Annotated in this window: 51 protein-coding genes, 2 tRNA genes, 2 rRNA genes and 1 pseudogene (1 of these 56 only partly in view); 35 read left to right on the plus strand and 21 right to left on the minus strand. The window is 63.5% G+C overall.

The window, feature by feature from the left end; genetic code table 11:
- The 5 genes from BN69_RS00175 to BN69_RS00195 form a co-directional block, all read left to right on the plus strand.
- Positions 1–2,368 (plus strand): 23S ribosomal RNA (locus BN69_RS00175); it begins 454 nt to the left of the window's first position.
- Positions 2,369–2,443: 75 nt separating this feature from the next.
- Positions 2,444–2,559: ribosomal RNA gene (gene rrf / locus BN69_RS00180) — 5S ribosomal RNA — on the plus strand.
- A 116-nt stretch (positions 2,560–2,675) separates the two neighbouring features.
- Positions 2,676–2,752, plus strand: a tRNA-Met gene (locus BN69_RS00185).
- 167 nt (positions 2,753–2,919) lie between these two features.
- Positions 2,920–3,444, plus strand: coding sequence for a DUF421 domain-containing protein (locus BN69_RS00190; protein WP_014889516.1), 525 nt, complete (start codon positions 2,920–2,922; stop codon positions 3,442–3,444).
- 155 nt (positions 3,445–3,599) lie between these two features.
- Positions 3,600–5,375 (plus strand): CocE/NonD family hydrolase, encoded by a 1,776-nt coding sequence (locus tag BN69_RS00195; RefSeq protein ID WP_014889517.1) that lies wholly within the window; start codon positions 3,600–3,602, stop codon positions 5,373–5,375.
- A gap of 22 nt (positions 5,376–5,397) precedes the next feature.
- On the opposite strand, the gene BN69_RS00200 is transcribed toward BN69_RS00195, so the two are convergent.
- A complete protein-coding gene (locus tag BN69_RS00200) occupies positions 5,398–5,760 on the minus strand; it encodes a DUF983 domain-containing protein (RefSeq protein ID WP_014889518.1) in 363 nt (120 codons plus the stop codon).
- Positions 5,761–5,975: 215 nt separating this feature from the next.
- On the opposite strand from BN69_RS00200, the gene BN69_RS00205 reads away from it, so the two are divergent.
- Positions 5,976–8,240, plus strand: coding sequence for a ComEC/Rec2 family competence protein (locus tag BN69_RS00205; protein ID WP_014889519.1), 2,265 nt, complete (start codon positions 5,976–5,978; stop codon positions 8,238–8,240).
- A gap of 110 nt (positions 8,241–8,350) precedes the next feature.
- Here the strand turns inward: BN69_RS00205 and lexA are convergent, their stop codons facing one another.
- Positions 8,351–9,061: a transcriptional repressor LexA gene (lexA, locus tag BN69_RS00210; RefSeq protein ID WP_014889520.1), complete on the minus strand. Its 711-nt coding sequence runs from the start codon at positions 9,059–9,061 to the stop codon at positions 8,351–8,353.
- 220 nt (positions 9,062–9,281) lie between these two features.
- On the opposite strand from lexA, the gene gltX reads away from it, so the two are divergent.
- The 4 genes from gltX to BN69_RS00230 all read left to right on the plus strand — a co-directional run bounded on the left by gltX (position 9,282) and on the right by BN69_RS00230 (position 14,258).
- Positions 9,282–10,706, plus strand: coding sequence for a glutamate--tRNA ligase (gene gltX, locus BN69_RS00215; RefSeq protein WP_014889521.1), 1,425 nt, complete (start codon positions 9,282–9,284; stop codon positions 10,704–10,706).
- A 297-nt stretch (positions 10,707–11,003) separates the two neighbouring features.
- Positions 11,004–12,290 carry a citrate synthase gene (locus BN69_RS00220; protein WP_014889522.1) on the plus strand — a complete coding sequence of 429 codons (1,287 nt, stop codon included), beginning with the start codon at positions 11,004–11,006 and terminating at the stop codon, positions 12,288–12,290.
- Between the two features lie 161 nt (positions 12,291–12,451).
- A complete protein-coding gene (locus BN69_RS00225) occupies positions 12,452–13,960 on the plus strand; it encodes a YcjX family GTP-binding protein (protein ID WP_014889523.1) in 1,509 nt (502 codons plus the stop codon).
- Between the two features lie 70 nt (positions 13,961–14,030).
- Positions 14,031–14,258, plus strand: coding sequence for a dodecin (locus BN69_RS00230; RefSeq protein WP_014889524.1), 228 nt, complete (start codon positions 14,031–14,033; stop codon positions 14,256–14,258).
- A 147-nt stretch (positions 14,259–14,405) separates the two neighbouring features.
- Here BN69_RS00230 and BN69_RS00235 read toward each other — a convergent pair whose 3' ends face one another.
- Positions 14,406–14,801, minus strand: coding sequence for a hypothetical protein (locus BN69_RS00235; protein ID WP_014889525.1), 396 nt, complete (start codon positions 14,799–14,801; stop codon positions 14,406–14,408).
- A gap of 237 nt (positions 14,802–15,038) precedes the next feature.
- Between BN69_RS00235 and rplS the strand changes: the two genes are divergently transcribed.
- Positions 15,039–15,425, plus strand: a complete 387-nt coding sequence (rplS, locus tag BN69_RS00240; protein ID WP_014889526.1) for a 50S ribosomal protein L19 — start codon at positions 15,039–15,041, stop codon at positions 15,423–15,425.
- A gap of 56 nt (positions 15,426–15,481) precedes the next feature.
- On the opposite strand, the gene BN69_RS00245 is transcribed toward rplS, so the two are convergent.
- Together BN69_RS00245 and BN69_RS00250 are read right to left on the minus strand one after the other, a co-directional pair.
- Positions 15,482–15,895 carry a VOC family protein gene (locus tag BN69_RS00245; protein ID WP_014889527.1) on the minus strand — a complete coding sequence of 138 codons (414 nt, stop codon included), beginning with the start codon at positions 15,893–15,895 and terminating at the stop codon, positions 15,482–15,484.
- Positions 15,895–16,893, minus strand: coding sequence for a small ribosomal subunit Rsm22 family protein (locus tag BN69_RS00250; RefSeq protein WP_014889528.1), 999 nt, complete (start codon positions 16,891–16,893; stop codon positions 15,895–15,897). The genes BN69_RS00245 and BN69_RS00250 overlap by 1 nt, the downstream gene beginning before the upstream one ends.
- A 263-nt stretch (positions 16,894–17,156) precedes the next feature.
- Between BN69_RS00250 and leuC the strand changes: the two genes are divergently transcribed.
- Positions 17,157–18,569 carry a 3-isopropylmalate dehydratase large subunit gene (gene leuC / locus BN69_RS00255; RefSeq protein ID WP_014889529.1) on the plus strand — a complete coding sequence of 471 codons (1,413 nt, stop codon included), beginning with the start codon at positions 17,157–17,159 and terminating at the stop codon, positions 18,567–18,569.
- Positions 18,570–18,592: 23 nt separating this feature from the next.
- Here leuC and BN69_RS00260 read toward each other — a convergent pair whose 3' ends face one another.
- Positions 18,593–18,880, minus strand: a complete 288-nt coding sequence (locus BN69_RS00260) for a hypothetical protein (protein ID WP_014889530.1) — start codon at positions 18,878–18,880, stop codon at positions 18,593–18,595.
- Positions 18,881–19,076: 196 nt separating this feature from the next.
- The gene (locus BN69_RS00265) at positions 19,077–19,379 is read right to left on the minus strand and encodes a hypothetical protein (RefSeq protein ID WP_014889531.1); all 303 of its coding nucleotides are present in this window, start codon (positions 19,377–19,379) and stop codon (positions 19,077–19,079) included.
- A 91-nt stretch (positions 19,380–19,470) separates the two neighbouring features.
- On the opposite strand from BN69_RS00265, the gene BN69_RS00270 reads away from it, so the two are divergent.
- Positions 19,471–19,884 carry a metallopeptidase family protein gene (locus BN69_RS00270; protein ID WP_014889532.1) on the plus strand — a complete coding sequence of 138 codons (414 nt, stop codon included), beginning with the start codon at positions 19,471–19,473 and terminating at the stop codon, positions 19,882–19,884.
- Here BN69_RS00270 and BN69_RS00275 read toward each other — a convergent pair whose 3' ends face one another.
- Positions 19,885–20,349: a peroxiredoxin family protein gene (locus tag BN69_RS00275; RefSeq protein ID WP_014889533.1), complete on the minus strand. Its 465-nt coding sequence runs from the start codon at positions 20,347–20,349 to the stop codon at positions 19,885–19,887.
- A 226-nt stretch (positions 20,350–20,575) separates the two neighbouring features.
- The gene (locus BN69_RS00280; protein WP_014889534.1) at positions 20,576–20,947 is read right to left on the minus strand and encodes a hypothetical protein; all 372 of its coding nucleotides are present in this window, start codon (positions 20,945–20,947) and stop codon (positions 20,576–20,578) included.
- A 504-nt stretch (positions 20,948–21,451) separates the two neighbouring features.
- Here BN69_RS00280 and BN69_RS00285 point away from each other — a divergent pair.
- Entirely contained in the window at positions 21,452–22,558 is a 1,107-nt protein-coding gene (locus BN69_RS00285; RefSeq protein WP_244434996.1) for an extracellular solute-binding protein, read from the plus strand.
- A gap of 110 nt (positions 22,559–22,668) precedes the next feature.
- Here BN69_RS00285 and BN69_RS00290 read toward each other — a convergent pair whose 3' ends face one another.
- From BN69_RS00290 to BN69_RS00305, 4 genes are all read right to left on the minus strand, one after another.
- Entirely contained in the window at positions 22,669–23,514 is an 846-nt protein-coding gene (locus BN69_RS00290; RefSeq protein ID WP_148276986.1) for a hypothetical protein, read from the minus strand.
- 975 nt (positions 23,515–24,489) lie between these two features.
- A tRNA-Asn gene (locus BN69_RS00295) sits at positions 24,490–24,565 on the minus strand.
- Positions 24,566–24,677: 112 nt separating this feature from the next.
- Positions 24,678–25,586 carry a sugar kinase gene (locus BN69_RS00300; RefSeq protein WP_014889538.1) on the minus strand — a complete coding sequence of 303 codons (909 nt, stop codon included), beginning with the start codon at positions 25,584–25,586 and terminating at the stop codon, positions 24,678–24,680.
- Positions 25,587–25,658: 72 nt separating this feature from the next.
- Positions 25,659–25,997, minus strand: coding sequence for a HesB/IscA family protein (locus tag BN69_RS00305; RefSeq protein ID WP_014889539.1), 339 nt, complete (start codon positions 25,995–25,997; stop codon positions 25,659–25,661).
- Positions 25,998–26,170: 173 nt separating this feature from the next.
- Between BN69_RS00305 and dgt the strand changes: the two genes are divergently transcribed.
- The 3 genes and pseudogenes from dgt to BN69_RS19680 form a co-directional block, all read left to right on the plus strand.
- On the plus strand, positions 26,171–27,481 hold the full coding sequence (gene dgt / locus BN69_RS00310; protein ID WP_051013211.1) for a dGTP triphosphohydrolase: 1,311 nt from the start codon (positions 26,171–26,173) through the stop codon (positions 27,479–27,481).
- 213 nt (positions 27,482–27,694) lie between these two features.
- Positions 27,695–28,603: a lipase family protein gene (locus tag BN69_RS18280; protein WP_051013212.1), complete on the plus strand. Its 909-nt coding sequence runs from the start codon at positions 27,695–27,697 to the stop codon at positions 28,601–28,603.
- A 124-nt stretch (positions 28,604–28,727) separates the two neighbouring features.
- Positions 28,728–28,910: pseudogene (locus BN69_RS19680) on the plus strand (integrase core domain-containing protein); the annotation flags it as partial.
- Positions 28,911–28,952: 42 nt separating this feature from the next.
- Here the strand turns inward: BN69_RS19680 and BN69_RS00320 are convergent.
- On the minus strand, positions 28,953–29,741 hold the full coding sequence (locus tag BN69_RS00320) for a response regulator transcription factor (RefSeq protein ID WP_014889542.1): 789 nt from the start codon (positions 29,739–29,741) through the stop codon (positions 28,953–28,955).
- 564 nt (positions 29,742–30,305) lie between these two features.
- On the opposite strand from BN69_RS00320, the gene argS reads away from it, so the two are divergent.
- From argS to nagZ, 3 genes are all read left to right on the plus strand, one after another.
- Entirely contained in the window at positions 30,306–32,087 is a 1,782-nt protein-coding gene (gene argS / locus BN69_RS00325; RefSeq protein WP_014889543.1) for an arginine--tRNA ligase, read from the plus strand.
- An 86-nt stretch (positions 32,088–32,173) separates the two neighbouring features.
- Entirely contained in the window at positions 32,174–33,499 is a 1,326-nt protein-coding gene (locus BN69_RS00330) for an SPOR domain-containing protein (protein ID WP_014889544.1), read from the plus strand.
- Between the two features lie 8 nt (positions 33,500–33,507).
- Positions 33,508–34,515, plus strand: a complete 1,008-nt coding sequence (gene nagZ / locus BN69_RS00335) for a beta-N-acetylhexosaminidase (protein WP_014889545.1) — start codon at positions 33,508–33,510, stop codon at positions 34,513–34,515.
- 58 nt (positions 34,516–34,573) lie between these two features.
- Here nagZ and BN69_RS19360 read toward each other — a convergent pair whose 3' ends face one another.
- Entirely contained in the window at positions 34,574–34,777 is a 204-nt protein-coding gene (locus tag BN69_RS19360) for a hypothetical protein (protein WP_158491287.1), read from the minus strand.
- Positions 34,778–34,803: 26 nt separating this feature from the next.
- Here BN69_RS19360 and BN69_RS00345 point away from each other — a divergent pair, with 26 nt between their 5' ends.
- From BN69_RS00345 to serS, 7 genes are all read left to right on the plus strand, one after another.
- Positions 34,804–35,214: a PIN domain-containing protein gene (locus tag BN69_RS00345; RefSeq protein ID WP_014889547.1), complete on the plus strand. Its 411-nt coding sequence runs from the start codon at positions 34,804–34,806 to the stop codon at positions 35,212–35,214.
- 128 nt (positions 35,215–35,342) lie between these two features.
- Positions 35,343–36,149 (plus strand): segregation and condensation protein A, encoded by an 807-nt coding sequence (locus BN69_RS00350; protein WP_014889548.1) that lies wholly within the window; start codon positions 35,343–35,345, stop codon positions 36,147–36,149.
- A 24-nt stretch (positions 36,150–36,173) separates the two neighbouring features.
- Positions 36,174–36,929, plus strand: coding sequence for an SMC-Scp complex subunit ScpB (gene scpB, locus BN69_RS00355; protein ID WP_014889549.1), 756 nt, complete (start codon positions 36,174–36,176; stop codon positions 36,927–36,929).
- 164 nt (positions 36,930–37,093) lie between these two features.
- The gene (locus BN69_RS00360) at positions 37,094–37,330 is read left to right on the plus strand and encodes a twin-arginine translocase TatA/TatE family subunit (RefSeq protein WP_014889550.1); all 237 of its coding nucleotides are present in this window, start codon (positions 37,094–37,096) and stop codon (positions 37,328–37,330) included.
- Between the two features lie 158 nt (positions 37,331–37,488).
- Positions 37,489–37,920: a twin-arginine translocase TatA/TatE family subunit gene (locus tag BN69_RS00365; protein ID WP_014889551.1), complete on the plus strand. Its 432-nt coding sequence runs from the start codon at positions 37,489–37,491 to the stop codon at positions 37,918–37,920.
- The gene (gene tatC, locus BN69_RS00370) at positions 37,917–38,711 is read left to right on the plus strand and encodes a twin-arginine translocase subunit TatC (RefSeq protein ID WP_014889552.1); all 795 of its coding nucleotides are present in this window, start codon (positions 37,917–37,919) and stop codon (positions 38,709–38,711) included. The genes BN69_RS00365 and tatC overlap by 4 nt, the downstream gene beginning before the upstream one ends.
- A gap of 221 nt (positions 38,712–38,932) precedes the next feature.
- Positions 38,933–40,321, plus strand: coding sequence for a serine--tRNA ligase (gene serS / locus BN69_RS00375; protein ID WP_014889553.1), 1,389 nt, complete (start codon positions 38,933–38,935; stop codon positions 40,319–40,321).
- Here serS and BN69_RS00380 read toward each other — a convergent pair.
- On the minus strand, positions 40,259–40,768 hold the full coding sequence (locus BN69_RS00380; RefSeq protein ID WP_041926723.1) for an SH3 domain-containing protein: 510 nt from the start codon (positions 40,766–40,768) through the stop codon (positions 40,259–40,261). The two genes, serS and BN69_RS00380, sit on opposite strands and share 63 nt — an antisense overlap.
- Positions 40,769–40,989: 221 nt before the next feature.
- Between BN69_RS00380 and surE the strand changes: the two genes are divergently transcribed.
- The 4 genes from surE (at position 40,990) to BN69_RS00400 (ending at position 44,413) form a co-directional block, all read left to right on the plus strand.
- Positions 40,990–41,763, plus strand: coding sequence for a 5'/3'-nucleotidase SurE (surE, locus tag BN69_RS00385; protein ID WP_014889554.1), 774 nt, complete (start codon positions 40,990–40,992; stop codon positions 41,761–41,763).
- Complete coding sequence (locus BN69_RS00390; protein WP_014889555.1) at positions 41,760–42,443, plus strand: protein-L-isoaspartate O-methyltransferase family protein; 684 nt, start codon at positions 41,760–41,762, stop codon at positions 42,441–42,443. Before surE ends, BN69_RS00390 begins: the two co-directional genes overlap by 4 nt.
- A 126-nt stretch (positions 42,444–42,569) precedes the next feature.
- Positions 42,570–43,961, plus strand: a complete 1,392-nt coding sequence (locus tag BN69_RS00395) for a peptidoglycan DD-metalloendopeptidase family protein (RefSeq protein ID WP_014889556.1) — start codon at positions 42,570–42,572, stop codon at positions 43,959–43,961.
- A 158-nt stretch (positions 43,962–44,119) separates the two neighbouring features.
- Positions 44,120–44,413 carry a hypothetical protein gene (locus BN69_RS00400; protein WP_041926724.1) on the plus strand — a complete coding sequence of 98 codons (294 nt, stop codon included), beginning with the start codon at positions 44,120–44,122 and terminating at the stop codon, positions 44,411–44,413.
- Here BN69_RS00400 and zapE read toward each other — a convergent pair.
- Together zapE and BN69_RS00410 are read right to left on the minus strand one after the other, a co-directional pair.
- On the minus strand, positions 44,388–45,539 hold the full coding sequence (zapE, locus tag BN69_RS00405; RefSeq protein WP_014889557.1) for a cell division protein ZapE: 1,152 nt from the start codon (positions 45,537–45,539) through the stop codon (positions 44,388–44,390). The two genes, BN69_RS00400 and zapE, sit on opposite strands and share 26 nt — an antisense overlap.
- Positions 45,536–46,033 carry a GNAT family N-acetyltransferase gene (locus BN69_RS00410; protein ID WP_014889558.1) on the minus strand — a complete coding sequence of 166 codons (498 nt, stop codon included), beginning with the start codon at positions 46,031–46,033 and terminating at the stop codon, positions 45,536–45,538. The genes zapE and BN69_RS00410 overlap by 4 nt, the downstream gene beginning before the upstream one ends.
- 108 nt (positions 46,034–46,141) lie before the next feature.
- Here BN69_RS00410 and BN69_RS00415 point away from each other — a divergent pair, with 108 nt between their 5' ends.
- Positions 46,142–46,714: a GNAT family N-acetyltransferase gene (locus BN69_RS00415; protein ID WP_014889559.1), complete on the plus strand. Its 573-nt coding sequence runs from the start codon at positions 46,142–46,144 to the stop codon at positions 46,712–46,714.
- On the opposite strand, the gene BN69_RS00420 is transcribed toward BN69_RS00415, so the two are convergent.
- Positions 46,700–47,194, minus strand: coding sequence for an NUDIX domain-containing protein (locus tag BN69_RS00420; protein WP_371212418.1), 495 nt, complete (start codon positions 47,192–47,194; stop codon positions 46,700–46,702). The two genes, BN69_RS00415 and BN69_RS00420, sit on opposite strands and share 15 nt — an antisense overlap.
- Before the next feature lie 114 nt (positions 47,195–47,308).
- On the opposite strand from BN69_RS00420, the gene BN69_RS00425 reads away from it, so the two are divergent.
- Entirely contained in the window at positions 47,309–48,190 is an 882-nt protein-coding gene (locus BN69_RS00425) for a metallophosphoesterase family protein (RefSeq protein ID WP_041927047.1), read from the plus strand.
- Positions 48,191–48,309: 119 nt separating this feature from the next.
- Here BN69_RS00425 and BN69_RS00430 read toward each other — a convergent pair whose 3' ends face one another.
- On the minus strand, positions 48,310–49,044 hold the full coding sequence (locus BN69_RS00430; RefSeq protein WP_041926725.1) for a hypothetical protein: 735 nt from the start codon (positions 49,042–49,044) through the stop codon (positions 48,310–48,312).
- A 216-nt stretch (positions 49,045–49,260) separates the two neighbouring features.
- On the opposite strand from BN69_RS00430, the gene BN69_RS00435 reads away from it, so the two are divergent.
- Both BN69_RS00435 and BN69_RS00440 read left to right on the plus strand, forming a co-directional pair.
- Positions 49,261–54,732: a GH36-type glycosyl hydrolase domain-containing protein gene (locus BN69_RS00435; RefSeq protein WP_014889563.1), complete on the plus strand. Its 5,472-nt coding sequence runs from the start codon at positions 49,261–49,263 to the stop codon at positions 54,730–54,732.
- 24 nt (positions 54,733–54,756) lie between these two features.
- On the plus strand, positions 54,757–55,959 hold the full coding sequence (locus BN69_RS00440; RefSeq protein WP_014889564.1) for an acetate/propionate family kinase: 1,203 nt from the start codon (positions 54,757–54,759) through the stop codon (positions 55,957–55,959).
- Positions 55,960–55,999: 40 nt separating this feature from the next.
- On the opposite strand, the gene BN69_RS00445 is transcribed toward BN69_RS00440, so the two are convergent.
- Positions 56,000–56,341: a hypothetical protein gene (locus BN69_RS00445; RefSeq protein WP_041926726.1), complete on the minus strand. Its 342-nt coding sequence runs from the start codon at positions 56,339–56,341 to the stop codon at positions 56,000–56,002.
- Between the last annotated feature and the right edge of the window lie 66 nt (positions 56,342–56,407).

Genomic DNA, 56,407 nt, shown 5'->3' on the forward strand with positions numbered 1-56,407 from the left:
ATCCTGTCTGAACATGGGGAGACCACTCTCCAAGCCTAAGTACTCCTCAGCGACCGATAGCGAACTAGTACCGTGAGGGAAAGGTGAAAAGCACCCCGACGAGGGGAGTGAAACAGTTCCTGAAACCGGATACCTACAAACAGTCGGAGCCCGCAAGGGTGACGGCGTACCTTTTGTATAATGGGTCAGCGACTTAAAGTAACGAGCAAGCTTAAGCCGATAGGCGTAGGCGCAGCGAAAGCGAGTCTGAATAGGGCGTTCAGTTCGTTGCTTTAGACCCGAATCCGAGTGATCTAGCCATGAGCAGGTTGAAGGTGCGGTAACACGCACTGGAGGACCGAACCGGTGTCTGTTGAAATAGACTCGGATGACTTGTGGTTAGGGGTGAAAGGCCAACCAAACTCGGGAATAGCTGGTTCTCCGCGAAAGCTATTTAGGTAGCGCCTCGCATGTATTCTCCAGGGGGTAGAGCACTGGATGGGCTAGGGGGTCCCACAGACTTACCAAACCCAACCAAACTCCGAATACCTGGAAGAACTGTGCGGGAGACACACGGTGGGTGCTAACGTCCATCGTGGAGAGGGAAACAACCCAGACCAACAGCTAAGGCCCCTAATTCGTGGCTAAGTGGGAAAGGATGTAAGAATCCCAAAACAACCAGGAGGTTGGCTTAGAAGCAGCCATCCTTTAAAGAAAGCGTAACAGCTCACTGGTCTAAATAAGGGTTCTCGCGCCGAAGATGTAACGGGGCTCAAGCCACGAGCCGAAGCTTTGGGTTTGCCCGCAAGGGCAAGCGGTAGCGGAGCGTTCCGTAATCCGTCGAAGGGATAGCCGTGAGGCGTCCTGGAGGTATCGGAAGTGCGAATGCTGACATGAGTAACGAGAAACACTGTGAAAGACAGTGTCGCCGAAAGTCCAAGGGTTCCTGCGTAAAGTTAATCTTCGCAGGGTTAGCCGGCCCCTAAGGCGAGGCCGAAAGGCGTAGTCGATGGGAACCACGTTAATATTCGTGGGCCAGCAGGTGGTGACGCGTTGCGGAAGCTGTTCGAGATTACTGGATTTCTCGGGCGGCCTAGCGGCGCCAGGAAATAGCCCCTGCATGAGACCGTACCCGAAACCGACACAGGTGGACAGGTAGAGTATACCAAGGCGCTTGAGAGAATGACGTTGAAGGAACTCGGCAATCTACCTCCGTAACTTCGGGATAAGGAGGCCTTCCGTTCGCGCAAGCGGGCGGGAGGGGCACAGACCAGGGGGTGGCAACTGTTTAACAAAAACACAGGGCTCTGCGAAATCGCAAGATGACGTATAGGGTCTGACGCCTGCCCGGTGCCGGAAGGTTAAGAGGAGGAGTGCAAGCTCTGAATTGAAGCCCCGGTAAACGGCGGCCGTAAATATAACGGTCCTAAGGTAGCGAAATTCCTTGTCGGGTAAGTTCCGACCTGCACGAATGGCGTAATGACTTCCCCGCTGTCTCCAACGTCAGCTCAGTGAAATTGAATTCCCCGTGAAGATGCGGGGTTCCTGCGGTCAGACGGAAAGACCCCGTGCACCTTTACTGTAACTTTGCATTGGCATTCGTGTCGGCATGTGTAGGATAGGTGGTAGGCTTTGAAGCATGGGCGCCAGCTCGTGTGGAGCCACCCTTGAAATACCACCCTTATCGTCATGGATGTCTAACCGCGCGCCGTCATCCGGCGCCGGGACAATGCATGGTAGGCAGTTTGACTGGGGCGGTCGCCTCCCAAAGAGTAACGGAGGCGCGCGATGGTGGGCTCAGACCGGTCGGAAATCGGTCGTCGAGTGCAATGGCATAAGCCTGCCTGACTGCGAGACAGACAAGTCGAGCAGAGACGAAAGTCGGTCATAGTGATCCGGTGGTCCCTCGTGGAAGGGCCATCGCTCAACGGATAAAAGGTACGCCGGGGATAACAGGCTGATAACCCCCAAGAGTCCATATCGACGGGGTTGTTTGGCACCTCGATGTCGGCTCATCACATCCTGGGGCTGGAGAAGGTCCCAAGGGTTCGGCTGTTCGCCGATTAAAGTGGTACGTGAGCTGGGTTCAGAACGTCGTGAGACAGTTCGGTCCCTATCTGCCGTGGGTGTAGGAGAATTGAGAGGATTTGTCCCTAGTACGAGAGGACCGGGATGAACATACCTCTGGTGGACCTGTTGTGGCGCCAGCCGCAGTGCAGGGTAGCTATGTATGGACGGGATAACCGCTGAATGCATCTAAGCGGGAAACCCACCTCAAAACGAGTTCTCCCTTGAGAGCCGTGGAAGACGACCACGTTGATAGGCCGGGTGTGGAAGTGCGGCAACGCATGGAGCTTACCGGTACTAATAGCTCGATTGGCTTGATCGCTCTCATTTATCGACGCCCATACTCGTATGGCGCGTATAGAGAGACCTCATTTGCTTCGAAGATGTGTTTCGCCGGCCTGGTGGCCTTCGGCGGAGCGATCAGACCCGATCCCATCCCGAACTCGGCCGTCAAACGCTTCTGCGCCAATGGTACTATGTCTCAAGACCTGGGAGAGTAGGTCGTCGCCAGGCCTGCGAAGCACATCAATCCTCTTAACGATATTTTTTCCAGCAGTGCTGCTTTCGCCGCGCTGCGTTTTCGGTTTCGCGCTGCTTTAGCGCGTTTCTTTTAGGCGCATTTCTCATGGCGCGGGGTGGAGCAGCCCGGTAGCTCGTCAGGCTCATAACCTGAAGGTCGTCAGTTCAAATCTGGCCCCCGCAACCAAACAAATTCGAAAACCCCGGCCCTTGCGGCCGGGGTTTTTCTTTTTGCGCCGATAAGCTTTTCCGCATCGGCGTTCCGGATCCGTCGCCGCAGAACGCCCGCGAATCGGGGAACGTATGCCCGTCCCAGCAGTTAGGCGCAGGGGCCCCCGCCGGGTGAGATTCTCGATGTTCTTTCACAGCCTCTACGATCTCGAACGAATCGCCGTAGTTGGCGTCCTCGCATATGTCACTTTGATCGTGATGCTCAGATTCACGGGCAAGCGCACGCTTTCAAAGATGAACGCTTTCGATCTGATCGTCACGGTGGCGCTCGGTTCAACCCTGTCCGCGGCCATCCTGAACAATCAGGTGTCGCTCGTCGAATGCGCGCTCGCCTTGGCGCTGCTGTGCGCGCTCCAATATGTCGTGACCTTCACATCGGTGCGCTCGCAGACATTCGCCAATCTGGTGAAATCGGAGCCGGCGCTGCTTTATTTCGAAGGGCGCTTTCTTCCCGAGGCCTTGCGGCGCGAGCGCGTCACCGAAAAGGAAGCGCTGGCGGCGATGCGCAGCCAGGGCGTCGCCGATCTCGATCGCGTGAAAGCGGTGGTGCTCGAAACCGACGGCAGTCTCAGCGTCGTGCAGGACAAGGGCGGGGGGCTCGATACGCTGCGGGATGTGAGCGGAATCGCCGAGAGCAAACAGCCTTAGCGTTTCCGTTGCGGCCTGCGCGCCCGAAGCGATACAGCCAAGGCTTCGATCGCGGGCGCAGGCTTCCATATTGGTGACGAGGATGGCGGCGCGCGTATCTATCGCGCGTTTTCCGCTGTGCGTCCGCGAGACGCTCGCAACCAAAGAGGGGCGCCATGGCCGAGTGGCTCGACAATCTCATTCCCATCAAGGCCCCGGAACTGACGCATGAGCAGCTCGCCGGCTGGCGGCCGACGCGCGCAGCGGCCGAGGGGCTTGGCTGCCGCCTTCTCGCCGATCAGCGCATCGAGGCGGCGGGCGGCGTCACCCTGTCGGCCGATGTTTATACGCCGCGCGCGCCCGGCCGCTATCCGGCGATCGTCCAGTTCGCCGCCTACACGCGCGAGCTGCACACCGCCGGCGCGCCTGTCGGCAGCAATGAGATCGGTTCGCCGCCCGTCTTCACCGACCGCGGCTATGTCCAGGTGGTGGTGGAGCGGCGGGGCATGGGCCGTTCGGGCGGGACGCAAACTGTCTTTCTGGCTCCCGAGGACGTCGACGACCATGAGCGGGCCATCGCCTGGGCCGCCGCCCAGCCCTGGTGCGACGGGCGTGTGGCGCTGTTCGGCACATCCTATTACGGCATGACGCAGCCCCTTGTCGCCGTCCGCCGTCCGCCGGCGCTGAAGGCGTTTTTCTGCAACGAGATCTGCACGGATTATTTCCGCCACCTCGTGCAGTTCAGCGGCGTCTTCAACCTCTATTTTTGCAACCTCTGGATGGGCGCCAATTTCACGCCGGCGATGTATCGCCTGCGCGTGCCGCCGGTCGTCCGGGCGCTCCTCAGCCATGTCTTCAATTCGCCGCTCCAGCGGTTGTGGCGACCCTTATTGATGAAGCGGATCGACGCCATCTACCGCGCCTTCATGTCCAAAACGCCGGTCAAGCCGGTGCGCGAGTGGTACGCGAACTGGATGCTGGACGGAAAATCGCGAGAGACTTGCGCGCTTCAGTCAGGCCCTTCGGGAGATCTCGGCAAGATCGAAATCCCTTTCGTCGTGGTGCAGAATCTCGGCTATTTCAACCTGCACCAGTTCGGGAGCTATGATCTGTTTGAGAACGCCGCGACGCCGGCGGACCGCAAATGGATGATCCTCGCGCCGCCGCGCTACGAACTGCCGGTCTATGCCTGGCAATTGGAGGCGCTCGCCTTCTTCGATCATATTTTCCACGGCGTGGACAATGGCTACGCCAGCCAACCGGCCGTCCGCTACTGGCTCGAAGGCGAGGAGCGATACGTCGGCGCCGCCGACTTTCCGGCGCCGGGAACGACGCAGCGGCGCTTCTATCTCGCCTCGGGCGGCGCGGACGACGCGCGCCACAAGCTGGCGGAGACGCCGGGAGAGGGCGAAAACCGCTGGGCCGCCGTTCCCCTGGGCTTGCCGGTGCTCGGCGGCTTCGATGAGGTGGCGAACCAGACGCTCACATTCGAAATGACCGCGGCGCGGCCGATGACGCTCGCCGGCCCCGTATCTCTCAATCTCGTCTTCAGCTCCAATGAGATCGATTCCCATGTCGTCGCGCGGCTCGGCCGCGTCGCCAAGGACGGCCCCTATAGCCTTCTCTCGCTCGGAGCCATGAGTCCGGCGCGGCGGCGGCGCGACCCGGCGCGCGACACGGCCTGTGAGATCGTGCACGACACCTCCTTTCGGGAGCCTTTAGAGCCCGGTAGGCCGGTGACGCTCTCCTTCAGCCTTACGCCTGCGCCGACCCGGCTGCAGCCCGGCGACCGCTTGCGACTCGACGTGGCGAGCCGCCTCGATCTGCTGCGGAGCGACGTCAGCCATGGCTATGTGCATTTCGACATGCCGGGGCCGCCCTATTTCGCGCGCAACACGCTGCATTACGGGCCGGATGCTTATCTTGCCGTGTCCGAGGCGCCGGCGGCGTGAGAGCCGTGTTCACAACCGCAAATCATGACTTCGGCTTCCTCGACAACAGCCATAGCGCCGAGATGAAAAATCCCTTCGTAAGCGGGAGCAGGAGCAACACGAGCGCGATCGTCAGCGGCACAACGATCAGCATCTCGACGGCGCAGGCGTAGCGTCCGCTGCTCTCCAAGATAAAGAGAAGCGGCACGACGAGAATCGTCACGACGCCGACGGTCAGCCACGCCGGCCCGTCATCCGCATCGAGGCCCGCAAAGCCTTCCCCGCAATGGGCGCAAGAATCGCGCGGCTTGAGGTAGCTCGCGAACAGCTTGCCTACGCCGCAGTTCGGGCATTTTCGCCTAAGTCCGCGAAACAATGATCTGCCCGGCGATGGGTCGCGCTTCATTGACGGCTAAACCGAATGACGGGGATCGCCGCGCGATGTGCGCGCAATCGCGTCGCGAGTCCATCTAATGTGGATCTCGCTCCTGATTTGACGGGATAGGTTCTTGTCGCGCCGCAGGCAACCGCCCGCTGGCGCGTGGCGGGCCAAGGCGATGCAAGACAAGGGGCGCGGTCGGCGCTAGGCTCTTTCCCATATTTGTGCGGGACCGGGCATTCTTGAACGACATTTCGCGCACGGCTGAACGGGAGGAACGCGGCCGCGATCTTTCATCGCGCCTCTTTCCGCTGCGCGCCCGAGGCATAGCGGGAGCTCTCCTCGCGTCGCTGGAGCAGGAGCGGGCGCTGCGCCGTCCGTTTCTGTGGCTGGTCGTCGCGTCGGGCGGCGGCGTCGTGCTCTATTTCTCGGCTGAGCGCGAACCTTCGCTGGCGCTCTGCCTTTGCGAGCTCGCCGCCTTTGCCGTCCTGGCCGGGCTTACGCGCCGCCATGCGCGGGCCCATGCGCTTTTCCTGACGCTTGCTTTCGTCGCCCTCGGCTTTGCGTCCGGCGCCTGGCGGACGGCGCGCGTCGCCGCGCCGATCGTTCCACGGGTTGGCGTCGGCGAACTGACGGGCTTCGTCGAGGAGGTGGATCTGCGCCGCGCCGGCGCGCGTTTCATTCTGCGCGTCGCGAGCGCCGAAGGCTATCCGGACGACGTCGTTCCCGCCCGCGTGCGGCTGACGACGCGCGGCGAGCCCAATTTTTCGGCCGGCGACTTCATCGCCTTCAAGGCGCGGTTGATGCCGCCGGCGCGGGCGGCGCTCCCCGGCGGCTATGATTTCGCGCGGGACGCGTTTTTTGCGCGCATCGGCGCGGTCGGCAACGCGCTCGGACGCATCGAGACGATGCCGCCGCCCGAACCGGCGCCATTCTCGCTGCGTTTCTTCGCGCATGTCGATCGCATGCGAAACGCCTTGGCGATGCGGGTCTATCGAATCATCGACGGCGACGCGGGCGCGATCGCCGCCGCCATGGTGACCGGCAAGCGCGACCTGCTGTCGGAAGATGCGAAAAATCTCATTCGCCGGGCGGGCATATTTCACATCATCACCATTTCCGGCGTTCAGATGACGCTTGTCGCGGGCATCTTCTTCGTCGGCTTTCGGCGCTTGATGGCGATGTCGCAAACGCTTGCGCTGAATTATCCGATCAAAAAATGGGCGGCGGCGCTCGCCATGCTCGGCGCCATTCTCTACGACATCGGCACGGGCTCGCGCGTCGGCACCGAGCGCGCGCTTGTGATGACGCTCATCATGCTTGCGGCGGTTCTCTTCGATCGTCCGTCGCTGTCGATGCGCAATCTGGCGCTTGCCGCGCTCTTCATCATCGCTTTCGAGCCGGAGGCGTTGCTGGGGGCAAGCTTTCAGCTCTCTTTCGCGGCGGTGGCTGCCTTGATCGCGGTGTACGAATGGCGTGGCGAATATCTCGCGAAACGCCGCATCGACGATCGCGCGCCGCGCGGGCGATGGGCAGCGTTTCGTGAAAGCGTCGTCGAGCGCCTGCTGCAAGGACCCGGGGCGGCGATTTTCGCAACGCTCTGCGCGACCTCGGCGACCGCTTCATTCATGGCGAATGATTTTCACGAGCTGAGCCCCTATGTGCTGATCGGCAATCCGCTGACGCTGGCGATCATTGAATTTTTCGCCGTTCCCTGCGCGCTCGTCGGCGCCGCGCTTTACCCCTTGGGCCTCGACGGCTTCATCTGGCGCTATCTGAACCTGGGCATCGACCTCGTGACCTATCTCGCCGGGCTGATCGCGAGCGCGCCCGGCGCGAGTCTGCCGGTTGCGGCTTTTGCGCCCTGGGCGATCCTTTTCCTTTCGCTTGCGGTCCTGTCGCTCGTGTTGTGGCGCACTTGGGCGTGGCGCGCGCTCGCCATTCCGCTCGCCGTGATCGGGCTGATGGGCGCGAGGAGCGGCGCGCCCTTTGATCTGGCCGTGCCGGCGACCGGAGAATCGGCGGCGCTGCGTCTTCCGTCCGGTCAGCTCGCCGTCATGGGGCAAAAGCCGAGCGCTTTCGCCGCGGAACAATGGTTGCGGGCGGACGGCGACTCGCGCCCGTCCGCGGACGCGAGGAGCGGCGTCGCTTGCGACGACGCGGGTTGCGTGGCGAAGGCCGTCAATGGCCGCTTAGTCGCGCTCGTCGCCGGGCGCGGCGGCTTTTTCGAAGACTGCGCGCGCGCCGCCGTCATTGTGACGCCGCTCTATGCGCCATTGGGCTGCGCGGCGGAGATCGTGATCGATCGCCAGCGACTGTCCGAAACAGGGGCGGTGGCTTTGAGGTTCAAGGCGGATCGCGTCGAATGGACGACCGCGCGCGCGATCGACGAGGATCGCCCATGGTCCCCCGCGCCCCGCAATCGCCGGGCGTCCGGATTTGCCGCGCCGCTGAGCGATGACGAGCGCAGCGCGGAAGAGGCGCGAGCGATGGAGCCGCTGGAGTAGGGCGGAGCAATTCACGCGTCATCGCGAGGAGCGTAGCGACGAAGCAATCAAGGGGCTGTTAAAGCGCTGGATGGCTTCGCTTCGCTCGCAATGACGGCATTGCCACGAAACTAATACTTCCGCAGCAGGCTCACAAGCCTGCCCTGAATGCGGACGCGATCGGGGCCGAAGATGCGCGTCTCATAGGCGGGGTTGGCCGCCTCCAACGCGATCGAGGCGCCGCGCTTGCGCAGGCGCTTCAGCGTCGCTTCCTCGTCGTCGATCAGCGCCACGACGATGTCGCCGGTGTCGGCGCTGTCCTGCTTGCGGATGACGACCGTATCGCCGTCGAGGATTCCCGCTTCGATCATCGAATCGCCGCGCACTTCGAGCGCGAAGTGCTCGCCGCTCATCAGCAGGTCGGGCGGCAAATTGATCGTGTGGCTGCGGTTCTGGATGGCGGAGATCGGCGTGCCGGCGGCGATGCGTCCCATGACCGGAACGGCGACCTGATGGTCGCCTTCGTCCTCGAAACGTTCGCTGAGCGGCCGCACGCGCCCGAGATTTCCCTCGATGACGGACGGCGAGAACTTGCCGCTGCGCCCGCCGGCGACCCGTGGCGTGGACGATTCGGGCAGACGCAGAACTTCGAGCGCGCGGGCGCGATTGGGCAGGCGGCGGATGAAGCCGCGTTCCTCGAGCGCGAGGATCAGCCGATGAATCCCCGACTTCGACCGCAGGTCGAGCGCGTCCTTCATCTCGTCGAAGGACGGCGGCACGCCCGACTCCTTCAGACGTTCATGGATGAAGCGCAATAGATCATTTTGTTTTTTGGTCAGCATCGCCGCACCGCCCCGCAAGCCGAATCGTTGATTTTGGCTGAGCCGCAGCTTCTGGCTCGATAACCTAAACAAATCATGAACAGAACGATATCGGTTCTTACTGCGTTCCGCAAGTCATATGTTCACGCTTTGGTTAAGCCATCATTCGTGACGAACTATGTTCGCCCCGCCTGTCCCGTGCTAGACGGGCCGACCCAAAGCCAAGGAATTCGCGTCGCTCATGTCTCAGGTCGTCACTCGCTTCGCTCCGTCGCCCACCGGCTTTCTGCACATCGGCGGGGCGCGCACGGCGCTGTTCAACTGGCTTTACGCCAAGAAGCACGGCGGTCGGATGATGCTGCGTATCGAAGACACCGACCGCGAGCGCTCCACGCAAGCGGCGATCGAGGCCATCATCGACGGCCTGCAGTGGCTTGGCCTCGAATGGGACGGCGACATCGTCTACCAGTCCGCGCGCGCGGCGCGCCATGCGGAAGTCGCCGAAGCGCTGCTGGCGCAGGGACGCGCCTATCGCTGCTACGCCACGGCGCAGGAGCTCGAGGAGATGCGCGAGAAGGCCAAGGCCGAAAAGCGCCCCTGGCGTTACGACGGCCGCTGGCGCGATCGCGATCCCTCCGAGGCGCCCGCCGGCGCGCCCTATGTCGTGCGCATCAAGGCGCCCCAGGACGGCGAGACGATCGTCGACGACGCCGTGCAGGGACGCGTCGTCTTCCAGAACAAGGATCTTGACGATTTCATTCTGCTGCGCTCGGACGGCGCGCCGACCTATATGCTCGCGGTCGTCGCCGACGATCACGACATGGGCGTGACGCAGATCATTCGCGGCGACGATCATCTCACCAATGCGGCGCGACAGACACACATCTATCAGGCGATGGGCTGGACGGCGCCCGCCTTCGCGCATATTCCGCTGATTCACGGACCGGACGGCGCCAAGCTTTCGAAGCGCCATGGCGCGCTCGGCGTCGACGCCTACCGCGCGATGGGCTATCTGCCGGCCGCGCTGCGCAACTATCTCGTTCGGTTGGGGTGGTCGCAGGGCGACAAGGAGTTCTTCACGACGCCGGAGATGATCGAGTCGTTCGATCTTGCGCAGGTGCATCGCTCGCCGGCGCGGTTCGATTTCGCCAAGCTCGAAAATATGAACGGCCATTATCTGCGCGACAGCGATGATGACGCGCTGTTCGACTTGCTCGTCGCGACGCTTCCCTATCTCGAAGGCGGCGGCGCCATCGCGCAGGCGCTCACCGATAGAACGCGCGCGCAGTTGCGCGCCGCCTTGCCGGGACTGAAGGCGCGCGCCAAGACCTTGAACGAACTTCTCGACGGCGCGGGCTTTCTCTTCGCGAAGCGTCCGCTGTCGCTCGATGCAAAGGCGGCGCAGCTGCTTTCGGCGGAAGCGCGCGGGCGGCTGGCGACGCTCGTCGAGAAACTTGCGGATCTGCCGAACTGGACGGCCGCGACGACGGAAGCGGTCGTGCGCGATCTTGCGACGGCGCTTGGCGTCAAACTGGGCGATCTCGCACAGCCTTTGCGCGCCGCGCTCACCGGCCGCGCGACGTCGCCCGGCATATTCGACGTGCTGGAAATTCTGGGGCGCGAGGAAAGTCTTGCGCGAATTTCCGACCAGGCCGCCGTCGGGTAAGCCGTCGCGTCGCTGCGGCGTTGGCGCGCGTAAAAATCGCTGACGCGATTTTCGGCGCCGCGCCGTTTTCCGCGCCAGCGCGGAACATGTCATCGACGCGCGATACGCGTGGCGCGCTTGACAGCCTTTGCGGTTGATATAGCTTTTTGCACCGCACAACAAACCGAATGCGACGCATCGGCGTGCGCGTGAACGCGACGACATCGCGAATGTGACGCAATTCATGCATAGCGTTCGCGCGCGTCGCGCCGCGAACCGGCTCGTTGCGAGCGCGGGGCGGTCGAGAGGGGAGCGGGTATGCCGGAGAAGAATGCTATCTTCACAGTCGGCGACGGGTCGGTCGATTTGCCGATCAAGGATGGCACGCTGGGGCCGTCCGTTGCGGACATCCGCAATCTCTACGCCGAAACCGGCATGTTCACCTTCGATCCCGGATTCACCGCGACCGCGTCATGCGAATCGAAGATCACCTTTATCGACGGCGAAGCCGGCGTTCTGCTCTATCGCGGCTATCCGATTCAACAGCTCGCCGAACATGGCGACTTTCTCGAAACCTGCTACCTGCTGCTCTACGGCGAATTGCCGTCGGCCGCCGAGAAGGCGAATTTCGACTATCGGATCACGCGCCACACAATGGTGCATGAGCAGATGGCGCGGTTCTTCCAGGGGTTCCGCCGCGACGCGCATCCGATGGCGGTGATGGTCGCCTCCGTGGGCGCGCTCTCCGCCTTCTATCACGACTCGACCAACATCGCCGATCCCACCCAGCGCATGGTGGCCTCGACGCGCATGATCGCGAAGATCCCGACGCTCGCGGCGATGGCCTATAAATATTCGATCGGCCAGCCGTTCGTTTATCCAAAGAACGATCTCGACTACACGTCGAACTTCCTGCGCATGTGTTTCGCCGTTCCTTGCGAGGAATATAAGGTCAATCCGGTGCTGTCGCGCGCGCTTGACCGGATCTTCATCCTGCACGCCGATCACGAGCAGAATGCATCGACGTCGACCGTCCGTCTGTCCGGCTCGTCCGGGGCGAATCCTTTCGCCTGCATCGCGGCGGGCATCGCCTCGCTGTGGGGGCCGGCGCATGGCGGCGCCAATGAAGCGGTGCTGAAAATGCTCGCCGAAATCGGCACTCCGGACCGCATTCCGCAGTTCATCGCGCGCGCCAAGGACAAGAATGATCCGTTTCGGCTCATGGGCTTTGGCCATCGCGTCTATAAGAACTATGATCCGCGCGCCAAGATCATGCAGCGCACGACGCGCGAAGTTTTGAACGAACTCGGCGTCAAGGACGATCTGCTCGACGTCGCGCTGGAGCTCGAGCGCATCGCGCTGCACGATGATTATTTCATCGAGAAACAACTCTATCCCAACATCGACTTCTATTCCGGCATCACGCTCAAGGCGATGAACTTCCCCACGGCGATGTTCACCGTGTTGTTCGCGGTCGCGCGCACCGTCGGTTGGATCGCGCAATGGAAGGAGATGATCGAGGACCAGGGTTCCCGCATCGGTCGTCCGCGCCAGCTCTATACGGGCGAGAAACAGCGCGACTACGTGCCGATGTCGAAGCGGTGATGACGCGCGCCGGGCTCCGGTAGGCGCATCGTCTTCATTCCCGTTCGGCGCAGAATCGTTCCGAGCGGTCTTCACCTTTGGTTTGCAGCGCGACATGTTCTCACCAGCGTCTCTTGAAGCGACGCGACGTGATGCTATAGGTCGGCGGACCCGGAGCGCCCTTGTCGCAATTGTCCGATCTGCTGTTCGAAACGCGCATCGCCACCGAGAGCGTCGCTGACTTTCTCGCCGGCGGGCGCCTGCGGCTTGGCGTCACCGGCCTGTCGCGCGCCGGCAAAACGGTCTTCATCACCGCGCTCGTGCACCATTTGACGCGGGCGATCGCGGCGCGCCCGGACAAGGGCGGCGACAGCAAGACTCAGCTCCCGGTGTTTCGCGCGCTCGCCGAAGGTCGCATTACGTCGGCGCATCTCGATCCGCAGCCAGATTACAGCGTCCCGCGCTTCGCCTATGAGGAGCATCTCGCGGCGCTCACCGGGCTGGACCGGCGCTGGCCGCAATCGACGCGGCGGATTTCCGAACTGCGGGTGACGCTGGAATATCGCTCGAAGGGCTGGTCGCTGCGCAAGGGCTTCGGCCAGGGTCCGACGCGACTCGACATCGACATCGTCGATTATCCCGGCGAATGGCTGCTTGATCTGCCGCTCCTTGGCAAGTCCTACGCGCAATGGTCTCGCGAGACGCTCGACGCGGCGAGCGCCTCCGCCCGGGCGATGATCGCGAGCGAGTGGCGGGGCCTGACCGCGCAGACGGACGTCAAATCGCGCTACGATGAAGAAACCGCGCAGAAACTGGCGCAGACCTTCACCCAATATCTGCGTCTGGCGCGCTCCGAGCGTTTCGCCCTGTCCAGCCTGCCGCCGGGTCGGTTTCTGATGCCGGGCGATCTCGAAGGATCGCCGGCGCTGACATTCGCGCCGTTTCCCGTGTCGGAGAGCGAGGAATTGCCCTATCGCAGCCTTGGGCGCGAAATGGAGCGCCGATACGAGGCCTATAAGTCGCAGGTCGTGCGGCCGTTCTTTCGGGATCATTTCGCGCGGCTCGATCGGCAGATCGTGCTCGTCGACGCGCTTGCGGCGCTCAATTCGGGTCCAGAGGCGGTGCGCGATCTGGAGACGGCGCTGACAGACGTGCTCATGGCGTTTCGCACCGGCCGCGCCAATCTGTTCTCCACGATCTTTCGCCCGAAGATCGACCGCATACTCTTCGCGGCGACGAAGGCCGACCATCTGCATCACACGAGCCATGACCGGCTGGAAGCGATCCTGCGTCACCTGACCGCCCGCGCCATAGAGCGCGCTGAGGGGGTAGGCGCCTCGATCGACGTAATCGCGCTCGCCGCCGTTCGGGCGACGCGCGAAGCGATGGTGCGGCATGAGGGCGAAAAACTGTCGGCCATCGTCGGCACGCCGGTCGCCGGGGAGCGCATTGGCCACGAGACTTTCGACGGCGTGGCGGAAGGCGCGATTTTCCCCGGCGAGTTGCCGGCGGATCCGCGCGACGTGTTTAAAGGCGAAGCGCTGGCCGTTTCCGATGAAGAGGCGGACTTCCGCTTTCTCAAGTTCAGGCCGCCGGCCGCGATATTGGGCGCCGACCAGAAGCCGCTGCCGTTGCCGCATATCAGGCTCGATCGCGCGATGGAGTTTCTTTTCGGCGACCGATTGAGCTGACGTCGTCCGCGGCGAAGTCCGCGCTACCTATCGCAGGCAAGATTAGACATCTGAATTGAGGGAGCTTCATATGGAAGGTCATGTCTATAAGGTTGTCGAGCTTGTCGGGTCTTCGCCGGACAGCGTCGAGGACGCCGTGAGCGCCGCGCTCAAGCGCGCCGGCGAAACCTTGCGCAACTTGCGTTGGTTCGAAGTCGTCCAGATTCGCGGCAACATCAATAAGGGTGCGGTCGCCGATTATCAGGTGGTGCTGAAAGTCGGCTTCACGCTCGATCGCGAGGACGAGACCATCGGGTGAAGCGGAAGCCGCGATGGGCTTCCGCTTCACGGCGTTAGAGCAGGTTCCGGAAAGGCTGACAGACTTTTTCGATGAAAACTGCTCCACCATTTCGACATTGAGCGATTCCGTATCGATCACATGATCGCCATGTGATCGGGACGCGCTCTAGGACATGAGCCGACCGGCGGCTTCTGGGCTTGGCGCATGGGCGGCGTTCGACCAGAGGCGCGCGCCTGCGCTGAACATTTGCTGCGCGTCGGAGAACAGGCGGCGCGAGTCCTCCGTCGTCATCTCGATATGTTTGCTCGTCCAATCCTTTAGAACCGTCGTGGTCTCGGATATGGACCGCGACGCCGTGAGCTTCGAGGCAAGTTCCGCCGTCAACGCCGCTTCCTGCTGCATACGCTCCATCAGGACGCGGTTGGCGTCCTGCAGACAGTCCCAGATCTCGGTGCGCGCTTCGGCGAAATCTTCCAGCCGCCGCCGTCCGTCCGCAGCACCTTCGGCCGCCGCTTCGGCGGGCCGCGCGCTTTCGTTGCGCCGCTCTTCCTGCTGGGTCATGTCGCGTCTCTCCCTCGTCGCTTGAAACGCCAGCGCCCCCGGGGCCACTATATAAGACCACCTGAGGGAATGTCTGTGACGATCGTTCTGCGCGCATTGCCGCAGCTTGAGGGTTCCTCCGACCCCAACGGCTCGACAAAGCGCCGCCTTTCGGTTATGGACCGGGACTCAACTAGAACAGCGTTCCGAAACGCTCGTCGGCCCCAAGGCTAAGACGAAACGGCAGGAGTTTTCGTTATGAACATTATCGAGCAGCTCGAGGCGGAACATGCCGCCAAGCTTATCGAAGGCAAGAAAATCCCCGAGTTTCGGCCGGGAGATACGGTGATCGTGAACGTCAAGGTGAAGGAAGGCGAGCGCGCGCGCATCCAGGCTTATGAAGGCGTCGTCATTTCGCGCCAGGGCGGCGGGCTGAACGAGAGCTTCACTGTCCGCAAGATTTCCTATGGCGAGGGCGTCGAGCGCGTCTTCCCGATCCATGGGCCGCTGATCGACTCGATCAAGCTCGTCCGCCGCGGCAAGGTGCGCCGCGCCAAGCTCTATTATCTGCGCGACCGCCGCGGCAAGTCCGCCCGCATCGCCGAGCGCATCGACACCAAGCCGAAGGCGGCCGCAGGCAAATAACCACGGTTTTCGGAGAATGCCGCCGTCCGCAGCCGCCCGGTTTCGGGCGGCTTTTTTTAGGTCTCCAGCGGCGCGTTAAGGATCCAGCGGTGGCCGAACGGGTCGCGCAGGGAGGCGTAGCGCGTCCCCCAGAAAGAATTGGTCGGGGCCGTCTCGACTTTGCCGCCGAGCTTGGCGGCGCGCGCGCAGACGTCGTCGACGTCCTGCGCCTTGTCATATTCAAGGCTGATCGAAACGGTCACGTGCTCGCCGGGCATGGGCACGCGCGTCTGACCGAATTCGGGAAAGATGTCGGCGAGCATCACCGAGCCGCCGTTGATCAGCAGTTCGCAGTGGGCGATGCGCAGCCCGTCGACCGACGGCATGAGCGCCCGCTGCTGGGCGCCGAAGGCGCCGGTGTAAAAGGCGATGGCTGCGGCGGCGGGGCTGACGGTCAGATAGGGCGCGACCCTCGGACGTGGCTGTTTCATCAAATTTCCTCCGCCGGGGCGCACAGCGGATCGCCCCAGTCTTTTTTCCTGATCTTTTCGTAGCGCGCCTTGTCGCGCTTGGGAATGAATGTCTCTGCGAATGCATTATCGGCGCAGAGCCTAAGGGAAACGCCCGCCTTGCTGACGCGGGGCGGGGCGATGATGCGCGCCCATGGCGCCGTCCCGGCGGTCCGTCCCGCGATGAGATAAGCGAACTTCTCGTCCTCGAAGGGCGCGTCGGCGCCTTTGACCAATTTGTGCGCGCGCCGTCGCGGCAGCCGGACCGAAAAATGACACCAATCGTTCGCCGGCAAAGGGCAGGGCGCCTGGTGCGGACAGGGTGCGAGAATATGCGCGCCCAGCGCGATCAGCCGGCCGCGGACGATCATCTGCCGCGCATGGTTACGCGGAGTCCCCGGCTCGACGATGACAAGCGCGCCGCTCGTGCGCGACCAAAGCTGATCGATGACGACGGGCAGGTCGGCTTCGGCGATTTCGGTGAGCGCGTAGCCGACGACGACGAGGTCGAAAGGGACGGCTTCGCCCGCCTGCGGCTTGACGAAATCCGCCAAGCTCGCTTCGACCGCGGCGGCGACGCCGCTTTCCTGCATCAGACCGGTCGCGAGGTTCAGGAAGAGCGCGCTGCGGTCGATGAGCGCAATCTCGGCGATGCTGGGCCACACGGCCGCCGCAGCGTAGGAGCCCGCGCCAAGACCGCAGCCGACATCGAGCACCCGCTTTGGCGCAAATTCGGGGCGCTCCTCGTCGAGCCGGCCGAGCGCCCTCACGATGGCGGCGTAGGTCGCGGGCATGCGCGTCGCCGCATAGGCCAAGGCGTCGGCCTCGTCGCGGATCGTTTCGACCGTCGGTTTGCGTGACCGATAGCGCTCCGACAGCTGCCGGGCTCTGTCGCGCAGCATCCCTTGAGCGCGGCCCTCCAGCCGCGCCTCGATCGCCGCCGCAAGGGGCGCAGGAAGCTCTGGGGAGGGCAGGCTCATCGCTTATGGACTCGGGGAGGGCCGCGCCTTGAACTCTCTTCCATGCAGCTTGCGTTACGGGTAGAACAGCCTCAATTCAAGGGAGACGATGAGAGTCGGCCAATTGCGGTCGGCCTCATGCTGAGGAAGCTGGGGCGCTCTCAAAGCACGAGGGCGCCGCCAGAGATTTCCTTGTCCTTCGAGATGCGGCCCGCGCCGCTCCTCGGGATGAGGCGATCAAACCAGCGAGCCGGATGCGACAGGCCGGCAAGAGGAAGAGATAAATGTCCAACGCCGCGCCCCGCACCGTTTACGACAAGATCTGGGACGACCATGTGGTCGAGCGCCAGGAGGATGGCGCGTCCCTGCTCTATATCGATCGCCACCTCGTGCATGAAGTGACGAGTCCGCAGGCCTTTGAAGGCTTGCGTATGACGGGCCGGTCGGTGCGCGCCCCGCAAAGGACGCTCGCCGTCGTCGATCATAATGTGCCGACGACCGATCGCTCTTTGCCGATTGAAGATTCCGAGAGCAGGGCGCAGGTGGAGCAGCTTGCGCTCAACGCGCGTGAGTTCGGCGTCGAATATTATGACGAGCACGACCGGCGCCAGGGCGTCGTGCATATCGTCGGCCCGGAGCAGGGTTTCACTCTGCCCGGCATGACGATCGTCTGCGGCGACAGTCATACCTCGACGCATGGCGCCTTCGGCGCGCTGGCGCATGGCATCGGCACGTCCGAAGTCGAGCATGTGCTCGCAACCCAGACGCTGATCCAGAAGAAGGCGGCCAATATGCTGGTGCAGGTCGACGGCAAGCTCGCCGACGGCGCCACCGCGAAGGACATCATCCTCGCGATCATCGGCAAGATCGGCACCGCCGGCGGCACCGGACATGTCATCGAATATGCAGGCAAGGCGATCCGCGACCTGTCGATGGAAGGCCGCATGACCGTCTGCAACATGTCGATCGAAGGCGGCGCCCGCGCTGGGCTCATTGCGCCGGATGAGAAGACGTTCGCCTATCTGAAGGACCGCCCGAAAGGTCCAAAGGGCGAAGCGTTCGAGGCGGCCCGCAGATATTGGGAGACGCTGTACACTGACGAGGGCGCGCATTTCGATAAGATCGTCAGGCTCGACGCGAGCAATCTGCCGCCGATCGTGACCTGGGGCACGTCGCCCGAAGACGTCGCGACCATCGACGGATTCGTGCCCACCCCCGACAGCGCGAAGACGCCGCAAAAGCGCGCCGCGATCGAACGCGCGCTCGACTATATGGGTCTGAGGGGCGGCGAACGCATCACCGACATCGAGATCGACCGCGTGTTCATCGGCTCCTGCACCAACGGCCGCATCGAAGATCTGCGCGCGGCGGCGAAGATGGTGGAGGGAAAGAGCGTCGCCGATCGCATCAACGCGATGGTTGTGCCGGGATCGGGTCTCGTAAAGGCGCAGGCGGAAGCGGAGGGCCTCGACAAGATCTTCACCGCCGCCGGCTTCGAATGGCGGGAGCCGGGCTGCTCCATGTGTCTGGCGATGAATCCCGACCGTTTAGCGCCGGGCGAGCGCTGCGCGTCTACGTCCAATCGCAATTTCGAGGGGCGACAGGGCTTCAAGGGCCGCACGCATCTCGTTTCGCCGGCGATGGCGGCGGCGGCGGCGATCGCTGGACGCCTGGTCGACGTACGCGGCTGGCGATAGACGAGACTCTCACGCAAACGGGATCACTCCTCGTCCGGACCTGTCCCTTCTTCGTCCCAATCGGGATTGCGGCGCCACGCGTCGTCGCTCCACGGACGCGGATCGCGCCAGGAAGGACCGCCGCGCCCCCACCATTCGCCCTGGCGCTGCTGATCAGCGCTCTCGTCCGTCTGGTCCTGCTGACGATCGTCCGCCTTCTGGACGACGCGTTCGGAACTCGGCGGCAGGCGGCCCAGGGCTGGAGCGAAAGTCGCGGAGTTCACGAAGCCGACGACGCCGAGCGCAAGCGCTGCGATCAATAGCTTGTTCATGAGTCTCTCCTCTCACGATGGTCCTTGCCTGAACAATGCTTGGCGCTGAATGTTCCTGCATCGCCGTGGTTTGCCGGCGCCGCCGCGAGGAAACGGATGCGCCGGCCGCGCCTTCGAAGGCCGGCCGGAGCAAAAAGGCGCCCGCAACTTGCGGACGCCTGATGTTTCAAAGGCTCGACGTCAATGACGCGATGGCTTAATCGTGGTCACGTCGGCGGTTCTTGTCCCAGTCGCGCTTGTGACCGCCGCGCCAATTGTCGTCGCGCCAGTTGTCGTCGCGCCAGGAGCGGTTTTCCCGGCCCCAGTAGCCGCGTCGGTTGTGATCCCAGCCGCGATGATAACCGCGGTTCTCCTTCCAGTTCCAATCGCGCGCTTTCTGCACAAGCCCGCCATCGGTCTGAATCAAGCCTGGAGCATGTGAAGCGGCGGGCGCCGACACTGCGGATTGCGCGAAACCGAAAGCGCCAAGCGCAAGCGCCGCGATCAACAGCTTATTCATGAGTGAGCTCCTATGATGGTGATCCTGCCTAACACCACATGGCGCCGATTGTTCCTGCGCATCGCGGCGTTTAGGCTGCTACAATTCGACGATGACTGAACGGGAATGGAGCCGTCTAAGAGCGCCGACGCTCGCCGATATGGAAGCGCTGGCGGATGCGGCCTTCGCCGCCTTGCCGCAACGCTTCACGCGGCTGTGCGAAGGTCTCGTCATCCGCGTCGAGGATTTCCCCGACGATGAAACGCTCGACGACATGCAATGCGAAAGCGAGTTCGATCTCTTGGGTCTCTTTCGCGGGCGCGGCCTGACGCAGGGCGCGCATCTTTCCGAGACCGGCGAGCAGCCGAACATGATCTGGCTCTATCGCCGGCCGATCCTCGACTATTGGGCCGACAGCGACGACACGCTCGAAGCGATCGTCACCCATGTTCTCGTGCATGAGATCGGCCATCATTTCGGATTGACCGACGACGATATGGAGGAGATCGAACGGCGCGCCGGATAGTCAGGGCGCGGGTTCGGCGAGCAGCGTTCCGATGATGGCGCCGAGCGCCATGTCGTCCTCTTGTCCAAAGCCGTGATGACGAATGGCGCCGTCGCGGCCGATGAGAATCGCGGTCGGCGTGCCGCGCATGTCATAGCGCGCCATGGTGATGGGGATGGGGCCATTTTCGCCGGGCTGATCGACGCCGATGGGAAATGTCAGCCGATATTCATGGATGAAGGCTTCGAGCGACACCGGCGTCATCGCCGCGTGATGTTCGAACACCGTGTGCAGGCCGATGACGGCGAGATCGGAATCGCGGAACAGCGCATGCGCGCGCTGCGCCTGCGGCGTGCCATGCGCGACGCAGCCCGGACACAGCATCTGAAAGGCGTGCAGCAGAACCACCCGCCCGCGCAAGCCCGCCAGCGTGATCGGCGTCGGCGTATTGAACCATTGCGATACGGCGAGTTCCGGCGCTTGCACCTACTATGCCTCCTAACACCCGCAGTCATTCCCCCAGCCTGCGGGGGATGACAGACCCAGCGAACGGATCAACAGAAGTTCATATCATACCATTACCGTTTGAACTGCTCGGATGTCATTCCCGACGCGCGAAGCGCGATCGGGAATCCAGAGCAAAACCAGCGTTCCTGTATAGGCTCTGGATTCCCGATCAGGCCTTCGGCCTGTCGGGAATGACAGGCCAGGATCACATTCGTCGATCGTCGTCTTGTCCCGCTTCGCGCTCGTTCTCGCGTTCGAAGGCTTCCCTTTCGAACGGAATATTTCGGTAGGCGGCGTCGTGATCGCGCAGGCGCCACAGGTTGATGAGATAGTCGCGCAGATAGATGAGATAGAAGCGCGCGATGCCGTGCCGGTCGATCTGCTCCTGATGAATGAGCTCATGCCGAAAGAGCGTCGGCGAGACGTCGGACTCATCGCCCTTGAAGAGGATCGTGCGTCCCATCACCATGCCGCGATAATTGCGCGCGAGCGGCAGTTTGAAAATCCAGTGGCGATAGCGCACGCGCAGCGGCCGGCGCGGCCAGGCTTTTTCCGGTGAAATTTGGCGCGATCGCATGAACGCGCGCTCCTCAAGTCGGCGTCTCGGGGGTGGCGAGTTGATGTCAGCCCCGTCTTTCGGTCAAGCCTTTGGCCTGCATGCGCTGAGTCGCTGGACGAAGGCGACGGCGAAGCGTTTTTCACGCTTGGCGCGTGTCGCGGCGCGGCTCAGCTTCACTTTGGCGACAATAGTTAGAGCGCTTCCCGATCACATGGAATCATGTGATCGATAAGGGAGCGCTCAAAATCAGAACGTTGGAGCAGGTTCTCATCGAAAAAGTCTGTCAAATTTTTCGGAACCTGCCCTAGGCCGCGCGGTCATCCGGATAGAGAGATTTCGCTTGCGCATTGCCGCGATTGCGGAGGCGCATAGATATTTGCTTTCAAGACGCCCGCCATGGGGTTCTCGACAGAAAGACCAGAGCGTTCCCCGATGAGTCCCACAAGCGTCCTTAGGGTCGCGCTGAGCGGCGTCGCGTTGTCGTTCTTTTGCTGCGTCCTTCCCGCAATCAGCCAAGAAAGAATGGTCAATGTTTTGGGCTGGGGCGACTACGTCGATCCCCGTGTGCTCACGGACTTCACCCGGTCGACCGGCATCCAGGCGACATACGAAAACTATAGCTCCGACGAGAGTTTAGAAAAGGCGCTTCAGCCTGGGAAGCGCGCTTTTGACGTCGTGATCGTCTCGAGCGGCGTATTGCGACAGCAGATCGCCAGGGGCCTCTATCAGAAGCTCGACAAGAGCAAGCTTCCAAACGCCGTCAATCTTTGGCCAGAGATTATGGAGCGCCTTGCCGCCTATGACCCGGGGAACGAACACGCCGTCAATTATGCGTGGTTTGCGATGGGGATCGCTTACGACGTCGGAAAGGTCAGGGAGCTCATCGGCAAGGCCCCGCCGTCCTCGGATTTCTCGTTCGACTCATGGGGCCTGCTTTTCCAGCAGAAAAATTTGAAGAAACTTTCGTCCTGCGGGGTGGGAATTCTGGACAGTCCTGAGGATTTGTCTGCAGCCGCGCTGCAATATCTGTGGTCCAACTGGCGACTTTCGCCGGGTTTGGATCGACGCACGGACGTCGTGCGCGCCGCCGAGCTTTTAACCGCCCTGCGGCGCGACGGGAAACGTCTCGACTCGCGCGACTATGTCAACGCGCTGGTCAACGGCGACGTCTGCGTCGCGGTCGGCTATTCCCTGGATAGCCTGCGCGCCCGCTACACAGCCGGCATGGTGGAGGAATTTGTCGAGATCGACTTTTTCATCCCTCGGGAGGGCGCTCCCATTCGACTCGACAATCTCGTCATACCCACGGACGCTCCACATGTCGAAGAGGCGTACACATTCATCGACTTCCTGCTGCAGCCTGAAATCGCCGCCCGCAATACGAATTTCATTGGCGTCGCCAACAGCGTCCTCGCCTCGAAATCCTTGGTCGATGGGAGCATCTCAAGAAACAAGTCGATATACCCGGACGCCGCCATGATGAAGCGTCTGGTCGCGCCGCAACTCGATGACGGCGCGCCCGCGAACGGGCTGACGATCGGTCGCGAGGGAACGACGATCGTAAAGGGCGCCACGATGTGGGGATTAGGCCGGCGCGTCTCCAAGCCGGCCAAGTCAGCCACCTTCTAGGGGCAGGTTCCGAAAAAGTTGACAGACTTTTTCGATGGCTTTGAGCGATTCCTTATCGATTACATGACTCCATGCGATCGGGAAACGCTCTCAAGGCCAGCCCCGCGCCGTCATTGGCCACCGGCCTCAGTCGGCTGTTTTTCAGCGCTCTCCGCGGGCTTTGGCGCCGATGTCGAGAGACACATCGTTGGACGAAGTTTTTCAATCGTCACGATGGCCTTCTGCGAGGCCTGCATTTTCTCGTTGAGATCGAAAATCTGTTGTCTTGTGGCGGCGACATCCTTCAAGTCAGCCTCAAGCGTGTCGTTCATCGACTTCAATATGTCCGCCGAGTGGGGCATATCGCCCAGATTCACCTGTTTCAGGTTTTGCTCGATTTTCATGGCGCAGCTGATGCGCCGGTCATATTCGGTCCTCAAGTCCTTAAATCGAGCTACGAACGTGCCCGCCTTTGTCAGATCCGTCGAAAGCGCGTCGGGCCTGATGCGACAGATTGCATCGACGCTGCCGACCGCGGGATATTTGGCCTCGATGATGTGTCCGTATTCGCTGTTGAGCTTTTTGGCTTCATCCAGGAGCGTATTAAGGCTGCAAACGAATTGCTCGCGCCCGCGATAGCAGCTGTCCAGTCTGATCGCGCCCTTGGCGCCTGGCAACGTTAAGCTTGGCGTTTCATTGGAGTCCTTTTCGCAGGCGGCGAGCGCCGCGGCCAGAGCGCCGCTATTGCTCGCGGACGAAGCGTCTCCGGCTTCCTCCTCGGAGGATGGACGGTGGAGACCGCGATAGCGAGAAGTCTCTCGGCGCGCGATCTGTTGCGGCTCATAGTATCCCGCTTCCATAGCCCGAGCGGCGCTCGGTCCGCGTTCGGCGGAGGGGAGGTCGATCAGCACAAGCAGAGCGGCTCCCGCCGCGAGCTGCGCCGCCTCAAGAGTTTTTCTGTTCAGAATGGCCATCATCGGGCCCTCTCGGATTTTCAATGCCCGACGAACTCAGGCTCAATACTGCAAACATCGTTCTGCTCCAGCAAATGGCAACTCATGGCGCTTGCATGAAATGGCGCTTGCACGAAACAGTTGATGCGACGTCAGAGGACGTGTCCCACGTCCAAAGTTCGCTGCCGCATGTCCGAGGGGAAACGCAGGGGCTGGTTGCAATCAGCCCGTGGGGCCGGCTCATTCGCTTGGGAAAGGCGCGGCGCCGGGACGCCGGCAGGCGCTCGCCTTCGAAAAATTTGAGTTTTGAAAGCGGCTCTGCTGTCCGCCGAAAGGCGAAGCCGGGCGTCAGGCCGCGCATCGGGACCGAGCCCTGCGGATGCGCAGGGCAGGGATAAGGCGGGGACGCCATTCACGCCGCGCCGAACCGGCGACGCGGATTTCCTGCATCGAACTGGCGGAGCCGAGAACCCCGCCGCCCGATTCACGAGTGATGGTGATGATGATGGTGATGGTGATGATGGTGATGATGGACGACGCCAGCCGACCTCGCCCCTGCGGGAGCCGGCGAAGGGGTGACGGGCGTCGCCGTAGTCTTTCCCGTCACGTCGTTCAGCACGTTCGTAACTGCCTGGCCCGCCTCGGCCCCCACGCGATTCACTCCAGAGGCAAGCTCTGAAATAGGATTTTGGGCTCTCGCTGCTTGAGCAGTGAGAGCCCAGCCGACCATCAGGCCAAACGCCAACCCAGCATTCTTAAAGCACGCCATGCGAACCTCCCTGTTTCTCTCTGCAAAAGGGTCCTCATCAATAATTGGCGGCCGCGGCCAAGCCAATGGCTTTGCGCCAGCGACGATCGAGTTTTTTAGCAAGAGCCGCTGGCCGAGCGCATCTCGCGGCGCCAGTTGGCCCCCCTCGGCGGAGCGTAGCGAGGGATATTGCGCCTAACCCACAATTTTCAGGGTGAAAGAAGGCGGGCGGCGGTTTGTGGAAGGTTTTCTGGCTCCCCGAGTAGGACTCGAACCTACGACCTAGCGATTAACAGTCGCGTGCTCTACCAGCTGAGCTATCGGGGAATGCGGTCCCGCGTATACAAGGCGGGCGGCGGTTTGCCAAGCCCGCCCCGGCGACTCCGTCGTGCATAAATGTCGGCGTCGTCCGGACGGACCGGCGCCGCGAGGGATTTGCTCAAACCGGGCTGAGCGCGTCCGCTGGCGCAAAGGCCGCGAGCGCCGCGGCGACGTCGTCGGGCGAGGGCAGTCCCGCCTCATTGCCGAGATGCTGGATTTTATGCGCCGACGCCGCGCGGGCGAATTCGAAATGTTCCCGCCAGGGAGCGTCCGGCCGCTCGAGATAGGAGGCGCAATAGGCGCCGTGGAAGACGTCGCCGGCGCCGGAGGTGTCGACGATGAGCTCGTGCGGCACGGCGAGCGACGGCATCTGCGAAATCTCGCCCTCCTCGTCGTACCACAACATGCCCTTTTCGCCGGTCGTCACGGCGCCGATTCGGCAGCCCTTGGATTTCAGCCAGCCGAGCATGTCGAGTTCCGACACCGACATCTGCTCGCAGAGCTTTTCGGCCACCACCGCGACGTCGACGTAGCCCGTCAGCTCCTCGATGCAGGGCCGCAGCGCGCCGCCGTCAAGCGAGACGAGCGCGCCGCGCGCCCGCGCCGCCTTGGCGTAATGCAGCGCCGCGTCGGCCATATGTCCGTCGAGATGGAGGAGTTTCGTTTCCGAAACGTCGAGGCGGGGAACGCCCTGCAGATAGGTGTCGTCGCGTGCGCGCAGGATCGCCCGCTTGCCGTCATTGGGCCAGATGAAGGACAGCGACGAGCGCGCCACCCGTCGCGGATGGACGTCGATCCCATAGGTATGGGCCATGTCCATGAACATGTGGCCGAGCCAGTCGGGCGCGAGCGTGGTCAAGAGATCGACGGGATGGCCGAGCTTGGCGCAGGCGAAGCCGGCGGTCACCGCGTTGCCGCCGAAACTCACCGCATAGTCGTGCGCCAACGCCTTCTGGTCGCCCGAAGGCATGCGCTCGGCGCGCATGGTGACGTCGATATAGGCGTGGCCAATGAAGAGAGCGTCCAAGGCCGAAACTCCCAAGATGGCGCCGAGCGGTCCGCAGCAGCGTGACGCCTGCCTGCGGCCGCGGCTGTGGCGTCAGACTGAAAAGCTGGTGCCGCAGCCGCAGGACGAGACCGCGTTGGGATTAACGACACGGAAGGACTGTCCCATCAGATCGTCGACGAAGTCGATTTTCGCGCCTGCGAGAAAGCCAATGGACGCGGGGTCGATCGCGACCCTTGCGCCGGCGTGCTCAAGCAGCGCGTCCTCTTCGCCTGGGGCGGGATCGACGGCGAAATGATATTGGAAGCCGGAGCAGCCGCCGCCCTCGACTGAAACGCGAAACACCGCGCCGGGCGACTCATTGGCGAGGATCGCGTGAATGCGCCGCGCCGCCTGATCGGTGAGCGCGATGTCGCTTGGCGCCGTCGTCATCCGTTTCTCCGTCACTTGCCTGCGCGGGCCGTCGCGAGTTACTGCGGGCGGGACGCCCGATCGAAAGAAACTCGCCCGAAAGCTAGATTACAGCATATGCCATTCTCCGGCGGCCCGGCCGTTTGCTGGATATGCTCCCTGTTGCAAGATAGGTCCAAACCTGAGGCGTTTCAATGAAAGGCGCGCATGTGGCGGTTCGCGGCCCTCTCGCGGCATACGCCAGCGACGCCGCGCGCTCGCGCGGCCGGCTCTATCCGGAGGCGCCGTCGCCGACGCGCAGCGAATTCCAGCGCGATCGCGACCGAATCATCCATTGCACCGCCTTTCGCCGGCTCGCGCATAAGACGCAGGTCTTCGTGCCGCTCGACGGCGACCATTTCCGCACCAGGCTGACCCATACGATCGAGGTCGGGCAGATCGCCCGCGCGCTCGCCCGCGCGCTGCGGGTCGATGAAGACCTCGCGGAAGCCGTGGCGCTCGCCCATGACCTCGGCCATACGCCCTTCGGCCATGCCGGGGAGGGCGCGTTGGAGGCCTGCATGGCGCCTTATGGCGGGTTCGATCACAACGCCCAGGCGCTGCGCGTCGTCACGCTGCTGGAGCGCCGTTACGCCCGCTACGACGGCCTCGATCTGACCTGGGAGACGCTGGAGGGCATCGTCAAGCACAATGGGCCGCTGCTGCCCGGCGCACGCGGCGTCTTCCCTCATCCTGAGGAGCGGGCGAAGCCCGCGTCTCGAAGGACGAGGGAAGGGATCGCGCCGTCGGGTAAACCCGACTTGCGGGCCGCTCAGGATGAGGAGCCACCGGCCGGCGAAGCGCATCGCCGTCCGCTGCCGCGCTATATCGCCGAATTCGACGCGATCTTTCCGCTCGATCTCTCGACCTTCGCCAGCGTCGAGGCGCAGGCTGCGGCGCAGGCCGACGATATAGCCTATATCGGCCATGACATCGACGACGGCCTGCGCGCCGAACTGTTTTCGCTCGACGACATCGCGCGAACGCCCTTCATTGCGGGGGTGCTCGCCCATGTCCGTGACGAATATCCCGGCCTCGAGCGTCAGCGCGTCATCCACGAACTCGTGCGCCGCGTCATCACCGCCTTCGTCGAGGACGCCATCGGCGAATCGCTGCGGCGTCTGGCGCGCGTTTCCCCGGCGAGCGCCGATGACGCGCGGCGGGCGGGCGAAGCCCTTGTCCGTCTCTCGCCGCCGATGGCCGAAGCCGAGCGCGACATCAAGGCTTTCCTCTTCGCCAACATGTATCGGCACGAGAAGGTCATGGGCGTCTGGGAGCGCGCGCGCGACGCGATTTCGCGGCTGTTTCCAGCCTTTTTCGAGCGGCCCGAGCTGATGCCCGCGGAATGGGCGGCGCAGGCGGTCGCGCTCGAGGGCGCCGAGCGCGCGGTGGTGGTCGCCGACTATATCGCCGGCATGACGGATCGATATGCGCTCAATGAGGTGAAGCGGGTGTTTGGGGGATGAGGCGACTTACAGATGCTTTACGTTGAACGCGCCATCCAACTTTTCTTTCAACAATAAGGGCGGCGGTTGTTGCAATAGTCTTCTATTTTCGATGGCCTTGGCCTAATGTCTGATTAGACTGGCTCCGTCATTGGCGGCCAGCCAAACTCTGCCGTTCACATTTTTGTAACGGCTTCTTAGCGTCTTCCGACGCAGTTTCTAGGAAAGTTTCTCATGACTGATTTTGTGAAATTCCCTTTGGAAAAATTCGAGCGCGACGCTTTCGAAGATTTCAACGCTACATCGGACTTTCAGCTCGGTAACGCGCGAGCTTTGATGTGGGTTTCTCAATTGGTCTACCAGACGGACGATTTGCCTGCGCTGGCGGAGGTCGTGAACGCGTGGGGCTTTACTTCTCTGGAGAAGTTCGTTCGAGGTAACTTGACCTGCACGACCACCGGTCTTCGTGGCGTCCGCAATGATGCCGTCATTCTCGCTTTCGCGGGCACCGACCCCGGAATTCTTCAAACGCTCATCACCGATGTCGAAGCTCGGATAAATAGCAACAATATCCATGAAGGGTTCGAAGAGGCGTTAGCGGTTGCGATAAACGATGTGCAAGCAGCCGCCGCCCTCGCCAACGGAAAGCCTCTGTTCATCACAGGACATAGTTTGGGAGGCGCACTTGCGGCTCTTGCCGCCAGATACTGCTCTTCCAAAGGGGCAATGCCATGCGCAGTTTACACCTTTGGGATGCCGCGCGTTGGGGACGAGCGCTTCGCCGAAGAGTACAATTCCTCTGCTCTCGGCCCGATCACTTATAGACTCGTGCATGGCGATGATATCGTCCCCTGTGCGCCACCATCACAGCTTGGTTATCGCCATGTCGGCCGTGTCCTACAATGTGCGACGGGAGGCAAGTTCGCTACACCTGCAAATTTGTCCGCCGTAGGCTCGGATGATCCACGCCTCGCAGGCTCCATTCTGGGAGGCTTTAGAAGTTATGCGGCTGACATTTTATCAGGTAAGTTCCTCGGCAGGCCTGGCCCGATGCCTGGACCCCTTGGAGAGGCTTTTCGACTACTACCGCCGCAGCTCAGGCACCACCTCCAAGATTACTATCTGGACGCCTTAAGACCCTAACATCCCATCAGAGCGTTGAACGGCGAAATTCTTTTGAGCGACATGGCCTCAGCCTCGCCCAGGCTCATCTCTTCGCGCCGCGCCCGCATCTACATGGCAAACTCCTGATGACGAAATCTTTTAGTCCTTTAAGGAGGACAGGATCGTGATCGAGAGTTGGCGGCATCATTACAAAACCGTCCGGCACCATGGATCGCTCGGCTACAGGCCCCCAACCCCCGAGGTCTTCGTGCCTGCACCCGCCGCGCGAGCGGCTGCGCAATCCCGGCCAGCTCCGCCATCCGCGCTGGCTCGGAGGCAGGGACCTGCCTCCGAAAAGTTGGACCGTTTGAAGCTGGAAAATTCTAAGTCATGGGCAGGCGTGCGCGCTGTGCGGCGTCGCGCCCGTCGCGTCCTGGCATGAGTGAGCGTCGGTAGCTGGTTTCCTTTCCAAAATGTCGAAAACGAAATGAACAAGGTGATCAACGCGATTCGTTACGCCAAAAACGAACCCCGGAGTTCCATGCCCTGGCTTGTATTCCCCTCTGTAAATTAAAACCGGAGTATTTTTTCCTCGATCAGCGAGCTGTTTTGCAAAATCACAGCCAGCATAAGGGAACTTCGTCTCAACACCGGCATAACATTGCGCTTTCTCGTCATTCTGCCTATCCATATTTTCTATCACAATATCATAGCCGCTATCAGCCTTAGCAAAATCATCGATTAAGTCCAAACCCTCGCGTGTTGATTTTGCCATATCTATTTTGATCCCGTATGCACCGAGCACACGTCTCTCGAACTTATTTTGAACCGGATGTTTGTCGTCTATCCATAGAATATTTGCTCCGATAACTTGCTCAGCTATAATATTAAATCTTCTGTTTATTGGCTCAAAGAGCGTCGCAATCTGATTGTTTGTGAAAAACACTTTCGAATCTCTAACCGCCATTATCGCATTGTTCTTTGGTTGAGTCAGCTCCACGACGAACGACGCCACCGCGATTTTTCCTATCTCGTGTTTTCGTATCAAATCCAGCGCAGGCTCAAGAAGCGAACAGAACGCAAATGCGGCGAACAACACCCATAGGAGCCCGGGAAGCGCTTTCAAAAGCTCAATCCAAGCCGGTGAATGACCTTTTCCCTCCGATTGCTCGGCCATATCTCCCTCCCAAGTTGGAAATTATATATATATATATATATTCTATGTATGTTTTCGTTGTCTTAAAGTTTGCGGACTCCAAATAAGAGCTTGAACTCCTCAAAATTATCTCGAGTCGGAGTGTATTCTAGATATAACTCTCGTTTTTTCAGTTCGCTTCCTTCGCAGGCAAAAAGGGGGACAGCTTTAAATAAACATGTATCGTAAACGACCGTTTTGAGACCGTCTCAGTCTGCCGTCGTTCTAGCGGAAAATAAAACTAATCGATGCGCATCGGCTACGCCAGAGCATCGACCCTTAACCTGAACGCTGAACTCCAGCTCGAAAAATGTGCGAGGCGGTGTGTGAGCGGTCGTGACCGATAAAGCCCTACGGGGCGAGCGCCGATTCGGTCGGAGCAGACGCGCCTGCTGCGCGGAATGGCGCGCGAAGCGACGCGCTCGTCGTCCGCGATGGGAGGCTGTCGGCGAAGTGGCAAGGTCTCGCTATAACCTCGCCACAGCAGGTGCGCGTGGCGCCGCAGTCTGCTAAACCGCCGCGCAACCATTCCCGCTCTGGACCTCCATGAACATTTTCGACGACTTTCACGCTCGCATCGCCGCCATTCTCGATCGCATCGCCGCCGACGGCCGGCTGCCCAGTCTCGATCACGCGCGCTTCGTCGTCGAGCCGCCGAAGGACGCAACGCTGGGCGATCTCGCGTCGAACGCCGCCATGGTCTTCGCCAAGGAGGCGAAGCCGCATTTCGCCTCTCCGCGCGAACTGGCGGTTGAAATCGGCTACGCCCTTGCGCAATCGCCGGACGTCGCCGCGACCGAGGTCGCCGGGCCGGGTTTCATCAATATCCGGCTGAAGCCCGAGATGTTCACTCAGGTTCTTCGCGCCGTATTGCGCGATCCGCGGAATTTCGGCCGCGTCGCCAAGAGCCGGTCAAGCGCGCTGCAGGGCAAGGTGAATGTCGAATATGTGTCGGCCAATCCGACGGGGCCGATGCATGTCGGCCACGGACGGGGCGCGGTCTTTGGCGACGCGCTCGCAAATCTCTTGGCCTTTTCGGGCTGCGAGGTGACGCGCGAATATTACATCAATGACGCGGGCGCCCAGGTCGACGTCCTGGCGCGCTCCGTTTATCTGCGCTACCGCGAGGCCCTGGGCGAGGCGATCACGATCCCCGAGGGGCTCTACCCGGGCGACTATCTGAAGCCCGTCGGCGAGGCGCTCGCCAAAGCGCATGGCGAGGCGCTCGCCAGCGCGGCGGAGAGCGAGTGGCTGCCGCTCGTTCGCGCCGCCGCCATTGACGCGATGATGGAGATGATCCGCGGCGATCTTGCCGCCTTGAACATCACGCATGAGACGTTCTTTTCCGAGCGGGCCTTGCATGCAAAAAAGGACGGCGTCTCGGCGATCGACGCCGCCATCGACTGGCTGCGGGCCAAAGGCCTCGTCTATGAGGGCCGCTTGCCCCCGCCAAAAGGGCAATTGCCCGACGACTGGGAGGATCGCGAGCAGACGCTGTTCAGATCGACGCAATTTGGCGACGACGTCGACCGCGCCTTGAAGAAATCCGACGGCTCGCCGACCTATTTCGCGGCCGATATCGCCTATCACAAGGACAAGATCGATCGCGGATTCGACACGCTTGTCGACGTTTGGGGCGCCGATCACGGCGGCTACGTCAAGCGCATGACGGCGGCCGTCGCCGCCCTCTCGGACAAGCGGGTGACGCTCGACGTCAAGCTTTGCCAACTCGTCAAGCTGATGCGCGCCGGCGAACCGGTCAAAATGTCGAAGCGGGCCGGGGACTTCGTCACGTTGCGGGAGGTCGTCGACGAGGTCGGCGTCGACGCCGTGCGCTTCATGATGCTCTATCGCAAGAATGACGCGCCGCTCGACTTCGACCTCGCCAAGGTCATCGAACAATCGAAGGACAATCCGGTTTTCTATGTCCAATACGCCCATGCCCGGGGAAAATCGGCGCTGCGGCAGGCGCTCGCCGCTTTTCCCGACATCGAGTTCTCGGCCGAAAGCTTGGCCCAGGCGAATCTGGCGCTTTTGGCGGATGAGGGCGAACTTGCTTTAGCCAAGATCATCGCGCAGTATCCGCGCGTCATCGAAGCTGCGGCCGCCGCGCACGAACCGCATCGCGTGGCCTTTTATCTGCACGAGCTGTCGAGCGTGTTCCATTCGCATTGGAATCGCGGCAAAGATCAGCCGCACTTACGGTTTGTTAAGTCTGAAGAGAGAGAGTTAACCATCGCTCGGGTTGCGCTGGTTAGCTCTTTAACGATCGTCCTGGGGTCAGGCTTGAGGCTGCTCGGCGTGAGCGCCCCCGACGAGATGCGCTAATCGACGCCTTGAGCGGTCAGGGCCAGGCGTAGGACGCGCTTATCGATTTGCTTCGCGCCCCCAGGAATTAACGAGCGAGGTGCATTATGCGCGAGACATCCGTTAGAGGTCCGGCGATCGATCTCGGCGAATTCGAGCGGCGGCTGCGTGGGTCCGAACGCGCTCCCCGAGTCGATGATCCGCTCAGCGAACTCGCGCGGCTTGTCCATGGCGACGACCGCGCCGCCAAGGATCCTTACAGCCAAATTCTCGCGGAGGCCCGCGACGCCCGCGCTCAAGCCGCTGAACTGAGGGGTTCCTACGACGCCGCGCCGCCAGTGGCGGCTGAACCGCCATATTATCCAGAGCCGTCGCTGGAGCAGCCTCTGGAGCCCGCCTATCCGGTGGATCCCGACTATCGCGATCTGCCGCCGGGCTACAGCCAGCAGCAGGGGGGCGGATATGAGGCCGCGTATCAAGAGGCCGAGACCGGCTGGAGCGATGATTCGCAATATCTCGATTATGGCCAGAGCGATGAATATTATGAGGAGCCGCACGGCTGGCGGTCCTGGTTCCGGCCGTGGCACGCCGTCGTCGCGATTTCGCTCGTCGCCGTTCTGAGCATCGGCTTCGCCTTCTGGCATCGCAGCGGCTCCAATGGCTCACGCGAGATCGCAACGATCGTCGCCCCGGAAGGGCCGGTGAAGGTAAAGCCAACCGTCGAAGCCGAAACGACGGCGCCGGACGCCAGCGCCGCTGTCGTGCTGGACCGCAAGGAGCAGGCGCCGGTTCAGAAGCTTGTCACCAATCAGGAACAGGCGGTGGATCCGTCCGTTACGCCGCAAGCGGCGCGGCTCGGCGACGGGCCTGTCAATCTCCCCCATGAGCCTCCAGCACCCGCCACGGCCGCGCCAAAGCGGGTGAAAACCGTCACCGTGCGGCCGGACGGCAGCCGGGTGGAGGATGGCGCATTGCCGCCGGCCGTCGCCATGGCGAGCCGGCCCGCCGAGACGGCGGCGCATCCGGCCGTCCCCGCCGCCGTCGGCGCGGCGACCGCGACGCCGCCGACGCAGGCGAAGCCAACGGCGACGCCTCCCCGAATCGCCAAGCCCAAGCCGGCGCCGAAAGTCGCCGCAGCTGAAGAGTCTCCGCCGGATGCGGATGCCGATCAAGCGACGCCTCCGAGCAAAGGCGGCTTCGCCGTGCAGTTCGGCGCGGCGGACAGCGAGGCCGACGCCCGCGAACTGCTGAAGACCGTCGTCAGCAAATATCGCGCGCAGCTTGGCGGCCTGAAGCCGACCTTCAAAATGGCGACGGTCAATGACAGAACCGTCTATCGCGTGCGCGTCGGGGCGATCAGCAAGGAGTCCGCGAACGCGATCTGCAGCAAGGTGAAGGCGACCGGCGGCTCCTGCTTCGTCGCGGGCAACTGACGGACGACATGCGCGCCTTCATCTGTGGATTGAAGGGACCGGCGCTCGAGGCCGACGAGCGCGCGTTCCTGCGGGACGCCGCGCCTTGGGGCGTGATCCTTTTTCGCCGCAATGTCGACGCGCCCGATCAGATCGCGCGGCTGACCGCCGACATTCGGGACGCTCTCGGCCGCCACGCGCCCGTTCTGGTCGATCAGGAGGGCGGCCGCGTCCAGCGCCTGGGACCGCCGCACTGGCGCGCCTATCCGGCCGCGGCGCGCTTCGAGCGGGCGGCCGCCGACGCCGCGCAGGCCGAGCGACTCGCCTGGCTTGGCGCCCGGCTGATCGGCCATGATCTGCGGTCGGTCGGCGTCGACGTCGACTGCCTGCCGGTGCTCGATGCGCCCGCCGAGGATTCCCACAGCATCATCGGCGATCGCGCCTATAGCCGGGATCCGGCGCGCGTCGCCGCGATCGGCCGCGCCGCCGCCGAAGGGTTGATGGCGGGCGGCGTCGCGCCGGTGATGAAGCACATTCCCGGTCACGGACGCGCCCGCGCCGACAGCCACTTGGAGCTGCCGGTGGTCAGCGCGCGCCGCGAGGACCTGGAGCTTATGGATTTCGCGCCGTTCAAGGCGAACGCCGATCTGCCGATGGCGATGAGCGCCCATGTCGTCTATTCGGCGATCGATCCGGCGGCTCCCGGCACGCTCTCGAAGGCGGTGATCGGCGACATCGTCCGCAGCTATATCGGTTTCGACGGCCTCCTGATGACCGACGACCTGTCCATGAAGGCGCTGACGGGGAGCTTCCGTGAGCGCGCCGAGCGGGCGATCGGCGCCGGATGCGATCTCGTGCTGCATTGCAACGGCGATCTAGCAGAAGCGCGGCCGGTCGCCGAAGGCGCGCCGCCGCTGGCAGGCGTGGCGCTGGCGCGGGCCGAAAAGGCGCTCGAATGCGTGCGGCGGCCCGTCGAATCCTTCGATGTCGCGGAGGCGACGCGCGAGTTCGACGCGGCGATGTCGGCGGTGGCCTGAACTCTTGCGCACAGGCGCATCCAGGTTTAACTGTGTAATTATGAAAAACATCACAGTTTCACTGGATGACGAACTGTATCGCCGGGCGCGGATCAGAGCGGCGCAGGACGATACTACTGTATCGGCCGTGGTTCGGCGTTTCCTGATTGAATTCGCTTCGGAAGGCACGGAGTTCGAGCGGCTGAAACGCCAGGAGCAGGAATTCCGCGCGCAGATCCAGGAATTTCGCGCGTCGGATCGGCTCTCCCGTCAGAGCGTTCATGAGAGGCCGATCGGGCAACCAACGAGGTGACCGGCTTTCTGGACACCAATATCCTGCTTTATTCAATCAGCCGCGACGCGTCCGAGGCGGAAAAGCGCGAGCGGTCCATCGCATTGCTGGATCAGGATGACTGGAGCCTGTCGACGCAGGTTTTGCAGGAGTTCTATGTGCAGGCGACGCGCGCCTCGCGGCCGGACGCCTTACCGCATCACATCGCGGCTGGCCTCGTGCGCGCGTGGCAGCGGTTTCAGGTTCAGGACATTACGCTGGCGATCGTCAACGCCGCGCTGGACATAAAATCGCGCTATGGATTTTCTTACTGGGACGCCGCAATCGTCGCCGCTGCGCAAGCGCAGGGGTGCTCGCGGCTATATTCCGAAGACCTCTCACACGGGCAGGTCATCGACAATTTGCAGATTATCGACCCCTTTCGATAGCAGTTCTCTCCTGTGGACCGGCGCTCCCAAAGCGCCGGCAGCGCTTGCGACGGCGGGCCATCGGGGCCAATCTCGCGCCGAAACGCTCGGCCATGCCGATTCGTAAAGGAAACAGGCTCAATTCGGGAATGGCCCAGGAACTGACCTTCGAGCTGGACGCGCCCCGCGGCGACGCCGAAGAGGCCTTTCTCGTCGACGTCGACGGTTTCGAAGGGCCGCTCGATTTGCTGCTTGAGCTTGCGCGCCGGCAGAAGGTCGACCTCGCCCGCATTTCCATTCTTGCGCTCGCCGAGCAATATCTCGCCTTCGTCGAGGCGGCGCGGCGCGTGCGCCTCGAACTCGCCGCCGACTATCTGGTCATGGCCGCCTGGCTCGCCTTTTTGAAGTCGCGGCTGCTGCTGCCGGAGCCGCCTAAGGGGGACGAGCCCTCCGCCTCCGATCTCGCCGCCGCGCTCGCCGAGCGCCTGCGCAGGCTGGAGCTCATTCGGCGCGCCGCCGACAAGCTCACCGAGCGCGCGCGGCTGGGGCGCGACATGTTTTTGCGCGGCGGCCCGGAAGGCGTAGAGACGATCTCGCATCCCAAATTTCAGGCGAGCCTCTACGACCTTCTCTCGGCTTACGCCCGGCAGCGCCAGAAGACGGCGACGTCGCGTGTGGTGATGCGGCAACGCGCGGTCTGGTCTCTGGCCGAGGCGCGCGAAGCCCTCGAACGGCTCGTCGGCGTCGCGACGGAATGGACCGTGCTCGACGATTTTTTGCTGCATTACTGTGTCGACATGCAGACGGCGCGCACCGTGCGCGCCTCGGCCTTTACCGCTTCGCTGGAAATGGTGCGCGAGGGGCGATTTGACATCCGTCAGGACCGCCACTTCGCGCCGCTTTGGGTGCGGCGGCGGGCGCCTCAGGAAGCGGACGAAACAGCGGGCGCGTCATAGCCCCGGAACTATAGGAGGCGTCCGGTGGCGCAGGCTGCGGAGAAGATCGAACTTTTCGACGTGAACAGCGACGACGAGCTTGCGCGTCACGAGGCTCGGCTGCGCGAAGCGGAGCGCATCATCGAGGCGCTGCTGTTCGCCTCTGCCGAGCCGCTTGATGAAGCGGAAATGGCGCGCCGCATCGAGGAGGGCGCCGATCTCGAGCGCGTTCTTGAGCGGCTGCGCGCCCATTATGCGGGCCGCGGCGTCAATCTCACCCGCGTCGGCAAAAAGTGGTTTTTCCGCACCGCCGCCGACCTCAACTGGATTCTCGCGCGCGAGCAGGTCGAGGAGAAGAAGCTCTCCCGCGCGGCGCTGGAGACGCTCGCGATCATCGCCTATCACCAGCCGACGACCCGCGCCGAGATTGAGGAGATTCGCGGCGTCGCCATTTCCAAGGGCACGTTGGACGTCCTGCTCGACACCGGCTGGATCAGGCTGCGCGGCCGCCGCAAGGCGCCGGGCAGGCCGATCACCTATGGCACGACCGACGCCTTCCTGATGCATTTCGGGCTTGAGCAGATCGGCGATCTGCCGGGGCTCGACGAACTCAAGGGCGCCGGGCTCTTCGACGGCCGGCTGCCGAAGGGCTTCGGCGTGCCGCAACCCTCGGACGACGCCGCGTTGCGCGAGGATGAAGAGCCGCTTGAAGACGACGCGCCGGAGCTTCTCGACATGGAGTTCCCGGACGAGCCCGAGGCGCCGGAGACGCCTGAAGCCGCCGACGACGAGGAGCTTTGAGGGCGTCGCGGGGCGGAGCGGTCAAGCGCCGCCAAATTTCCACGTCCCGTGAGAATGTCTGCGGCGCGCATCTGTGCGCCCCGTCCTTGTTTTTATAGCGAGGGGCGCATAGTTTCCGGGCAAACGCCGGTCGACCCGGTTTCTCTTTCGGAAGGATGCGCGCCATGGGCGGTCTGTCGATCTGGCACTGGATCATTGTCGGCGCGGTCGTCTTCATTCTTTTCGGCGGGAAGTTCAAGATTTCCGACGTGATGGGCGACGTCGCCAAGGGCATCAAGGCCTTCAAGAAGGGCATGTCCGAAGACGACGTCGCGGCCGATGACGCAAAAAAGCCGCTCGAAGGCCAGGCCAGCGAGCGACGCGCACTGGAGAGCGACAAGGCGGACACCAAGAAGGTCTAGCATCGACGCCCTCCCTTAAGGGGGAGGGTCGCGCTGAACGCGCGGGGTGGGGTGAGAGAGAATCCCTTGAGCCTCGCCACATCGTCACCCCACCCCGAAGCGCTTCGCGCTTCGACCCTCCCCGTCAAGGGAGGGCGCAAGGCGCCCGAGCAACACGCATGTTCGATCTCGAACCCGGCAAGCTCATCGTCATCGCCATCGTCGCGCTGATTGCGATTCCCTCGAAGGATTTGCCGCGCGTCTTGCGCTCGCTTGGGCAGTTCACCGGAAAAATGCGCCGCATGGCTGCGGAATTTCAAGGACAATTCATGGAGGCGATGCGCGAGGCCGAACTCGATGATCTGCGCAAGGAGGTCGGCGAGATGAGGGACGCGGTCAAGGAGAGCGTGAAGCTCGACGGCGCGTTCGATCCGATGGCCGAAGCGCGCAAGCAGATTACCGGCGCAATCACCGGCGAGGCGAAGCCGTCGGCGGATGAGGATGCGCCGGCCGCATCCTTCGAGACGCCGCCTTCGGCCGCTCCTCAGGATGAGGGCTCTGGTTTCCCTGAAAGCGAGCAGGCCGATTCGCCGAAGAAGGCCGCCACATGAACGAGGCCGACGAAGCCGAAATCGAGGCCAGCAAGGCGCCGTTGATCGAACATCTGATGGAATTGCGCGAGCGCCTGATCAAGGCGCTGCTCGCCTTTCTCGCGATGTTCGTGCTCTCCTTCTTCTTCGCCAAGGAAATCTACAATCTGCTTCTCATTCCCTACACGCAGGTCGCAGGCCCTGAGGCGCGGCTCATCTACACGGCGCCGCAGGAATATTTCTTCACCCAGATCAAGGTCGCGCTGTTTATGGCGGCGTTTTTGTCCTGTCCGATCGTGCTGTCGCAGATCTACGCCTTCGTGGCGCCCGGGCTCTACAAGCACGAACGCAGGGCGTTCCAACCCTATCTTTTCGCGACGCCGATCTTCTTCGCCTTTGGCGCGCTCGTCGTCTATTTTCTGGTGATGCCCAATCTGCTGCGTTTCTTCATGGGGATGCAGCAAGCGAATGAACCGGGCAAGGCGCAGATCGAACTGCTGCCGCGCGTCTCCGAATATCTTTCGCTGATCATGACGCTCGTGCTCGCCTTCGGCATCGTGTTTCAGTTGCCGGTGGTTTTGACGCTGCTCGGTCAGGTCGGCATCGTGACGTCGGAGTTTTTGAAAGAGAAACGGCGTTACGCGGTCGTGCTCGTCTTCATCGTCGCGGCGGTTTTGACGCCGCCGGACGTATTCTCGCAGCTCGCGCTCGCAGTCCCTGGCGTGCTGCTCTACGAGGCGTCGATTTACGCCGTGCGGATGGTCGAGAAGAAGCGGGCCGCGGCCCAAGCTGCGGCGAGCGGCGGCTCATAGGCGACATCTCGCCGCTTGACCCTGTTACCTGCCCGCGAGAGAAAGACGCCCTCGACAAAGTCCCCGCCGTCATGGCCGGGCTTGTCCCGGCCATCCACGCCGAGACGTTGCGGCTCGTTTGAAATGCTGTCGTAACGGCGCTGCGTGGATGCCCGGCACAAGGCCGGGCATGACGCGTTTGCAACAGTTCGCCCATTACTCCCCAGCGCCAGCAGGCCGATATGTACGACATCAAATGGATTCGCGAGAACGCTGAAATTTTCGATCGCGGCCGCGCACGGCGCGGGCTGGAGCCGATCTCGACGCAGCTTCTCGCCTTCGACGACGCGCGGCGCGCGGCGATCGGCGAATTGCAAAAGGCGCAGGAGCGTCGCAACGCCGCCTCGAAAGAGATCGGCGCGGCGATGAAGGCGGGCGACAGCGCCCGCGCCGAGGCGCTGAAAGCGGAAGTCACGACGATCAAGGAAAACTGGCCGGCGCTCGAAGAGGCCGAGCGCTACGCGATAGCCGAACTCGACAATGCGCTGGCGAGCATTCCCAACACGCCGCTCGACGAAGTCCCCGACGGCGCCGACGAGAATGACAATGTCGAAGTCGCGCGCTGGGGCGAGCCGCGTGAATTCGATTTCACGCCGAAAGAGCATTTCGAAATCGGCGAAGGCCTTGGGCTGATGGATTTCGAAACGGCGGCGAAAATTTCCGGCGCGCGTTTCGTCGTCAACAAAGGCGGGCTGGCGCGCTTGGAGCGAGCCCTCGCGCAATTCATGCTCGATCTGCATACGAACGAGCATGGCTATATGGAGGTCAGCCCGCCGCTGCTGGTGCGCGACGACGCCATGTTCGGCACGGCGCAATTGCCGAAGTTTAGAGAAGATCAGTTTGTTGCGACAAATCAGCTGTTCGTCAGCGAAGCCTTCAACCAGGCCGTCGATGAATTTAATGAAGGAATTCTCCCCGAGGGCCGGGACTTAACAACTCGAACCGGCCAATTAATGCAGGGAAAGAATTACTGGCTCATCCCCACGGCCGAAGTGCCGCTCACCAATCTCGTGCGCGAGTCGATCCTCGACGAAGCGCAATTGCCGATGCGCATGACCGCCGGCACCTATTGCTTCCGCGCCGAAGCGGGCGCCGCCGGCAAGGACACGCGCGGCATGATCCGCCAGCATCAGTTCTACAAGGTCGAACTCGTGTCGATCACAACGCCGGAGCAATCGCTCGACGAACATGAGCGCATGACGGGCTGCGCCGAGAAGGTGTTGCAGCTTCTTGAACTGCCCTATCGCAAGGTCGTGCTCTGCACCGGCGACATGGGCTTCGCGAGCCAAAAAACCTATGACCTCGAAGTCTGGCTGCCGGGGCAGGGGAGATATCGCGAGATTTCCTCATGCTCGGTCTGCGGCGACTTCCAGGCGCGGCGCATGAACGCGCGCTATCGCCCGAGCGATAGCAAGGGGCCGCGTTTTGTCCACACGCTCAACGGCTCGGGCGTCGCGGTCGGCCGCGCGATGGTCGCGGTGCTGGAGAATTATCAGCAGGCCGACGGCTCAGTCGAGGTTCCCCGCGTCCTTCGGCCTTACATGGGCGGGCTCGCGCGCATCCCGAGCTGAACGCCGTCGGTGGACGCAGCGCCCGCGTCTCGCGGGCTCTTCGCAATGGGGCTCGGGCGACGTCCCAAAAAACGGCGTCCAGCCATAGCCGTAGTCGGCGCGCGGCGCATAGCCGTCGCTGAGCAGGTCGCGCGCCGCGACCGGCAGCACCACGGGCGCGGCCAGAAATCCCAACAGGCCGGAGCCGGGCGCGGTCGGCGGCGCGCCGGGGATCACAAGCGGCGCCGGGACATAGCCCATGGTCCCGCCATATTGCACCTGGCACCAGCGGCCGCAGCCGAGCACATTGAAGGGAATATTCGCCGCCATCGTGGTGACCGGCCGCGCGCTCGAACTGGGGCTGACCTGGAGCGGCGTCACCGCCGCCACATAGGCCTCAAAAGCGGCGGCGCAGCCGGGGGCGGCGCTCATCGCCGCCGCAAGCAAGAACGACAGTCGTAAGCGCATCAAAAATCCCCCCGAGAATGAGGCTGCGACTCGAGGGCGATCTGGTGAAGGGTTTCCTCGTACTTCGAGACGGCCTCTTCGAGGCCTCCTCTGGATGAGGAAACCCTTCACCCGATCGCCCTTCGGGCAATTTGGGTCATTGTGGACGTTGGGCGTCGAATCGTCCAAAGAAACTTGGGCTTCTTCGAATAGCCCCAAGCGCGAGCGAAACCGCCAAACACATGCGCATTCTCATCACCAATGACGACGGCGTTCACGCGCGCGGCCTGGCGATCGCCGAGACGATCGCGCGCGCCTTCACTGACGATATTTTCGTCATCGCGCCGGAATTCGAGCAATCGGGCGTTTCGCATTCGCTGTCGCTCAATGATCCGCTGCGGCTGCGGGAGATTTCGCCGCGCCACTTCGCGCTCAAGGGAACGCCGACCGATTGCGTCATCATGGGCCTGCGCAAGCTGATGCTCGATCATCCGCCCGATCTTCTGATTTCCGGCGTCAACTGCGGCCAGAATATCGCCGAGGACGTCTCCTATTCCGGCACTATCGCCGGGGCGATGGAGGGCACGATTCTCGGCATTCCGTCGATCGCGCTCTCCCAGGTCTATGATTTCTTCGCGGACCGCCGGACGATCCACTGGGAATGCGCGGCGACGCATGGCGCCGAGGTTGTGCGCCGCCTGATCGCGGCGGGCATTCCCAAGAACGTGTTGATGAATGTCAATTTTCCGCATTGCGCGCCCGAGGACGTCGCCGGCGTCGCGATCACGATGCAGGGCAGGCGCAGCAGCGACATCGTGCGGATCGAGGACCGCAAGGACGGCCGCGGCAATCCCTATCACTGGATCTCCTTCCAGCGCGGCGACTTCAAGTCGGGGCAGGGCACCGATCTGCTGGCGCTCGAAGAAAAGAAAATCTCCATCACCCCGCTGCAGCTGGATTTCACCGATCATCCGACGGTGACGCGTCTCGCCGCGGCGTTCGAGCCCAAAGAATGACAGAGCGCCGCGCGCCCAACGCAGCCGAATACGAGGAGCGCGCGGCGCTGCTGCTGACCTTGCGCCAGGCGGGGCTGCGCGACCTCTCGGTGTTGCGCGCGATGGAGGCGACCCCGCGGGAGGCGTTCGCGCCCTATCGCTTTCGCGATCTGGCGAATCGCAATCTCTTGCTGCCGATCGGCTGCGGGCAGACCATGTCGCGTCCGGTCGAACTCGCCAGACGGCTCGAGGCGCTCAAGATCGGCCGCGGCCACCGGGTGCTGGAGGTCGGGGCGGGGTCCGGCTATGGCGCGGCGGCGCTCGCGCAGCTCGCCAGCGAGGTCGTAAGCCTCGAACGTTTCGAGACGCTCGCCATCGAGGCCTCGCGCCGGTTGGCCGCCCATGGCGTTGCAAACGCCAAGGCGATTTTCGCCGACGGCCTCGATCCGCCTCACGAGCTCGGACGCTTCGATCGGATCATCGTCCAGGCCTCGGTCGGCGCCGCGCCCGCCGCGCTCATCCAAATGCTCACGCCGGGCGGCGCGCTGCTGTTCGCCCGCAGGGAGCACGCGCAGGCCGGCGCGCGGGCGAAGGAACGATTGATTAAGCTTGATCGCAACGAGGACGGCGAACTGCGCGAGACGGATCTTGGCCCGTGTCGCCTGGGGCCGGCGATCCCCGGACTGGCGCAGGCGCTCTAAAACATCATGACGGAATGCTGAAAATTTTCATCGCCGCGCGCGCTTTGCGTTCATCTTAAACGGCTCCTTAACCGCCGCGCTGTTACCCATAAAGCCGTTCAATGTTGCGTTCGGGTGGGTCGCGTCATGGTTACCAAGCATCACATTGCTTATTCGCGCGCCGCAGTGCGGTTCCTGGCTGCCGTCGGCGTCGCCGCCCTTGTCGCCGGCTGCTCCGACGCCTCCCGCTTCGGAGGCGACACCTTCTCCGATCCCTTCTCCGACCCCTTCTCGGGATCGGCCAAGACCGCCTCGCTCGGCGTCGATCGGGCGCCTGTCGGCGCGATCGCCGACGCGCCGGCGCAGAGCCCGCCCTCCACGGCGGTGGAGACCCGTCCCTTGCCCGCGCCCTCGGCCAGCGCGCCCGCCCAGAGCGGCGGCGCGTCCCTGGCGCGGACCTCTACGCCAGCGGCGCAGCCGTCGTCGACGCGCGTTGCGGCCGCCGGCGCCAGCGGCCACTGGAGCGCCGAAGGCGGCACGCCGATCGTTGTCGCCCAGGGCGAGACCGCGGCAATGCTGGCCACCCGCTACGGCGTGCCCACCGACGCGCTGCTGCGGGCGAATGGCTTCAACATCGCCTCGCAGGTTCAGCCAGGCTCTCGTCTGGTGGTTCCCGTCTATCGGGCCGGCGGCGCTCCTGTCGTGGCGACGCGCGTCCCCGCCGGTCCGGCGAAAGCGGCGGCCGCCGTGCCGGCCGCGGCCAAGCCGCTCGCCGCGAAGCCTGCGCCGTCGGCGAAGTCCGTGGCCGACGCCAGGCCGGCGGAACCGGCGAAGCCGGTCCGCAAGACCGAAGCCGAACCGGCTAAAACCAAGCCGATCGATAAGTCGAAGGCGGCGGCCAAAACCGCGTCGGAGAAGACGCTCGTCAAGGCGGAGCCGCGCATCGCCGCGACGACGCCGGCCCGCGCCGTCAAAACCGAGCGGATCGCCCGTGGGCCGTCCTCTCCCGTGGCGTCGGAAGCTGAGCCCAAGATCGCGGACGCGCGCAGCACGCCCGTTGTCGCCGCCGAAACCCCGAAAGAAACGCCCAGCGCCCGCAAGGTCGACACCACGGCGACCGCCTCCATTCCCCCGGCGAATGACGCGAAAGCGGTGGCTTCCGACGAAAGTCGGCCCGAGTTCCGCTGGCCCGCCCGCGGCCGCATCATTCAGGGCTTCACGTCGGGCGGAAACGACGGGATCAACATCGCGGTGCCCGAAGGAACGCAGGTCAAGGCGGCCGAAGGCGGGGTCGTCGCCTATGCCGGCAGCGAGCTCAAGGGCTACGGCAATCTCGTGCTCATTCGGCATCCCAACGGCTTCGTTTCGGCCTACGCTCACAATGGCGAACTCGACGTCAAGCGCGGCGATCAGGTCAAGCGCGGTCAGACGATCGCCAAGTCCGGCCAGTCGGGCAATGTCGGCTCGCCGCAGCTTCACTTCGAACTGCGCAAGGGTTCGACGCCCGTCGATCCGACGCGCTATCTGGCGGGGTTGTAGGCGTCGACGCGAGAACGCTCCGGCGTCCGCGAGACAAAAGGCGCTGGAGACTTGGGGCGGCGGGTCCAAAGAAAGGCCCGCCGCTCTCGTCTTTTGGCGCCTCGCGGGCCGATCAAAATGCTATATGGCGCGGGTCGCAACCGGAGGATCCCGCGCCAGTGAAGCATCGTCTCGCTTTCGTTTTCCTGCTCGCCGCCACGCCGGCTTTCGCGGTGGACCCGACCGGCGTTCCCCAGTGCGACGCGCTGCTCAAGCGCTATGAGGCCTGCTCGGGACAACTGCCGCCGTCTCAGGTCCATGCCGCGCAAAAGGAGCTGCTCGATGGCGCGGTCGGCATTCGCTCCGCGGCGACCGATCCGGCGAAACGGCCGGATCTTGAACGCTATTGCGCCGATCGGTTTGAATTGATGAAGCGCGCAAGCGACATCAAGGACTGCATGTCGAAGCCATGAGCGCGGCGCGGGCGTCAGTGTAATCTTTGCCCCGCATTTCGATCAGGCGCGACGCCGCGCGTTCGAATTCGCGCGCTTCGGCGCCGTAGTCCGCGTGGTAGAGTTCGGAAGGCTCCGCCGCGGCGGAAACGACCAGCAGAATGCGCGCCTCGTAAAGAACGTCGATCAGCGTGATGAAGCGGCGCGCTTCGTTCCGCTGCTCTGGCGTCAAGGCCGGTACGTCTTCGACGATCACCGCGTCAAATTTCTCGGCGATCGCCATATAATCCGCCGCCGACAGCGGTTGACCGCAGAGCGCCGCGAAGCTCAGACGCGCGACGCGGCCCGCGGTTTGCGGGATCTCGATGCGGCGTCGCTTGACCTCAATTGTCGCGGGCGTTTCCCCCGCGTCGCCGGCGAGCGTCGCATAGAGCGCGTCGATCGCCGATCTTGCGCGAGAGTCGGCGGGCGTGAAATAGACCTGCCCGAGATCGCCGCGCCGTCGCCGATAGTCGTTCGGCGCGTCGAGACGCAGGACGTCCATTCGCTCCTGCAATATGGCGATAAAGGGCAGGAACAGATCGCGATTGCGGCCGCCTTCATAAAGCCGGCAAGGCTCGACGTTGGACGTCGCGACAATGACGACGCCCGACGCCAGCAGTGAAGAAAACAGCCGTGCGACGATCGATGCGTCAGCGACATCGTGCACGGCGAACTCGTCAAAGCAGAGCACACGGGTTTCTTGCGCGATCTGCTGCGCCACGCAGCTCACCGGATCGGCGTCGCTACGATGCGGCTTCTCACGCAGGCGATGCAGCCGGTCGTGCACGTCCGCCATGAAGGCGTGAAAATGCGCGCGACGCTTCTTCTCGACAGGAAGCGCGCCGAAGAACAGGTTCATCAAGAAGGTTTTGCCGCGCCCGACCGATCCCCAGAGGTAGAGGCCGCGCGCGGGCTGCCGCCGAAGGCGAAAGGTCGCAAGGAGCGCTTGCGTCACACTGGCGTTTTTCGGCCTGCGGCTTACGAGAGCGTCGGCGAGCGCTTGAAGCTTCTCGACCGCCGCGCGCTGCGACGCGTCGCGCTCCAACGCGCCCTGCGCGACGAGCGCGTCATATTTCTCGACGATGCTCTGCGCGCGCGACGTCATGCGCGCCGCATCCTGCCGTTCGCCTCTGCGAGCGCGCCGGGGCGGAGTTCGCAATAGAGCAGGCGCTCCGGGTCCACGGGACCCGGCATCGTGATTTTGCCCTGCGGCACAGGCGCGAATCCCAACCGCGCATAATATTCCTCGTCGCCGACGAGCAGGACGAGCCCATGTCCGGCGTCGCGCGCGGCGTCCAGCGAATATTTGACGAGCGTCTCGCCGACGCGCTGCTGGCGAAACGCCGGCTCGACAGTCAAAGGACCAAGCAAAAGCGCGGGCGTCGATCCGACGAGGATGGGCGTCATGCGGTTGGCGCCGACAAGCAGGGTTCCGATCCGCGCGACAAAGGACAGCGAACGATCGGGATCGACGCCTTCGCGCAAGCGATAGGCCGTACGCGCATATCTGCCCGGACCGAACGCGCGTTCGTCGAGCTTTTCGATAGGCGCGTCGTCTGCGGCCGTCAGCGGCGCAAATTTTACGGCGAGATCGATCATCTTGTGGCTTGACCCTGGGCGCAGGCCATATCACGCGCCGTCCGCGCGGCAAAACCTCTCGTTGCGCCGCGACTTGCCGCCATGCGACGCTAGGGGCGGAGAGAAGCAATGGCGGAGTATCGCTTGCGCCGGGCAAGCATCGCGGACGCCCGATTGATCGCCGAACTCCACGCCAGGGCATGGCGGGAGACCTATCTTGGCGTGATGCGCGAAGAGGCGCTGGCGTCCATCGATCTCGACGATTGGACGCGCTGGCTGGCGCGGATCGGCTCAAGCGAAGACGCTCAGGCCGTGTTCATCGCGTGCGAGGGCGAGACTCTGGTAGGCTTCGCCCGTTGCGCTCGCCAGTCCAACCCTAAGCTCGTTCCGCTTGGCTTCGAGGGCGAAATCGCGTCGATCTACCTGCTGCTGCGCGCCCAGCGCCGCGGCTTAGGCAGGCGCTTGATGCAGCGGCTCGCCGCGCATCTGATGTCCGCCGGCTGCGCGAGCGCCGCCGTTTGGGTCTTGCGCGACGCGCCGAAGGCCCGCGGATTTTATGAAGCGCTCGGCGCGGAGCCTGTCGGCGTCGAGGGCGTGTGGGAGATTGCGGGCGACGTCCTGCCGGACATCGCCTATGGCTGGCGTGATCTGCGCGCCTTGAGCGCCGGAGCCGGCTCCGTCGCGCGTTCACCAATAGGGTGAGACAGGCGCGTTCTCCAGCGCCTCGGACAGCCGCGCCCGCGTCCCTGCGGTCGTATCCGCCGGCAGAGCGTCGAGCGCGAAGAAGTCCGCCTCCGCGATCTCGCGATCCGGCGCGCGCGGCTGCGTGAGGCGAAACGAACGCACGACATAAAGCGCGACGTGGTCTCGCGTCGAGAACCGCCGATTGAAATACATGCCGAACAGTACAGGCGGCGCATCGAGCAGGATATTCGCCTCCTCGCTCAGCTCGCGCTCGAGCGCCTCGACAAGCGTTTCGCCGCTTTCGACGCCGCCGCCCGGCAAATAAAAACCATCCACATAAGTGTGCCGGACAAGCAGCACGCGGTTTCTTGCGTCGAGGACGAGGCCGCGCACGCCCAGGGTCATCGGACGTTGAAAGCGTGCGCCCAAAGCGATGAGCCGCAACGTAAAACGCGTGCGCCTCGATGGCGCCGCGCGTCCTTCTTCGGGCTTCGTCAAAACCGCCTCCGATCGCCCGAAACTATGGCAAATGACGCGCGAAAGCACTAGTGTCGCGGGCCCAGCCCGATGAGGAAAGCGCCGCGCGGCGCGCCCGGCCGTCAGAGAGGATTCTTGAACTTCCGGCTCGCCCATCTTTCCGACGCGCATATCGGCCCGATTCCTCGCCCCAATCTCGCGGAGCTCCTTGGCAAGCGCGTCACGGGCTATGTGAACTGGCTTTATAAACGCGGCGATCAGCACGATATGCGCGTGCTCGGCAAGATCGTCGCGGACATCAAAGCGCAGGCGCCCGACCACGTCGTCATGACCGGGGATATCGTCAACATCGGACTGCCCGGCGAAATCGCGCTCGCCAAAGACTGGCTCGCCTCTCTGGGCGCGCCTGGCGACGTGAGCTTCACGCCCGGAAATCACGACGCTTATGTGGCGAGCGTGACAGATCTCGTTCACGAGGTTTTCGCGCCTTGGACGACGGGCGAGAGCGCAGGCGGGGGCTTTCCCTATTTGCGCAGGCGCGGCGGCGTCGCGCTGATCGGTCTCGACACCGGCGTGCCGACGGCGCCTTTCGTCGCTTCCGGGCGGCTCGGGGCGACTCAGCTGGCGGCGCTCGCGGATCTGCTGGAGCGCGCGAAGGCGCAAGGACTTGCGCGCGTCGTCTGCCTTCACCACCCGCCGCATGTCGGCGGCGCGCGTCGTCTGCGCGGGCTCGAAGACGCGGCGGACTTCGAAAGCGTCATCGCGCGCCATGGCGCTGAACTCATTCTGCATGGGCATAATCACAAGCCCAGTCTGCATCGTCTGCCGGGGCCCGGCGCCGCGACGCCGGTCGTGGGCGTCGCATCGGCTTCCGCCCGGCCCGGCGGGCATTATCCGGGCGCCGCCTATAATCTTTACCAGATCGAGCGCGAAGCGGACGGCGTCAGGATTTCGCTGCGCAGGCGTGGATTGAACGACGCCGGCGAGGTCGTTGAACTCGAATCCGTTGAGCTGTGAAGCCTAGAGCGCGGCTCGCGAAAAAGTGGGAACCGTTTTTTCGCATAGAGCGCGCTCTAAACTTTGGGAATCGATCACGTCATCTGCATTTGGGCGATTTCGCCCAAATGCAGCGTAATCTAGTCTGAGAGATAGGCGCGATAGAGCCATGCCGCCAAGACGGCCAAGAATGCGAAGAAAGCGGCAGCGCCAAAAAACTCGGCGATGAACGCGGCGACGCGAATTGTTTTTCCGGAATGGGATTCGTCGTTTTCGCGCGCGTTCGCCCTCTCGCGCGCGGCGGCGACCTTGACGCCAAGCGCCCGCGCCGCGCCGCCGCTCGCATAATCGACCGCGAGCGCCTTTTCGCGCTCGATCAGGCGATGCGCGATGTAGCTGGTGATCGCGTCGACGAGGTCGTCGACGCTGTCGCTTTCGCGAAGCGTCACCCGGCCGTGGCGCGTATCCTGGAGAAAGCGATAGGTCCGCCTGTCGCGATCCATCTCGACGAAGCCGATCTGGTCGATGAACAGGCGCGGTCGCTCCGCCGGCGCAACGCCAACGTCGAAAATGTCGCAATCGCTCGGCACCTGCGCCAGAACCGGCGACAGAGCCTCGCCGAGCATCTCCAGCCGGGCGATTTCCGCGGCGCGCAGATCGGAAATGGCGGCGGAGCGCTCCGCGTTCTCGAGGCGCGCGCGGCGCAGCGCGCCGGACAGGCTGGCCATACGCTCGTCGAGCGTACCCGCCGGTCCCTTGCGGGCGACTCGCTCGCGCTCCACAAGAAGCGATAGACGCTCCGCGGGCGTTGTGGACGGGTGTGGCTGGTCGGCGTCGCGAATGTCTGCTGGCGGCGCGGGCAGGGGCTCTTCCATATCGTCCACTCGCTGTGGCCCTCGCTGCGCGGCCGGGGCATTAAAGCATTGTGACTATAGCGGCTCTCGGCGGCGCTGCGAAGCGCAAGCGCGAGGAACAAAGGCGGGAGTCGACTTTTTCTCCCGGCTCCGGCAAGGGATTCCATACGATCGCCGCTGATTCCGGCCATTAACGTTAAAAAACGCCGTATTCAACAAAAGGCGCGGAGGAAATCCATGGCCGTCAATCGCGGCGAATCGGACGTCAACACCGCATTGTTCGAGCGCATTATGATCGGCATGGGGCTTGCGGTCTTCGCGGCGCTGGAGGCGGCCGGCGGCGGCGAACACGCGATCGTGGCCGGGTTTTTCGCCGGGGCGACGATTTTCGTGCTCCGCCGCTCCTCCGAAAGCGCGCGCCAAGCGGCCGATTTCGCCGTGGATTTCCTCGCTGTCGCGACTTTTACGCTGCTGTGCGACCGCGCCGGCCTGTTGTGGCGATCGCCGGAAACCTTCGCCGAACTGTTCCGGTTCTCGCCGGTCGGCGCGGCGACCGCCACCATTCTCTATCTCGCCGGGGTCGTCACGCTGAGAGCGCGTTCGCGCATGGCGGTGCGCGCGGCGCTGTTCGTTTTGCCGTTGCAGTTCAGCCTGTTGATCGCTCTCGGCTCGCCGCCCGTCGCCCAGATCGGCGGCGCGCTGCTCCTCGGCCTCGACGTCCCGGAGGCCTTCAGAAAAATCGTCGGGCATACGCTGGTCCTGTTTCTGCTCAACGAATCGATCGTCGTCGGCGTCCCCCTCGCGCTCGGTCGTTTTTTGCCCCGACAATGGCGCCCGCATGGCATTCTGCTCGCCTCGGCCTTCGTCGCTTCGCTGACGCCCTATATCGCGACCTCGGTCTCATATTTCGTCGCGCCCTATTTGCCCTATCCGGTGACGGCGCTGGTCGCGACGGGAGCGGCGGCGCTCGCGCAAGCAGGATTATGGGGCCAAACCTATCTCGTGACCCAGGCGATGGCTGGCCTTTTGCGCGCGACGCCGTCCCTGCAGGTCGTGGTGTTCCATGATTGGCGGACCGGCGCCGAAAAGGGCGCCGTCTATGGCTTCGTGTTCATGGCGCTGCTGCTCGCGGTCGGGCGGGTCGTGTCTTTTGCGCCCGCCGTCGCCGTCATCTCGGCCTCCGGCCCGATCGGCGGCGCGCTGATCGGCGCCGCGCTTTTTCCGCTCGCGCGCGCGATCGTGGAGAGCACCGACTCGACCCCGCCCTTCTTTGCGCGCGTCGAAGAGCTCTATCTGCATCCGTCCAACTATTTTCGCGGCGCGGTGGCCGGCGCGGCCATCGGATTGGCCCTGAAGATTGGGCTGCCCGAGGCGAGCGGGAGCGGACGGTTTCTCTTCGGCGCGGTCGCGGGAGCGCTCGCTTATGCCGGCGTCGATGCGGCGTTTGATTTCGCGGCGCTGACGCAAGGGCGCCGGCAGCATCTGCGCAGTTGGCGCGTCTATTCGCTGGGCGCGCTTCTCGGCGCGCTCGTCGCCGGCGCCGTCGCTTGGTATCTCGACTCGGGACAGGTCGAGAACATCACGGCGAAATTCTTCGCTTACACGTCGCTCGACTATGGCGCGGACGGACGTCCCATCACCGAATATGTCATCCGACCGCTCTTCTCGAAGTGGGGCGCGACGGATCTCGGCAGGGTCGACGGCGGCGTGAGGCTGCTGTTCGACGAGTCGCTCTCTGGCGTCATCCAATGGGTGTTCGCCGCGCCGCTCTTTTCGATCAATCTTTTCTTCCTTACGGCGCTCGTGCAGCGCAGCCTGCAGCCGCTTCGCCAACTCGCGAGCTGGCAAGGCCTCGACATGCTCATCGAAAACGCCGTGCGCGTTTTGCGCTGGGGCCTCTGGATGGCGCCGGTGATCTATTCCTTCCTGAAGGCTTCGCCCGACCCCGCCTGGTACAATCAGGACGGGCTCATCCGCACCGGCGTCGCGAGCTGGATGAGCTACATCCTGCCGGACTCGGATTTTCGCGCCTGGAGCCTCGATATCTTCACCGCGCTTCTCGCCTATGACGCGCTGCGGGTGCTGATCTGGTTCGACCACATGGGCCTGCGGGTCGCGACGCTCGTCAATCTGTCCTTCGTGGGCGGCGACGTCGCCGATGAGAAAGCCGCGCGCTTCCTTGGAAAGGCGCAAACAAGCCGTGCGATCCCCGAAGGCATCCGTCGCTTCGGCACTTGGGCGCCGCTATTGTTGCCCTTCTATATTCCGCGCGGCGCCGAATGGGACAAGGCGTGGAGCGCCGCCGAGCAGATGTCGCAGACGCGGCCGCCGTCCTACGCCTATCTGGTCAGCGGATATCTGATCTACGCCGGCGTTGTCGCCTTCGGCCTTGTCCTCTTCCTTCTCGGACGGCTTGCGCGCGCGCAGAAAGTGACGATTGAAGGCATTACCGGCGCTGGCGGCGTGCCGGGCTCGCGGCCGTTGAAACTGACCAACGGGCTGATGATCAGCGAGTGGTTTCAAGACGGGCAGGGGGCCATGCGCATTGAAGGCGTGGCGCGCGGCGGCCCTCCGATCGACTTGACGCGACGCCCGGACGATCACGCCCATCCGCGCGGACGTTTCCTTTTTCTGCGCGAAGACGGCGGCGAGCTCTGGTCGATCGGCGAGGCGCCGACGCGCTGCAGAGCCACTCAGGCGTCGCTCACCGACGCCGGCGAGAACTGCCTGTTCTTCATGGCGGAGCGCAACGGATTCGCGATCGAAGCGCGAGTCTCGCTCGCCGCCGACGAAGCGGTCGAGATCACCCGACTGAAGATCGTCAATCTCGAACAGTGCCATCGTAAATTGATGCTGGCGTCGCTGCGTGAGTGGGTGCTGAACGAGACCGGCGTCGAGCTTCGCGACGCCGCGTATAACGCGATTCACATCGGCACCTGGTACGTCCGATCGCTGAATGCGATTTTCGCCCAGAACCGTTTGCTCAAGGGCGGGGCGCGGCGTCAATCCGATCGCCGGCTGTCGCCGGAGATCGGCTTTCACGCCATCGGCGCCGGCGCCGACGCGAAGATCTCCGTCGTCGGCTATGAGGATGTGAAGTCGCGCTTCTACGGAATGGGATCGACCTATGCGCCGGACAGCCTGCTTGGACTGGCGGCGCCCCGCGATCCGAAAGACGAAGGTCTGCTCTATGGCTTCGAGCCCTGCGCCAGTCTGCGCGTCGAGGTCGAACTCGCGGCCGCCGGCGCGACGGAATTGATCATCGTCGACGGCTGGGCGCGCGACATGGGGCGGGCGACGGATTCCATCGCGCGTCATCTCGGGATCGCCCCCGTCGCGCCGGAGACTCTGAACAGGGCGTTGTCGCGCCGCCGCGGGCTCATCCTGCCGCCCCCGCCCAAGAAGCCGCGCTACGCCTTTTCTCAAGACGGCCGGAGCGTCGCGCTTGCGCCCGGAACGCCGCGTCCTTTCGGCCACGTCATCGCCAACGCCTTCGGACAGGGCGCCGTGCTCACCAATGACGGCGAGATTTTTTCCTTCCACGGCAATTCGCGCCTGAACAGCTTCACCCCGTTTCGCATGGGCGAGGGCCGCATGGCGCCGGCCGGGCAAAGGATCTACGTCTATGATCTCGCCCGCACCGACGCGCATAGTCCGACCTTCGTTCCGCTGCGCCGTCGCGACGCGGAATATCAGGTGACGTTTTCGCCGGGCGTCGCCGTCTACCGTTCCGAGCGCGATCATCTTCAGCTCGAGATGACGGTATTCGTCAGCCCCACCCAGCCGATCGAATTCAAGATCCTGAAGATCCGCAACAAGACCGATCATGAGCGTCTGCTGCAGATCACGCCGTCAATGGAAATCGTGTTGGCGGAAACGCCGAACGAAAGTCTCGGCGTGCTGGAATCGGTCATCGACGAAAATGTGTATTCGATCTACTTCCGCAATCCTCGCAATAATTTCGTGCAGGGCTGGGCCTTTGTGACGACCTCGATCCCGGCGGAATTCGCCGAGACGTCTCGTCGCCGCTTCTTGGGGCATGAGAGCCGCGACCCCTACCTGCCTTATATGGTCGAGCACGGCCATCCGGACGCGGGCGCGCCCGCGCATGAACGGAAAGTCGCCGCGTTCAGCGGCGCGATCGACGTGCCGGCGGGAGAAGAAGCGGTCGTCGTCGTGGCGCTCGGACAAACGACGACGATCGAAGAAGCGAAGCGGCTCGCCGATTATGCGCGCGATCCCCAGCACGCTTACGCCGAACTCGCGGCGAATGCGCGCGCATGGGACGATCAACTGTCCGTGCTGCGCATCAAGACCAATCGTCCTGACTTCGACCGTCTCGTCAACGACTGGCTGCCCTACCAGTTGCTCGCCGCGCGCCTGTGGGGACGCACGGGTCCTTCGCAGCGTTCCGGCGCCACCGGCTATCGCGACCAGCTGCAGGACGTCATCCCGCTCATTCATCTCGCGCCGGAGCGCGCCCGCGCTCAAATTCTGCTGCACGCCGCGCATCAATACATCGAGGGCGACGCCTGCAAATGGTGGCATCGCGCGCCCAACGGCGGCACCGGCCTCGCTGACCGCACGCATGCGTCGGATCCGCATTTGTGGTTGCCGTATGTGACGATTCGCTATGTCCGCGGGAGTGGAGACTACGCGATCCTCGACGAGGTCGAGACCTTCCTCGAGGCGAGTCCCGTCCCCAAGGATCAGGAAGGCGAAGCCACCGTGCCGCTGACCTCGCGCGACAAGGACACGCTGCTCGGCCACTGCGCGCGCGCCATCGACTGGACGCTGGACCGCTTCGGCGCGCATGGCTTGCCGCTGATGGGAACGGGCGACTGGGACGACGGCATGAATCTCGTTGGCGAGGATGGCCGCGGCGAGAGCGTATGGCTCGGCTTCTTCCTGCACGGCATCCTTCTCGACATCGCGCCGCTGTTCGAGGCGAAAGGCGACGCCGACCGCGCCGAGCGCTATCGCGAGCGCGCCGCGAAGCTTCGGACCGCGCTCGAGAACTGCTGGCGCGGCGATCGCTACATCCGCGCCTATGCCGATGACGGCGAGGAAGTCGCGCCGATGAGCGCGATGACCTCCTCCTGGCCGACTCTGGCGCGCGCCGTCGACGCCGCGCGCGGTCGCGAGGCGATCGAGAAAGCCCTTGCCGTTCTCGGCCTGGGCGATCGGGTGCTGCTCGTCTCGCCGCCCTATGACGAACATTCGCGGCCCTATCCGGGACGCAGCGCCGAATATCCGCCGGGCGTGCGGGAGAACGGCGGCCAATATTCGCATGGCGTGTCCTGGTTCGTCGACGCGCTGGCCAAGCTCGCCGCGCAGGCGCAACAGGACGGCGATTCGCGCGCCGCCGACGAACTGTTCCGCAGGGCCTTCGAGACATGGATCGCGATCTCGCCGATCTCCAAGCTCGCGACGCCCGCCGCCGCCGACATCTACGGACTGCCGCCGCATCAGCAGCCGGCCGACGTCTATAATGGCGAGGGCTATGAAGGCCGTGGCGGGTGGAGCTGGTACACCGGCGCGGCGGCGCGCATGTTGTCGGCCGCATATGCGCTGCTTGGCCTTGAATTCGAGAACGGCGAGTTGCAGCCGCGCCCGGACGCCTTCCATCCCAAGGGCGACCTGCGGCTGGAGCGCGTCGTCTACCTGGGAAAGACGTTCGAAGCGGAGAAACGTCGCCGCGTTTGGTGATGCCGCCTGGAGGCGTGAGGGGACATGGCCGATCGCGTCGTCACGCTTAACGCGGGGTCGTCTTCAGTGAAGTTCGCCCTGTTTGCGGCGGACGCCGACTGGCCGCGGCTGATCGTTTCAGGCGCGGTCGAAGGGCTGGGCGCGAAGCCGCGCTTTCGCGCGGCCATTGTCGATGGAGAGAAAAGCGACAGGCCACTGGCCACCGGGCTCACTCACAGTCGGGCGATTGCAGCGATCTTCGAATGGATCGAAGACGCCTATCCGGCGGCGGCGGTCAGCGCGATCGGGCACCGAGTCGTGCATGGCGGGCTGCGCTTCGCCGCGCCGATTATCGTCGACGCGGAAGCGCTCGCGGACCTGCGCGAACTCATTCCGCTCGCGCCGCTGCACCAGCCGCATAACCTTGCCGGAATCGACGGCGCCAGGGAAGCCTTTCCGCATGTGCCGCAGGTCGCGTGTTTCGATACGGCTTTCCATCGCGGACACGCCTTTGTCGACGACGCCTATGCGCTTCCCTATTCCTACTACGAGCGTGGGTTGCGCCGGTTCGGCTTCCACGGGTTGTCGTATGAATATATTTCCCGGCGCCTGCGCACAATTGATCCCATTCATGCCGAAGGCGGCGTCATCGTCGCGCATCTCGGCAATGGCGCGTCGCTGTGCGCGATGAAAGGCGGGCGTTCGATCGCCACCAGCATGGGCTTCTCGGCGCTGGAAGGCCTGCCCATGGGCACGCGTTGCGGACAGATCGATCCCGGACTGTTGCTTTATCTGCTCCGGAGCGAGGGCATGACGCCCGAGGAGCTGTCGCATCTCCTTTATGAACGCTCGGGCCTGCTCGGCCTATCCGGCGTCTCGCATGACATGCGCACGCTCGAAGCGTCCGAAGAACCCCGCGCCCAAGCCGCGATCGCCTATTTCATTCATCGCATCAAAATGGAGATCGCGGCGCTCGCGGCGGCGATCGGCGGATTCGACGCGCTGGTGTTTACGGCCGGAATTGGAGAGCGTTCGCCGCGCGTGCGGGCCGGCGTGGTCGAGGGCCTCGGCTGGCTGGGGCTGACGCTCGATGCGGCGGCCAATGCGCGCAATGACCGCCTCATTTCAGCACCCCGGTCGCGCGTCCCGGTGTTCGTGACGCCGACCGACGAGGAAGCGATGATCGCGCGCCACACGATTGAAACGGCGGGATTGACGGTCTTGGCTGGGTCGCGCAGCCAGACGTGACGGCGGATTGACGGCGAGCCGCTAAGCCGCCGACGGTAGGCTAATCGTTCACTCGCGCCCGCTGCGCCGCCCGCAGGGCGTTGAGCAAAACAGCGCGGGAAGGCGGTTTGGACTGCGCCTGGGCGACGCAATTCTGATCGCCGCTGTCATTGTCCTGGCAACAGAATATGTCGCCGCCAGCGCATGCCACATAGTGCGGATGGCGAGCGCCGGCGCGACTCTCCTCTTCGCCTTGGATGAAGCACGCCATCGCGCCTTGATTGTTCACCCAATTGGAGTTGCAGTTCGAGCCGCTCGCGACTTTCGGCTTTGCGTTTGCGGGCAGCATCATCGCGGTGACGGCGACGGCGATTAGAAAGGCTCTTAGGGCGAAATGACTCATAGCGCTCTCCATCAAAAAATTTCGGCTGGCCCAAGGAGCCGGCCGGTCTTCAAACGATGCGAGGAT

The sequence above is a fragment of the Methylocystis sp. SC2 genome (assembly GCF_000304315.1).
Taxonomy (GTDB): domain Bacteria; phylum Pseudomonadota; class Alphaproteobacteria; order Rhizobiales; family Beijerinckiaceae; genus Methylocystis.

Bases quoted from the DNA above. Each gene is read 5' to 3' on its own strand.
- BN69_RS00270 (WP_014889532.1), top strand. From the start codon at position 19,471: ATGACTGAACGGGAATGGAGCCGTCTAAGAGCGCCGACGCTCGCCGAT.
- argS (WP_014889543.1), top strand. From the start codon at position 30,306: ATGAACATTTTCGACGACTTTCACGCTCGCATCGCCGCCATTCTCGAT.
- BN69_RS00365 (WP_014889551.1), top strand. From the start codon at position 37,489: ATGTTCGATCTCGAACCCGGCAAGCTCATCGTCATCGCCATCGTCGCG.
- dgt (WP_051013211.1), top strand. From the start codon at position 26,171: ATGAAAGGCGCGCATGTGGCGGTTCGCGGCCCTCTCGCGGCATACGCC.
- BN69_RS00195 (WP_014889517.1), top strand. From the start codon at position 3,600: ATGGCCGAGTGGCTCGACAATCTCATTCCCATCAAGGCCCCGGAACTG.
- nagZ (WP_014889545.1), top strand. From the start codon at position 33,508: ATGCGCGCCTTCATCTGTGGATTGAAGGGACCGGCGCTCGAGGCCGAC.
- BN69_RS00290 (WP_148276986.1), bottom strand. From the start codon at position 23,514: ATGATGGCCATTCTGAACAGAAAAACTCTTGAGGCGGCGCAGCTCGCG.
- BN69_RS00230 (WP_014889524.1), top strand. From the start codon at position 14,031: ATGGAAGGTCATGTCTATAAGGTTGTCGAGCTTGTCGGGTCTTCGCCG.
- BN69_RS18280 (WP_051013212.1), top strand. From the start codon at position 27,695: ATGACTGATTTTGTGAAATTCCCTTTGGAAAAATTCGAGCGCGACGCT.
- BN69_RS00245 (WP_014889527.1), bottom strand. From the start codon at position 15,895: ATGAAACAGCCACGTCCGAGGGTCGCGCCCTATCTGACCGTCAGCCCC.
- tatC (WP_014889552.1), top strand. From the start codon at position 37,917: ATGAACGAGGCCGACGAAGCCGAAATCGAGGCCAGCAAGGCGCCGTTG.
- BN69_RS00220 (WP_014889522.1), top strand. From the start codon at position 11,004: ATGCCGGAGAAGAATGCTATCTTCACAGTCGGCGACGGGTCGGTCGAT.
- BN69_RS00235 (WP_014889525.1), bottom strand. From the start codon at position 14,801: ATGACCCAGCAGGAAGAGCGGCGCAACGAAAGCGCGCGGCCCGCCGAA.
- BN69_RS00190 (WP_014889516.1), top strand. From the start codon at position 2,920: ATGTTCTTTCACAGCCTCTACGATCTCGAACGAATCGCCGTAGTTGGC.
- BN69_RS00410 (WP_014889558.1), bottom strand. From the start codon at position 46,033: ATGATCGATCTCGCCGTAAAATTTGCGCCGCTGACGGCCGCAGACGAC.
- rplS (WP_014889526.1), top strand. From the start codon at position 15,039: ATGAACATTATCGAGCAGCTCGAGGCGGAACATGCCGCCAAGCTTATC.
- BN69_RS00350 (WP_014889548.1), top strand. From the start codon at position 35,343: ATGGCCCAGGAACTGACCTTCGAGCTGGACGCGCCCCGCGGCGACGCC.
- BN69_RS00415 (WP_014889559.1), top strand. From the start codon at position 46,142: ATGGCGGAGTATCGCTTGCGCCGGGCAAGCATCGCGGACGCCCGATTG.
- BN69_RS00305 (WP_014889539.1), bottom strand. From the start codon at position 25,997: ATGACGACGGCGCCAAGCGACATCGCGCTCACCGATCAGGCGGCGCGG.
- BN69_RS00440 (WP_014889564.1), top strand. From the start codon at position 54,757: ATGGCCGATCGCGTCGTCACGCTTAACGCGGGGTCGTCTTCAGTGAAG.
- BN69_RS19360 (WP_158491287.1), bottom strand. From the start codon at position 34,777: ATGAACGCTCTGACGGGAGAGCCGATCCGACGCGCGAAATTCCTGGAT.
- BN69_RS00330 (WP_014889544.1), top strand. From the start codon at position 32,174: ATGCGCGAGACATCCGTTAGAGGTCCGGCGATCGATCTCGGCGAATTC.
- BN69_RS00280 (WP_014889534.1), bottom strand. From the start codon at position 20,947: ATGCGATCGCGCCAAATTTCACCGGAAAAAGCCTGGCCGCGCCGGCCG.
- BN69_RS00380 (WP_041926723.1), bottom strand. From the start codon at position 40,768: ATGCGCTTACGACTGTCGTTCTTGCTTGCGGCGGCGATGAGCGCCGCC.
- BN69_RS00320 (WP_014889542.1), bottom strand. From the start codon at position 29,741: ATGGCCGAGCAATCGGAGGGAAAAGGTCATTCACCGGCTTGGATTGAG.
- zapE (WP_014889557.1), bottom strand. From the start codon at position 45,539: ATGACGTCGCGCGCGCAGAGCATCGTCGAGAAATATGACGCGCTCGTC.
- BN69_RS00435 (WP_014889563.1), top strand. From the start codon at position 49,261: ATGGCCGTCAATCGCGGCGAATCGGACGTCAACACCGCATTGTTCGAG.
- leuC (WP_014889529.1), top strand. From the start codon at position 17,157: ATGTCCAACGCCGCGCCCCGCACCGTTTACGACAAGATCTGGGACGAC.
- lexA (WP_014889520.1), bottom strand. From the start codon at position 9,061: ATGCTGACCAAAAAACAAAATGATCTATTGCGCTTCATCCATGAACGT.
- BN69_RS00445 (WP_041926726.1), bottom strand. From the start codon at position 56,341: ATGAGTCATTTCGCCCTAAGAGCCTTTCTAATCGCCGTCGCCGTCACC.
- BN69_RS00395 (WP_014889556.1), top strand. From the start codon at position 42,570: ATGGTTACCAAGCATCACATTGCTTATTCGCGCGCCGCAGTGCGGTTC.
- BN69_RS00285 (WP_244434996.1), top strand. From the start codon at position 21,452: ATGGTCAATGTTTTGGGCTGGGGCGACTACGTCGATCCCCGTGTGCTC.
- BN69_RS00390 (WP_014889555.1), top strand. From the start codon at position 41,760: ATGACAGAGCGCCGCGCGCCCAACGCAGCCGAATACGAGGAGCGCGCG.
- BN69_RS00265 (WP_014889531.1), bottom strand. From the start codon at position 19,379: ATGAATAAGCTGTTGATCGCGGCGCTTGCGCTTGGCGCTTTCGGTTTC.
- surE (WP_014889554.1), top strand. From the start codon at position 40,990: ATGCGCATTCTCATCACCAATGACGACGGCGTTCACGCGCGCGGCCTG.
- BN69_RS00260 (WP_014889530.1), bottom strand. From the start codon at position 18,880: ATGAACAAGCTATTGATCGCAGCGCTTGCGCTCGGCGTCGTCGGCTTC.
- BN69_RS00430 (WP_041926725.1), bottom strand. From the start codon at position 49,044: ATGGAAGAGCCCCTGCCCGCGCCGCCAGCAGACATTCGCGACGCCGAC.
- BN69_RS00250 (WP_014889528.1), bottom strand. From the start codon at position 16,893: ATGAGCCTGCCCTCCCCAGAGCTTCCTGCGCCCCTTGCGGCGGCGATC.
- BN69_RS00200 (WP_014889518.1), bottom strand. From the start codon at position 5,760: ATGAAGCGCGACCCATCGCCGGGCAGATCATTGTTTCGCGGACTTAGG.
- gltX (WP_014889521.1), top strand. From the start codon at position 9,282: ATGTCTCAGGTCGTCACTCGCTTCGCTCCGTCGCCCACCGGCTTTCTG.
- BN69_RS00360 (WP_014889550.1), top strand. From the start codon at position 37,094: ATGGGCGGTCTGTCGATCTGGCACTGGATCATTGTCGGCGCGGTCGTC.
- serS (WP_014889553.1), top strand. From the start codon at position 38,933: ATGTACGACATCAAATGGATTCGCGAGAACGCTGAAATTTTCGATCGC.